Annotated in this window: 74 protein-coding genes, 1 other RNA gene, 3 pseudogenes and 1 riboswitch (2 of these 79 running past the window's edge); of the genes and pseudogenes, 54 read left to right on the top strand and 24 right to left on the bottom strand. The window is 29.5% G+C overall.

The window, feature by feature from the left end:
- The 3 genes from rnr to ssrA form a co-directional block, all read left to right on the top strand.
- Positions 1-2,348, top strand: the 3' portion of a protein-coding gene (gene rnr / locus NST87_RS09915) for a ribonuclease R (RefSeq protein WP_019469440.1). It extends 25 nt beyond the left edge of the window; the window shows 2,348 of its 2,373 coding nt (coding positions 26-2,373); its start codon lies off the left edge, out of view; it ends in the stop codon at positions 2,346-2,348.
- A gap of 22 nt (positions 2,349-2,370) precedes the next feature.
- Positions 2,371-2,835, top strand: a complete 465-nt coding sequence (gene smpB / locus NST87_RS09910; protein WP_019469439.1) for an SsrA-binding protein SmpB — start codon at positions 2,371-2,373, stop codon at positions 2,833-2,835.
- Positions 2,836-2,934: 99 nt separating this feature from the next.
- Positions 2,935-3,294: a transfer-messenger RNA gene (ssrA, locus tag NST87_RS09905) on the top strand.
- A 95-nt stretch (positions 3,295-3,389) separates the two neighbouring features.
- Here the strand turns inward: ssrA and NST87_RS09900 are convergent.
- The 3 genes from NST87_RS09900 to NST87_RS09890 are packed head-to-tail and all read right to left on the bottom strand — an operon-like array spanning position 3,390 to position 5,627.
- Positions 3,390-3,917 (bottom strand): hypothetical protein, encoded by a 528-nt coding sequence (locus NST87_RS09900; protein ID WP_340721664.1) that lies wholly within the window; start codon positions 3,915-3,917, stop codon positions 3,390-3,392.
- A 9-nt stretch (positions 3,918-3,926) separates the two neighbouring features.
- Complete coding sequence (locus NST87_RS09895) at positions 3,927-5,033, bottom strand: tyrosine-type recombinase/integrase (protein ID WP_340721663.1); 1,107 nt, start codon at positions 5,031-5,033, stop codon at positions 3,927-3,929.
- 9 nt (positions 5,034-5,042) lie between these two features.
- Entirely contained in the window at positions 5,043-5,627 is a 585-nt protein-coding gene (locus NST87_RS09890) for a helix-turn-helix domain-containing protein (RefSeq protein WP_340721662.1), read from the bottom strand.
- A gap of 95 nt (positions 5,628-5,722) precedes the next feature.
- Here NST87_RS09890 and NST87_RS09885 point away from each other — a divergent pair, with 95 nt between their 5' ends.
- The 26 genes and pseudogenes from NST87_RS09885 (at position 5,723) to NST87_RS09760 (ending at position 20,592) form a co-directional block, all read left to right on the top strand.
- Positions 5,723-5,944, top strand: coding sequence for a helix-turn-helix transcriptional regulator (locus NST87_RS09885; protein WP_037554465.1), 222 nt, complete (start codon positions 5,723-5,725; stop codon positions 5,942-5,944).
- Positions 5,944-6,162, top strand: a complete 219-nt coding sequence (locus tag NST87_RS09880; protein WP_340721661.1) for a helix-turn-helix transcriptional regulator — start codon at positions 5,944-5,946, stop codon at positions 6,160-6,162. The genes NST87_RS09885 and NST87_RS09880 overlap by 1 nt, the downstream gene beginning before the upstream one ends.
- A 12-nt stretch (positions 6,163-6,174) precedes the next feature.
- On the top strand, positions 6,175-6,354 hold the full coding sequence (locus tag NST87_RS09875) for a hypothetical protein (RefSeq protein ID WP_340721660.1): 180 nt from the start codon (positions 6,175-6,177) through the stop codon (positions 6,352-6,354).
- Between the two features lies 1 nt (position 6,355).
- The gene (locus NST87_RS09870; RefSeq protein ID WP_204180363.1) at positions 6,356-6,643 is read left to right on the top strand and encodes a hypothetical protein; all 288 of its coding nucleotides are present in this window, start codon (positions 6,356-6,358) and stop codon (positions 6,641-6,643) included.
- A gap of 1 nt (position 6,644) precedes the next feature.
- Positions 6,645-6,962, top strand: a complete 318-nt coding sequence (locus NST87_RS09865) for a hypothetical protein (RefSeq protein WP_340721659.1) — start codon at positions 6,645-6,647, stop codon at positions 6,960-6,962.
- 32 nt (positions 6,963-6,994) lie between these two features.
- Complete coding sequence (locus tag NST87_RS09860; RefSeq protein ID WP_340721658.1) at positions 6,995-8,611, top strand: phage resistance protein; 1,617 nt, start codon at positions 6,995-6,997, stop codon at positions 8,609-8,611.
- Positions 8,612-8,777: 166 nt separating this feature from the next.
- Positions 8,778-9,581 (top strand): bifunctional DNA primase/polymerase, encoded by an 804-nt coding sequence (locus tag NST87_RS09855; protein WP_340721657.1) that lies wholly within the window; start codon positions 8,778-8,780, stop codon positions 9,579-9,581.
- On the top strand, positions 9,568-9,843 hold the full coding sequence (locus tag NST87_RS09850) for a pathogenicity island protein (protein WP_107525545.1): 276 nt from the start codon (positions 9,568-9,570) through the stop codon (positions 9,841-9,843). Before NST87_RS09855 ends, NST87_RS09850 begins: the two co-directional genes overlap by 14 nt.
- A 5-nt stretch (positions 9,844-9,848) precedes the next feature.
- The gene (locus NST87_RS09845; protein WP_340721655.1) at positions 9,849-10,304 is read left to right on the top strand and encodes a hypothetical protein; all 456 of its coding nucleotides are present in this window, start codon (positions 9,849-9,851) and stop codon (positions 10,302-10,304) included.
- 11 nt (positions 10,305-10,315) lie between these two features.
- Positions 10,316-10,684 (top strand): hypothetical protein, encoded by a 369-nt coding sequence (locus NST87_RS09840; protein ID WP_340721654.1) that lies wholly within the window; start codon positions 10,316-10,318, stop codon positions 10,682-10,684.
- A gap of 329 nt (positions 10,685-11,013) precedes the next feature.
- Complete coding sequence (locus tag NST87_RS09835; protein ID WP_070862392.1) at positions 11,014-11,250, top strand: hypothetical protein; 237 nt, start codon at positions 11,014-11,016, stop codon at positions 11,248-11,250.
- A gap of 12 nt (positions 11,251-11,262) precedes the next feature.
- Entirely contained in the window at positions 11,263-11,871 is a 609-nt protein-coding gene (locus NST87_RS09830; RefSeq protein WP_070862391.1) for a hypothetical protein, read from the top strand.
- Between the two features lie 64 nt (positions 11,872-11,935).
- The gene (locus NST87_RS09825) at positions 11,936-12,382 is read left to right on the top strand and encodes a spore coat protein (protein ID WP_070862390.1); all 447 of its coding nucleotides are present in this window, start codon (positions 11,936-11,938) and stop codon (positions 12,380-12,382) included.
- A 21-nt stretch (positions 12,383-12,403) separates the two neighbouring features.
- The gene (locus tag NST87_RS09820) at positions 12,404-12,742 is read left to right on the top strand and encodes a sigma-70 family RNA polymerase sigma factor (RefSeq protein WP_070862389.1); all 339 of its coding nucleotides are present in this window, start codon (positions 12,404-12,406) and stop codon (positions 12,740-12,742) included.
- Between the two features lie 73 nt (positions 12,743-12,815).
- Positions 12,816-13,344, top strand: a pseudogene (locus NST87_RS13830) (DUF3102 domain-containing protein).
- 25 nt (positions 13,345-13,369) lie between these two features.
- Positions 13,370-13,906 carry a pathogenicity island protein gene (locus NST87_RS09810; RefSeq protein WP_325996940.1) on the top strand — a complete coding sequence of 179 codons (537 nt, stop codon included), beginning with the start codon at positions 13,370-13,372 and terminating at the stop codon, positions 13,904-13,906.
- A complete protein-coding gene (locus NST87_RS09805; RefSeq protein ID WP_340721650.1) occupies positions 13,903-14,229 on the top strand; it encodes a hypothetical protein in 327 nt (108 codons plus the stop codon). The genes NST87_RS09810 and NST87_RS09805 overlap by 4 nt, the downstream gene beginning before the upstream one ends.
- Positions 14,226-14,513, top strand: a complete 288-nt coding sequence (locus tag NST87_RS09800) for a sigma-70 family RNA polymerase sigma factor (protein ID WP_340721649.1) — start codon at positions 14,226-14,228, stop codon at positions 14,511-14,513. Before NST87_RS09805 ends, NST87_RS09800 begins: the two co-directional genes overlap by 4 nt.
- Positions 14,514-14,663: 150 nt before the next feature.
- Positions 14,664-15,011, top strand: coding sequence for a hypothetical protein (locus tag NST87_RS09795; RefSeq protein WP_340721647.1), 348 nt, complete (start codon positions 14,664-14,666; stop codon positions 15,009-15,011).
- Positions 15,012-15,187: 176 nt separating this feature from the next.
- Positions 15,188-15,511, top strand: a complete 324-nt coding sequence (locus NST87_RS09790) for a hypothetical protein (protein ID WP_340721646.1) — start codon at positions 15,188-15,190, stop codon at positions 15,509-15,511.
- 1 nt (position 15,512) lies between these two features.
- The gene (locus NST87_RS09785) at positions 15,513-16,235 is read left to right on the top strand and encodes an ImmA/IrrE family metallo-endopeptidase (protein ID WP_340721645.1); all 723 of its coding nucleotides are present in this window, start codon (positions 15,513-15,515) and stop codon (positions 16,233-16,235) included.
- Complete coding sequence (locus NST87_RS09780) at positions 16,225-16,848, top strand: hypothetical protein (RefSeq protein ID WP_340721643.1); 624 nt, start codon at positions 16,225-16,227, stop codon at positions 16,846-16,848. The genes NST87_RS09785 and NST87_RS09780 overlap by 11 nt, the downstream gene beginning before the upstream one ends.
- A 306-nt stretch (positions 16,849-17,154) precedes the next feature.
- On the top strand, positions 17,155-17,787 hold the full coding sequence (locus tag NST87_RS09775) for a hypothetical protein (RefSeq protein WP_340721641.1): 633 nt from the start codon (positions 17,155-17,157) through the stop codon (positions 17,785-17,787).
- A 522-nt stretch (positions 17,788-18,309) separates the two neighbouring features.
- Positions 18,310-19,128, top strand: a complete 819-nt coding sequence (locus NST87_RS09770) for a hypothetical protein (protein WP_340721640.1) — start codon at positions 18,310-18,312, stop codon at positions 19,126-19,128.
- A 728-nt stretch (positions 19,129-19,856) separates the two neighbouring features.
- Positions 19,857-20,150 carry an antibiotic biosynthesis monooxygenase family protein gene (locus NST87_RS09765; RefSeq protein ID WP_040030189.1) on the top strand — a complete coding sequence of 98 codons (294 nt, stop codon included), beginning with the start codon at positions 19,857-19,859 and terminating at the stop codon, positions 20,148-20,150.
- 235 nt (positions 20,151-20,385) lie between these two features.
- Positions 20,386-20,592 (top strand): hypothetical protein, encoded by a 207-nt coding sequence (locus tag NST87_RS09760; RefSeq protein WP_103211451.1) that lies wholly within the window; start codon positions 20,386-20,388, stop codon positions 20,590-20,592.
- Positions 20,593-21,145: 553 nt separating this feature from the next.
- Here the strand turns inward: NST87_RS09760 and NST87_RS09755 are convergent.
- Positions 21,146-21,790 (bottom strand): hypothetical protein, encoded by a 645-nt coding sequence (locus tag NST87_RS09755; RefSeq protein WP_340721639.1) that lies wholly within the window; start codon positions 21,788-21,790, stop codon positions 21,146-21,148.
- A gap of 276 nt (positions 21,791-22,066) precedes the next feature.
- Here NST87_RS09755 and NST87_RS09750 point away from each other — a divergent pair, with 276 nt between their 5' ends.
- The 3 genes from NST87_RS09750 to NST87_RS09740 are packed head-to-tail and all read left to right on the top strand — an operon-like array spanning position 22,067 to position 23,311.
- Positions 22,067-22,405: a GNAT family N-acetyltransferase gene (locus tag NST87_RS09750; protein ID WP_159081967.1), complete on the top strand. Its 339-nt coding sequence runs from the start codon at positions 22,067-22,069 to the stop codon at positions 22,403-22,405.
- A gap of 24 nt (positions 22,406-22,429) precedes the next feature.
- Positions 22,430-22,849, top strand: a complete 420-nt coding sequence (gene fosB, locus NST87_RS09745; RefSeq protein ID WP_019469435.1) for a FosB/FosD family fosfomycin resistance bacillithiol transferase — start codon at positions 22,430-22,432, stop codon at positions 22,847-22,849.
- Between the two features lie 12 nt (positions 22,850-22,861).
- Positions 22,862-23,311 (top strand): GNAT family N-acetyltransferase, encoded by a 450-nt coding sequence (locus tag NST87_RS09740; protein WP_019469434.1) that lies wholly within the window; start codon positions 22,862-22,864, stop codon positions 23,309-23,311.
- A 382-nt stretch (positions 23,312-23,693) separates the two neighbouring features.
- Here NST87_RS09740 and NST87_RS09735 read toward each other — a convergent pair whose 3' ends face one another.
- The gene (locus tag NST87_RS09735; RefSeq protein WP_340721636.1) at positions 23,694-24,245 is read right to left on the bottom strand and encodes an Ltp family lipoprotein; all 552 of its coding nucleotides are present in this window, start codon (positions 24,243-24,245) and stop codon (positions 23,694-23,696) included.
- Between the two features lie 753 nt (positions 24,246-24,998).
- On the opposite strand from NST87_RS09735, the gene NST87_RS09730 reads away from it, so the two are divergent.
- Together NST87_RS09730 and NST87_RS09725 are read left to right on the top strand one after the other, a co-directional pair.
- Positions 24,999-25,217, top strand: a complete 219-nt coding sequence (locus NST87_RS09730; RefSeq protein ID WP_019467891.1) for a hypothetical protein — start codon at positions 24,999-25,001, stop codon at positions 25,215-25,217.
- 214 nt (positions 25,218-25,431) lie between these two features.
- The gene (locus tag NST87_RS09725) at positions 25,432-26,187 is read left to right on the top strand and encodes an SGNH/GDSL hydrolase family protein (RefSeq protein ID WP_108902190.1); all 756 of its coding nucleotides are present in this window, start codon (positions 25,432-25,434) and stop codon (positions 26,185-26,187) included.
- Between the two features lie 102 nt (positions 26,188-26,289).
- Here the strand turns inward: NST87_RS09725 and NST87_RS09720 are convergent, their stop codons facing one another.
- On the bottom strand, positions 26,290-27,429 hold the full coding sequence (locus NST87_RS09720) for an MFS transporter (protein ID WP_340721635.1): 1,140 nt from the start codon (positions 27,427-27,429) through the stop codon (positions 26,290-26,292).
- Between the two features lie 365 nt (positions 27,430-27,794).
- Between NST87_RS09720 and NST87_RS09715 the strand changes: the two genes are divergently transcribed.
- A complete protein-coding gene (locus NST87_RS09715) occupies positions 27,795-28,178 on the top strand; it encodes a YxeA family protein (protein ID WP_019467893.1) in 384 nt (127 codons plus the stop codon).
- Positions 28,179-28,570: 392 nt separating this feature from the next.
- On the opposite strand, the gene qac is transcribed toward NST87_RS09715, so the two are convergent.
- On the bottom strand, positions 28,571-28,894 hold the full coding sequence (gene qac, locus NST87_RS09710; protein WP_019467894.1) for a QacCGHJ group quaternary ammonium compound efflux SMR transporter: 324 nt from the start codon (positions 28,892-28,894) through the stop codon (positions 28,571-28,573).
- A gap of 322 nt (positions 28,895-29,216) precedes the next feature.
- Between qac and isaB the strand changes: the two are divergent.
- The 5 genes and pseudogenes from isaB to NST87_RS09685 all read left to right on the top strand — a co-directional run.
- Positions 29,217-29,591 (top strand): annotated as a pseudogene (gene isaB / locus NST87_RS09705) (immunodominant staphylococcal antigen IsaB family protein); the annotation flags it as partial.
- A gap of 769 nt (positions 29,592-30,360) precedes the next feature.
- Positions 30,361-31,158: a glycerophosphodiester phosphodiesterase family protein gene (locus tag NST87_RS09700; protein WP_340721632.1), complete on the top strand. Its 798-nt coding sequence runs from the start codon at positions 30,361-30,363 to the stop codon at positions 31,156-31,158.
- Between the two features lie 261 nt (positions 31,159-31,419).
- Positions 31,420-31,791: a VOC family protein gene (locus tag NST87_RS09695; protein WP_019467900.1), complete on the top strand. Its 372-nt coding sequence runs from the start codon at positions 31,420-31,422 to the stop codon at positions 31,789-31,791.
- 181 nt (positions 31,792-31,972) lie between these two features.
- On the top strand, positions 31,973-34,039 hold the full coding sequence (locus NST87_RS09690; protein WP_340721630.1) for a heavy metal translocating P-type ATPase: 2,067 nt from the start codon (positions 31,973-31,975) through the stop codon (positions 34,037-34,039).
- Positions 34,040-34,196: 157 nt separating this feature from the next.
- Positions 34,197-34,679, top strand: a complete 483-nt coding sequence (locus NST87_RS09685; RefSeq protein WP_019467902.1) for a GNAT family N-acetyltransferase — start codon at positions 34,197-34,199, stop codon at positions 34,677-34,679.
- 337 nt (positions 34,680-35,016) lie between these two features.
- Here NST87_RS09685 and NST87_RS09680 read toward each other — a convergent pair whose 3' ends face one another.
- From NST87_RS09680 to NST87_RS09670, 3 genes are all read right to left on the bottom strand, one after another.
- Positions 35,017-36,447, bottom strand: a complete 1,431-nt coding sequence (locus NST87_RS09680) for a YfcC family protein (RefSeq protein ID WP_145379823.1) — start codon at positions 36,445-36,447, stop codon at positions 35,017-35,019.
- 285 nt (positions 36,448-36,732) lie between these two features.
- The gene (locus NST87_RS09675; RefSeq protein ID WP_171027039.1) at positions 36,733-36,894 is read right to left on the bottom strand and encodes a hypothetical protein; all 162 of its coding nucleotides are present in this window, start codon (positions 36,892-36,894) and stop codon (positions 36,733-36,735) included.
- Positions 36,895-37,091: 197 nt separating this feature from the next.
- Positions 37,092-37,364, bottom strand: coding sequence for a hypothetical protein (locus tag NST87_RS09670; protein WP_040030184.1), 273 nt, complete (start codon positions 37,362-37,364; stop codon positions 37,092-37,094).
- Between the two features lie 182 nt (positions 37,365-37,546).
- On the opposite strand from NST87_RS09670, the gene NST87_RS09665 reads away from it, so the two are divergent.
- Positions 37,547-38,353: an alpha/beta hydrolase gene (locus tag NST87_RS09665; RefSeq protein ID WP_064264642.1), complete on the top strand. Its 807-nt coding sequence runs from the start codon at positions 37,547-37,549 to the stop codon at positions 38,351-38,353.
- Between the two features lie 136 nt (positions 38,354-38,489).
- Positions 38,490-38,672, top strand: a complete 183-nt coding sequence (locus NST87_RS09660) for a hypothetical protein (RefSeq protein ID WP_019467906.1) — start codon at positions 38,490-38,492, stop codon at positions 38,670-38,672.
- 146 nt (positions 38,673-38,818) lie between these two features.
- Here the strand turns inward: NST87_RS09660 and NST87_RS09655 are convergent, their stop codons facing one another.
- Positions 38,819-39,019, bottom strand: a complete 201-nt coding sequence (locus NST87_RS09655; RefSeq protein ID WP_019467907.1) for a helix-turn-helix domain-containing protein — start codon at positions 39,017-39,019, stop codon at positions 38,819-38,821.
- 234 nt (positions 39,020-39,253) lie between these two features.
- Between NST87_RS09655 and NST87_RS09650 the strand changes: the two genes are divergently transcribed.
- The gene (locus NST87_RS09650) at positions 39,254-39,640 is read left to right on the top strand and encodes a VOC family protein (protein WP_019467908.1); all 387 of its coding nucleotides are present in this window, start codon (positions 39,254-39,256) and stop codon (positions 39,638-39,640) included.
- Between the two features lie 369 nt (positions 39,641-40,009).
- On the opposite strand, the gene vraX is transcribed toward NST87_RS09650, so the two are convergent.
- Positions 40,010-40,174, bottom strand: a complete 165-nt coding sequence (gene vraX, locus NST87_RS09645; RefSeq protein ID WP_164996921.1) for a C1q-binding complement inhibitor VraX — start codon at positions 40,172-40,174, stop codon at positions 40,010-40,012.
- Between the two features lie 419 nt (positions 40,175-40,593).
- On the opposite strand from vraX, the gene NST87_RS09640 reads away from it, so the two are divergent.
- Positions 40,594-40,824: a hypothetical protein gene (locus tag NST87_RS09640; RefSeq protein ID WP_026034740.1), complete on the top strand. Its 231-nt coding sequence runs from the start codon at positions 40,594-40,596 to the stop codon at positions 40,822-40,824.
- A gap of 89 nt (positions 40,825-40,913) precedes the next feature.
- Here the strand turns inward: NST87_RS09640 and NST87_RS09635 are convergent, their stop codons facing one another.
- The 5 genes from NST87_RS09635 to tsaT form a co-directional block, all read right to left on the bottom strand.
- Positions 40,914-41,102 carry a hypothetical protein gene (locus NST87_RS09635; RefSeq protein ID WP_019467911.1) on the bottom strand — a complete coding sequence of 63 codons (189 nt, stop codon included), beginning with the start codon at positions 41,100-41,102 and terminating at the stop codon, positions 40,914-40,916.
- A 162-nt stretch (positions 41,103-41,264) separates the two neighbouring features.
- A complete protein-coding gene (locus tag NST87_RS09630; RefSeq protein ID WP_019467912.1) occupies positions 41,265-42,227 on the bottom strand; it encodes an arsenic resistance protein in 963 nt (320 codons plus the stop codon).
- A gap of 149 nt (positions 42,228-42,376) precedes the next feature.
- On the bottom strand, positions 42,377-42,511 hold the full coding sequence (locus NST87_RS09625) for a hypothetical protein (protein WP_019467913.1): 135 nt from the start codon (positions 42,509-42,511) through the stop codon (positions 42,377-42,379).
- A gap of 129 nt (positions 42,512-42,640) precedes the next feature.
- Positions 42,641-42,889, bottom strand: coding sequence for a hypothetical protein (locus NST87_RS09620; RefSeq protein ID WP_019467914.1), 249 nt, complete (start codon positions 42,887-42,889; stop codon positions 42,641-42,643).
- Between the two features lie 582 nt (positions 42,890-43,471).
- A complete protein-coding gene (tsaT, locus tag NST87_RS09615) occupies positions 43,472-43,654 on the bottom strand; it encodes a type II toxin-antitoxin system toxin TsaT (RefSeq protein ID WP_019467916.1) in 183 nt (60 codons plus the stop codon).
- Positions 43,655-44,093: 439 nt separating this feature from the next.
- Here tsaT and NST87_RS09610 point away from each other — a divergent pair, with 439 nt between their 5' ends.
- Together NST87_RS09610 and NST87_RS09600 are read left to right on the top strand one after the other, a co-directional pair.
- The gene (locus NST87_RS09610; protein ID WP_019467917.1) at positions 44,094-44,300 is read left to right on the top strand and encodes a TM2 domain-containing protein; all 207 of its coding nucleotides are present in this window, start codon (positions 44,094-44,096) and stop codon (positions 44,298-44,300) included.
- A 1,110-nt stretch (positions 44,301-45,410) separates the two neighbouring features.
- On the top strand, positions 45,411-45,626 hold the full coding sequence (locus NST87_RS09600) for a sterile alpha motif-like domain-containing protein (protein ID WP_019467654.1): 216 nt from the start codon (positions 45,411-45,413) through the stop codon (positions 45,624-45,626).
- Positions 45,627-45,635: 9 nt separating this feature from the next.
- Here NST87_RS09600 and NST87_RS09595 read toward each other — a convergent pair whose 3' ends face one another.
- The 5 genes from NST87_RS09595 to NST87_RS09575 form a co-directional block, all read right to left on the bottom strand.
- Positions 45,636-45,872 carry a hypothetical protein gene (locus tag NST87_RS09595; protein WP_019467655.1) on the bottom strand — a complete coding sequence of 79 codons (237 nt, stop codon included), beginning with the start codon at positions 45,870-45,872 and terminating at the stop codon, positions 45,636-45,638.
- A gap of 385 nt (positions 45,873-46,257) precedes the next feature.
- Positions 46,258-47,553 (bottom strand): CitMHS family transporter, encoded by a 1,296-nt coding sequence (locus NST87_RS09590; protein ID WP_019467656.1) that lies wholly within the window; start codon positions 47,551-47,553, stop codon positions 46,258-46,260.
- Between the two features lie 175 nt (positions 47,554-47,728).
- A complete protein-coding gene (locus NST87_RS09585; RefSeq protein ID WP_019467657.1) occupies positions 47,729-47,995 on the bottom strand; it encodes a hypothetical protein in 267 nt (88 codons plus the stop codon).
- A 204-nt stretch (positions 47,996-48,199) separates the two neighbouring features.
- Positions 48,200-48,736 (bottom strand): GNAT family N-acetyltransferase, encoded by a 537-nt coding sequence (locus NST87_RS09580; RefSeq protein WP_040030181.1) that lies wholly within the window; start codon positions 48,734-48,736, stop codon positions 48,200-48,202.
- Positions 48,737-49,222: 486 nt separating this feature from the next.
- Positions 49,223-49,648: an organic hydroperoxide resistance protein gene (locus tag NST87_RS09575; protein ID WP_040030180.1), complete on the bottom strand. Its 426-nt coding sequence runs from the start codon at positions 49,646-49,648 to the stop codon at positions 49,223-49,225.
- A gap of 175 nt (positions 49,649-49,823) precedes the next feature.
- Between NST87_RS09575 and aroD the strand changes: the two genes are divergently transcribed.
- Together aroD and NST87_RS09565 are read left to right on the top strand one after the other, a co-directional pair.
- Complete coding sequence (gene aroD / locus NST87_RS09570) at positions 49,824-50,543, top strand: type I 3-dehydroquinate dehydratase (protein ID WP_064264622.1); 720 nt, start codon at positions 49,824-49,826, stop codon at positions 50,541-50,543.
- 66 nt (positions 50,544-50,609) lie between these two features.
- Positions 50,610-51,155, top strand: a complete 546-nt coding sequence (locus NST87_RS09565) for a nitroreductase family protein (protein ID WP_019467661.1) — start codon at positions 50,610-50,612, stop codon at positions 51,153-51,155.
- On the opposite strand, the pseudogene NST87_RS09560 reads toward NST87_RS09565, so the two are convergent.
- Both NST87_RS09560 and NST87_RS09555 read right to left on the bottom strand, forming a co-directional pair.
- Positions 51,152-51,574: pseudogene (locus NST87_RS09560) on the bottom strand (transposase); the annotation flags it as partial. The gene NST87_RS09565 and the pseudogene NST87_RS09560 sit on opposite strands and share 4 nt — an antisense overlap.
- 602 nt (positions 51,575-52,176) lie before the next feature.
- On the bottom strand, positions 52,177-52,497 hold the full coding sequence (locus tag NST87_RS09555; RefSeq protein ID WP_040030178.1) for a thioredoxin family protein: 321 nt from the start codon (positions 52,495-52,497) through the stop codon (positions 52,177-52,179).
- A gap of 143 nt (positions 52,498-52,640) precedes the next feature.
- On the opposite strand from NST87_RS09555, the gene NST87_RS09550 reads away from it, so the two are divergent.
- The 6 genes from NST87_RS09550 to NST87_RS09525 form a co-directional block, all read left to right on the top strand.
- Positions 52,641-52,994 (top strand): arsenate reductase family protein, encoded by a 354-nt coding sequence (locus tag NST87_RS09550; protein ID WP_040030177.1) that lies wholly within the window; start codon positions 52,641-52,643, stop codon positions 52,992-52,994.
- Positions 52,995-53,174: 180 nt separating this feature from the next.
- Positions 53,175-53,555 carry a glycine cleavage system protein GcvH gene (gene gcvH / locus NST87_RS09545; protein WP_019469771.1) on the top strand — a complete coding sequence of 127 codons (381 nt, stop codon included), beginning with the start codon at positions 53,175-53,177 and terminating at the stop codon, positions 53,553-53,555.
- Positions 53,556-53,819: 264 nt separating this feature from the next.
- Entirely contained in the window at positions 53,820-54,212 is a 393-nt protein-coding gene (locus NST87_RS09540) for a toprim domain-containing protein (protein WP_019469770.1), read from the top strand.
- Positions 54,209-54,508 carry a thioredoxin family protein gene (locus NST87_RS09535; RefSeq protein ID WP_040030176.1) on the top strand — a complete coding sequence of 100 codons (300 nt, stop codon included), beginning with the start codon at positions 54,209-54,211 and terminating at the stop codon, positions 54,506-54,508. Before NST87_RS09540 ends, NST87_RS09535 begins: the two co-directional genes overlap by 4 nt.
- 53 nt (positions 54,509-54,561) lie before the next feature.
- Positions 54,562-54,667, top strand: a riboswitch (SAM riboswitch).
- 81 nt (positions 54,668-54,748) lie between these two features.
- Positions 54,749-55,774 carry a methionine ABC transporter ATP-binding protein gene (locus NST87_RS09530; protein ID WP_019469768.1) on the top strand — a complete coding sequence of 342 codons (1,026 nt, stop codon included), beginning with the start codon at positions 54,749-54,751 and terminating at the stop codon, positions 55,772-55,774.
- A protein-coding gene (locus tag NST87_RS09525) for a methionine ABC transporter permease (RefSeq protein WP_019469767.1) crosses the window boundary here: on the top strand, positions 55,767-56,216 show its 5' portion. The gene runs 246 nt beyond the window's last position; 450 of the gene's 696 nt are visible here — the first part of the coding sequence; the start codon lies at positions 55,767-55,769; the stop codon falls past the right edge of the window. The genes NST87_RS09530 and NST87_RS09525 overlap by 8 nt, the downstream gene beginning before the upstream one ends.

Genomic DNA, 56,216 nt, shown 5'->3' with positions numbered 1-56,216 from the left:
AAATTATTAAACAACCTGATTATGAACCCATGTCTGTATCAGATTTTCAAGATGCATTAGGTTTAAATAGTGCCGACTCATTTAGAGACTTAATCAAGGTGCTTGTTGAATTAGAACAAACAGGATTAATTCAACGTACAAAGACGGACAGATACCAACGTAAGGAATCTAAAAAATCAAAGCAATCCAAATTAATACAAGGTACACTCAGCCAAAATAAAAAAGGTTTTGCATTCTTACGTCCTGAAGACAATGATATGGATGATGTCTTTATCCCACCTACGAAAATTAATCGTGCAATGGATGGAGATACCGTACTTGTCGAATTACAACACTCTAAAGGTGAACATAAAGGTAAGCTAGAAGGTGAAGTGAAATCAATCGAAAAACACTCTGTTACCCAAGTAGTGGGTACGTATAGTGAAGCTCGACATTTTGGTTTTGTGTTACCTGATGATAAACGTATTATGCAAGATGTCTTTATTCCGAAAGGCCATAATTTAGGTGCGATAGATGGACATAAAGTCTTAGTACAAATTACAAAATATGCGGACGGTACCGATAACCCAGAGGGCCAAGTTTCTGCAATTTTAGGCCATAAAAATGATCCAGGTGTCGATATCTTGTCGATTATCTATCAACATGGTATTGAAATTGAATTTCCAGATAAAGTGTTAGAGGGAGCTGAAGCTGTTCCAGATGAAATTAAACCATCTGAAATCGAAGGGCGTCGTGATTTAAGAAATGAGCTTACCATTACAATTGATGGTGCAGACGCTAAAGACTTAGATGACGCGATTAGTGTGAAAAAGTTAGATAATGAACATACGCAGTTAACGGTAAGTATCGCCGATGTCAGTTATTATGTGACAGAGGGGTCAGCGTTAAATGAAGAAGCATACGACCGTGCAACGAGTGTTTATTTAGTAGACCGTGTGATTCCAATGATACCTCATCGACTAAGTAATGGCATTTGTTCATTAAATCCACAAGTGGATAGACTAACTTTAAGTTGCCAGATGGAATTAGATGAACGTGGTCATGTGGTTAATCATGAAATCTTTGATAGTGTGATTCATTCGAATTATCGTATGACTTATGATGAAGTGAATGAAATTATTACAGATCAAAATGAAGACACGCGCAAACAATATAACGAAGTTACACCAATGCTTGATTTAGCTAAAGACTTGTCTGAACGTTTAATCAATATGCGTAAACGCCGTGGTGAAATTGACTTTGATATCAGTGAAGCCAAAGTACTTGTCAATGATGAAGGTATTCCAACAGACGTAGAATTAAGAAAACGTGGTGAAGGTGAACGTCTCATCGAATCGTTTATGTTAGCAGCCAATGAAACGATAGCAGAACACTTTGATCGTTTAAATGTGCCATTTATATATCGTGTTCATGAGCAACCAAAATCAGAACGTTTACGTCAATTCTTTGATTTTATTACTAACTTTGGTTTAATGATTAAAGGTACTGGTGAAGAAGTTCACCCATCAACTTTACAAAAAATTCAACAAGAAGTAGAAGGCCAACCAGAGCAAATGGTCATTTCTACAATGATGTTACGTTCAATGCAACAAGCACGTTATGATGATGTGAATCTAGGTCACTTCGGTCTGTCAGCAGAGCACTATACACACTTCACGTCACCGATTCGTAGATATCCAGATTTAATCGTGCATAGACTCATTCGTAAATATCTTATTGATAAAACAATGGATGATAAAACACTTAATAAATGGGAAGAAGCATTACCAGAAATTGCTGATCATACATCACAAAGAGAACGTAGAGCGATCGAAGCAGAACGTGACACAGATGAACTGAAAAAAGCAGAATACATGGTTCAACATATTGGAGAAGAATATGAGGGTATCATTAGTTCTGTGGCTAATTTTGGTATGTTTATCGAATTGCCGAATACAATCGAAGGTATGGTACATGTATCAGAGATGACAGATGATTATTATCACTTCGATGAACGTCAAATGGCAATGATTGGAGAACGCCAAGCTAAAGTCTTTCGTATCGGTGATCCAGTTACAATCAAAGTTGTTAACGTAGATGTTGATGAGCGTATGATTGATTTCCAAATTGTTGGTATGCCATTACCGAAAAAAGAGCGCAGCCAAAGACCTTCACGTGGTAAGACCATTCAAGCGAAACCACGCGGTCAGTCATTAGATAATTCAAATAATGATAAAAAAGGTAAGAAAAAACAACGTAAAGGTAAAAATCAACGTAATAAAAACAAGCCAGCAAGTGGTAATACCAAACACAAACCATTTTACAAAGATAAAAAAGTGAAAAATAAAGCTCGTAAGAAGAAAAAATAATTCAACAAAGAGGTGAAACTCAATGCCAAAGAAAAAATCACCAGGAACATTAGCTGAAAATCGTAAGGCCAGACATGATTTTAATATAGAAGATACGATTGAAGCGGGCATTGTGTTGAAAGGGACAGAAATTAAGTCCATTCGTCGTGGCAGTGCAAACCTTAAAGATAGCTATGCGCAAGTAAATCGTGGCGAAATGTTTTTGAATAATATGCACATTGCTCCATATGAAGAAGGAAATCGATTTAACCATGACCCACGTCGTTCACGTAAATTACTATTACACAAACGTGAAATAGAAAAATTAGGGGAACGCACAAGAGAAATTGGTTATTCCATCATTCCTTTAAAACTCTATTTAAAGCACGGTCAATGCAAAGTTTTACTTGGTGTTGCAAGAGGTAAGAAAAAACATGATAAACGTCAAGCATTGAAAGAAAAAGCAATGAAACGTGACGTAGATAGAGCACTTAAAGCGCGTTATTAAGCGAAAATATTGCCAAAGACATTGATCTTTGGTAATATAATATGTGCTTTCTGAAAATGATAGATGATTAAATCTGCAGAAAGTACATTATATTATTACGGGGGCGTTTTTGGATTCGACAGGGGTCCCCGAGCTAGTTAAGCGTGTCGGAGGGTTGTCTCCGCACCAACACACACAGTTAAAAATTAACTGACAAATCAAACAATAATTTCGCAGTAGCTGCCTAATAGCACTCTGCATCGCCTAACTGCATTTCCTATGTGCAGTTAACGCGATTCAACCTTAATAGGATACGCTAGGCACTGCCGTTTGAAGTCTGCCTAGAAGAGATTAATCGAACTAGCATAATGTCGGCTGTCTATCACCTAACATTATGCGAAATACCTTGATAGACTACACACGTAGAAAGATTAGTATCAGGACCTCTGGACGCGGGTTCGAATCCCGCCGTCTCCACTATGTAGCCTTTAACCCTTGTGGTTAAGGGCTTTTTATTTTTGTTGCCCCAATATTGCCCCAGTTTTGCCCCAGCTCATAAAAAAGACACCCTTATTTTAGGGTGTAAATTTATTAATTAATTCATTTGTTTTTTCATCTAACTCTTGTTCTTTTTTATACCATTCCCCAATTTGCAATTTATAAAATTGTCTTTTTATAAAAGTTAATTGTAAAATTTCCCATTGGTTGGCTAATAAATATCTACAATATATTCTTGTCATTTCTTGTTCTAAAAAAGGGAGTGGCTCTTTGATATTAAAATGCGAAGATGTTACACAATCACAGAATTTGATAATTTCATTAGTTTTCTTCTCAAAAATAGTTTCTGGTAAATCATTGCAATCGAATCTAACTGATGTCCTCAATGTGTATACTTCTTCTAAACCAATTGAAGGAGAGCTTGCAACTTTAAATAATTTTTTTCGCCATTCTGATTTAGAATCTAATTGATCTAATAAAGTTTTTCTATGATTGTTACTAGTATATCTATAAACAAAGTAAGCTATGAATATAGGAAAACAGATTTTTAATAACTCCAACCACATAGGGGGTTCTGAAATTTTTTCGAATAAAAATTCTTGCATTTACTCACCTCATAGATATTTTATTATTTCTTTTTGTGTACTAGGGTACAAATGCCCATAGCGTGAGCTTACTTCTTCTATAGACGAATGTCCTAATCGTTGTGCAATAATCATTAAACTAGCACCATGATTGACAAGCATTGAAGCATGGCTATGTCTTAATTCATGGATAACAATACGAGGAAAAGTTTCACCGTCAGGCAATGTTTCATCAAGCTTTTTAAGTGTACCAGTAAACCATCTATCAATAGCACTTTCACTAAATGCTTTAAAAAATGTGCCAAATAGTACATAATTAGATTTATAAATATTATTATCTTTATACCAATTTAAATATTCTTGTAAGTCGTCCATCATGTGAGTAGGTAAATATATATCACGTGTGGACGCTTTCGTTTTAGGGGCTGTCACGATACCGTGATAGTCCGTTTTGTTTATATGGATATAATCATCGTCAAAGTTTACATCGTCCCATGTGAGCGCTCTAATCTCTCCCTTACGTGCGCCACTATAAAACAATAGTTTAAAGAATACTTTTTGTTGTAAATTAGGTAGCATATCGTGAAATTGGTTAAATTGTTCTAACGTCCAGTAATTTAAGCGTTTCTGTGTCTCAATCTCAAAGTTACCTACTAATGATGCTACATTTTGTTTTAGATCATGATATTTCATAGCATGGTTAAGTATAGATACCAAGAATACATGCATTTTCTTCAAGTATTCCCCTGAATGTGCTTCTTTCATCTTCTTATTTTGAAACTTCATAATGTCCTGCGTTGTCATGTTGAATACGTCCATTGATTTAAAGAATGGTAATAAATGATTATTAGTATGTGTTTTAAGTGATTTTAAACTTGATGCTTTACGACGTGCAGAATACCACTCAACATACTCTTGTACCAATTCATCGAACGGTAATTGATTAATCTTACCTATGCCCTCTATTTCGTCCATATAAGCGTTACATGCCTTCACAGCTTCCTTACGTTGCTTATATCCAGTACGTTTAATTTCTTTGCGTTCTCCCGTTTTCTCGTAGTATTTGATACGGAAGTAATATGTACCACGTTTAGCATCTTTATAAATGTTGTGGGATAGCTTTAAGTCGTGTTGCATGGGATTCACCTACTTAATACCAATATAATTTTTAAGAAAACTATCAAAATCATTAATAATATCATCGTAAGCTTCAATTTTATGAGAATTTTTATTTTCTACTAAAAAATCGAATATTATTCCGATAAAACTTAGTGGGTCTATATCAGCACCGTTTTTTATACTTAATTCTTCGCTGTATCTCTCAGTTTCAAAGAAAGTATATATCTTTTCAAAAAACATTACCTCATTATAATTGAGTTTTTCTGAAAATAAGTCTAAATATTCACTCTTAACTCTATTTTCTTTAGTGATCGCAAAATCTTCGAATCGTTTCTTCATCTTTTGAATTTCATCTTTTTTAACTTTTTCTGGAGCTTCACTAATACTCATAAATAAACCTGCTAAATTTACTAATTTAAAAAAGTCATAATTATAGTATTTTGATATTTTATTAATAACTTCTATAGTTGGTTTTCTTTCTTTTCCAGTTCTGGGATCGTATCCTTTTTCTAAACTGTCTAAATAAGTGTGGCTAATACCTATGTTTTTTGCTGACTCACGTATCGAGGTGTTCCCTCTTAACTCTTTTAGTTTATTTCCGAACTCATTCATTTTTTCAAACTCCTTATCTTTTTATATTTTTTATTGTATATCATGGTTGACACTATTATCAATAAATTGTATATTATTAACAGGAGGTGTTATTCATGGTTAACAGAATAAAGGAAATTCGTTTAGAAAAAAGTATTACAATAACCGAATTAAGTAATATCACTGGGGTTAGTCGTACAACTATATATAAACTTGAAGAACAAAAATCAAATCCAAGTTTAGAAACGATTAGTCGAATATCTTCTGGTTTAAAAGAAAGACCAGAAAAAATTTTTAATTTCAGTGTTATTCAAGAATTACAAAAGGAGGAAGCATAATGAAAAAAATAGCATATCCCCATCTTTACATTTCACGTAAAGAACATGGACATAATCAAGAATATGTTGCTAAAAAATTAGGTATTTCTAAAGAAAGATATAGCTTGAAGGAACTTAACAAAGCAAACTTCACATTACCAGAGGCAAAAATTTTATCTGAATTATACGAAATGCCTATCGATGACTTATTTAGTAATTCAATCACAGTAGGACAATAAGAAGGTGAATCTATGAAATTATTCGCAATACTTATCACAGCAAGCTCATTGACTTCATTTGCAGTAGGTTATGTAACGGAGGATATATTCAATAGCTTTGCTTTATACAGTCCACTAGCTATTACGTCATGGGCAATAACAGAATGGTTTAACGATAGAAAAAATAGAAAACAATTATTGGAGGTTGAATAAGATGAAAAATACAAGCCCACTAAAAGATTTTTGCATGACTTTTGCAGAAGTGAAATATCAATACGGAAGATTTGAAACACATAAAGAAATGGTTCAAGCAATTGATTTATTTATTAAAACTAATTGTACTAATGAAGATGCTGAAGCAATTACAAAATTAATAGAATTACGAGAAATAATATCTAAAGATTTAGAAGATGAAGCTAATAAGTTTGATGAAAAATCTTCTAAATTTGAAACAAAAGAAATTGCGTTTGACAAACATTATGGAATAGAAGGAGAGTTTTAAGATGGTCAGAGAAGAAAAAGTAACTAAAGGTAAAGTATTAGTAGAATTAGCTCATTACGGTGCTAAGGCTAAAGCATTTAGAGCGTCAATAGATTTAATTGTAAGAAAAATGGATTTAATCACTGATAAAGATAGTAAAGAATATAGCGAATTAAGCGAAGTTGCCAATTTAATATGGGCAATGCATGATGCAGCAGAAAAAACAGAAGCAGAAGCAAATGAGAAACTTGATGAAATATTAGAGCAAGAAAAAAGGCATTATCTGCCGACCAAAGCAAAGATAACGCCTAAACGCAAATATTTAAATAAAAATATCTAACTAAATACTAACATAAATGAAAGGTTGGTTGTATGGACGAAACAACACTATATAAAAAACATTTTGAATTTCATTCAAACTTAGATTATATCAATACAACGAGTTTATCCAAAATCAAGGAGATTAGTAAGCGAATCAATTTCGCTTCTATCTCTGGTGATAAACAAATCTTTAATAACAAAGGAAATTTATATCATCGTGAGAAAAGTGATATAGGCGATTACATTAATAATCTTACTTTAGATTATATCATAATTCCTAAAGAAATTGGAGTTATTTATGGAACGATTTACACAAAAACTACTGAAAATGATAACGGTGAAGAAGAAAAGAAATCTACATTTAAAGCAGATGTATTCAACAATTACGCAAGATTTATAGCTGATCTCATATCAGATAAAGTGATTTATTCAGATGAATTAGATGCATTTTTAATAGTAAGAAGTAACACGTATGAAGTGATAGACGATACGAATTTTGCACTAAATTATCCGGTCGATAATAAGCATCAGATAAACGACTTTTTGGAAGTGATGCTTGAAATGTACCGTGAACACTTAAATGTAGAACATGGTTACAATATCCTTCCATATACCGTTGCAGGTAATAATTGGATTTACGATTGCAGAAACTTAGAGTTTAGGAAGAAAACACTCAATTCAGATGAACTATACGTCAAAAAGTACGATGTAAAGGAATCAGGTATTAATTTAGAAACGCCTAGAAAATTTTTTGATCTAGTAACTGAAAATGAAAAGAGTAAAAATAACTTAATGCTAATGCACGCTTATACAATGTATCGCAAGATGGACCTTATACAAGCTGAGAAATGGTTTTTGATGAAAGATTTCGGTAGGTCGGGAAAAGGGTTACTGATGACTACATTTGATGCGCTGTTACAGGTTAATAAAGTAAACTTTGATAGTTTATTGTCTCCAGGCTTTGAAGCATCTAACGAATGGATGAATTTTTATGGTGCAGATATAGCACATGCAAATGAAACTGGTGAGATTACTAAATTTATGATGCGAATATTACGAAAAATCGCTACTGGTGAGACAATTTCTGGACGTGGTATTCAAAGAAACAGTTTTAAATTTACAAATAGAGCAGTTTTAATTTTAGATACTAATGAAAACGTAGATACAGGGGAAATTACAGCGAACACTACACGTACAATTAAAATTTCACTCAAAGACAGACCACTTAACGAAACAGATGAAGAACGTTATCAAATATTTAAGCCTTATTGGGATTTTGTACAGCCAAATGGTAAGAAATCAGTAGCAGCTGCAGTTTCGTTTTTGATTGCGAGTTTGGAGTATCTGAAAGAAACTGGTCGAGAGTTTAAGTTTAGTGATGTAACACTTAAAAACTATTTTAGCGAAGATGAATTGACCGAAACACAAGTTAATATGATTAAAGTTTTAGCGAAACAAAGTTTTTTATTTGCTGGTGATGAAACATTACAGAAAATGATTGAACAGGATTATAAAAGTTTGAGGTACAAACAAGCTAAAGATGATATGAAAAAAATCGGAATAAGCATAAATAATCAAAAATGGATAGATGGAGTAAATACAAAGGTGCATAAAGTTGAAAATCCAGAATTGTTTAATATGGCATTAGAATTAATTTCTGGAGAGTAAGGGTTAGTATAACTCTTACTAACTCTTATCATAACTCTTAAAATGTTGTAATAACAGTCACTAACTCTTATAACCCTATATTCCTATAGCGTTTTTTATAAATATAAATATGTATTACTAGTAGGGGAAAAATAAGCGTTATAAGGGTTAGTAAAGGAGGTATTCAATGACAGGTTATCATGTAGCAAAATATTTATTAAAAAAGAATATTCAAGTTATACCTTTAAATCAGTATAAGAAACCTAGTGTTTCATTTGCTGATATAGATGTTACCGACGATTTCATTGAATATCATTCAAGTTTGTATCATCAAACGCATGTATTAGGTGTGCTTACACGTGGCGTGTGGTGTATCGATATTGATGTAGATCATGATAAAGGTAAAAACGGGTTTGAAAGTTTAAAGATGATTCCTTTTTATAAAGAGATTGTTGCTAATGCACAAAATACATTGGTACAAACAACGCCTAGTGGTGGAAAGCACATAATATTCAAGAAACGTGATGACTTTGAATACGGTCAAAAAATAGACTACTTACCATCAGTCGATATAAAGGCACATGATAACAACTATTTTGTGTTAGCAAATAGTCAAACGCATAAGGGGATTTATAAACATAATGACCAAGATGTAACGGAATATAATGGAGAATTTGAAAATCGCATTTTTTCTAAACGTGGTAATTACACCCAACAAGTGTTAGAACCATATACTATAAAACAGGTGTTATCAGACCACAGTTTTGACCATTTAGGTGCTGGTAAAGGTGGATTAGGTAAACAAGCATATCAACGTATTGTAAATGGTGAAAGTGAATATAGGAATGATGATTTATATAAAGCAGCAAGCTATGCGAAGCAATGTAACATCGACATTGAACCGTTGCGAATATTGATTGGGGATAATAAAAATGGTGATGTTTTCGATGAGAGAAGTTGGGAGGCTACTGTAAGAAGTGCAGGCTACTAATATTGAAATAAATTATGATAAGCAAGCTGAAAAAATAGGGTTAATCGTTGGCATAACAGAAGAAATGTATTTCTGTTCAATAAGTAAAATATCGGCAGTTTATGTTGAATACATTGATGAAAAATGGGTGGTGTGGCGTGAAAGTTATGTACCTAATACTAATAGACGTACCAGTTATAAATTGATTGCTCATGGTGGTTTTGAATTAGTAATGGCACGTACTAAAAATTACTTGGGATATATTAAAAAGAATAGAGGATGAAGAAAATGAGCTATAAGAAATCATTCAAATTAAATAATAAGAATCTCAACTTTAATGATATTAAGGATTTAGAAATTGCTAATAAACCTATTTGTCACATCTATAAAACACAGGGCAAGTATCACTATTTAGAAATAGACTTTATAACATGTGATTGGTGTTTATCGAGTGAAGGTCAAGCACACCTACAATCTAAATTGAATATGGAGCTACTGTCTTTATGGTTAAGAGGTTATAACCTTAAGCTTAATTATACGAGCGTGGGGCATATGACTATCTTCTTAAGAGCAGACATGCAGACAATAGATTTCCTTATTAATGAATTGAATGTAATGTGTGATAGGGAACAATACTGGTATCAGTATCGTGATGGTAATCGTATGAGACCTATAGATCGTGATAAGGGATATGTTGCACCTATTAAACATGTTAAGCGTAATGTGAATAAGATTAAAGCATAAAGGAGAATATAATGACTAAAGATGAACTGAATATATATATCATTAACTTTATTAAATACCATACCCTAGTATCCTTTATTGATTTAGAGGAATTATTTGAGTCATTGCATATTGGTTATCAAGGTGATTTTACATTTGTACATGTAGACAATGAGAACATTGTGTTGTGGCATGGATGGAGTATGGAAGTCATTAATATAGTAGGTAGCTTACTATCATCTAAACAACTTGAGCTGGTACGCACAGATGTAACGACTTATGTAAGACATGGTATGTATCTAGATCTGCCTGTTATGACAAATCCATTTGATTATTCAGATGTTCGTTGGTTGCCTGTGACACTGAAACTAAGTGAGACGATGAATACACTATTACATTAGGAGATGTTGCGTTATGGGATACAGTAAACTGATAGCACGTTATTTATTATATTGTGAGACATCTGAAAAAGTCGTCAAAGGAATTAGTTATAAACATTATCTGGATATGAAGCATAAGCAATAGCAGGAGTTTTAATACACGCCCCCCATGAAATCAAATTACTGCTTTTTCCAAATAGAGGGAACGGCGAAGGTGTTTCGATTCCGTAATAATTTCGATTTATTACACATATAACCCCCCTATCCCAGCAAAAAATCAACATTTCCTGCGCTGGCTTAATAAATATGGTTAACAGGATAACTATAAATAAAACAAAGGAGGGAATTAAATGAGCAATATTAATGTATTTGAATGGAATCATGTAAAAAGTAAGATTAAGGAGATACGCCAAGAAATTGATGATGTGAAACAACAGGGTTCCGTCGATAAAGAAAAGAATAGACAACTTACAAGTGTACTTAGAGAATTAAGTGTACTTGAGGACATGGTGAATCAATTGATGGATTATCAAAAAGAGCATAGCGCAGTAAATAAAATTAGAAATCTACTTAAAAAGTATAAATAAGGAGCGATATAAATGGCAATTAAAACTAATAAAAGACCAACTATAAAAGAAATATTTCCAACGCATATCACTGTTATACAAGACATGGTGAGTCAAAGTAAACGAATCAATAATGAAACTTCATATCAAGATAAAATTAACAGTTTGTATAACAAATTGGAAGAAGGTAACTTAAGTACACAAGAATATGAATTGACTTTAAATGAGATAGATAATTTAAGACGTGAGAAAGCTACTAATCCTAATGTGAATGGACAAATTGTAATTAATTTACCGAATAATGTTAAATCACTAGATCAATTACAGAAAGTAACTAATAGTGAGACAGAAAAGGCTAATAAAGTTGTCAAAACGGTTGAGAATGAAAATGATAGTTTAAAACAACAAATTAATGAGCTCAAAGAAAAAATTGAACTTAATCAGGCGTATATTGGTGAAATTACAAATCAGCAATCTATAAATGATGTAGCTAAACCAATCATAGAAGGAAAGTCTAAGTATTATGATTCGAAACAATTCTATAGTGATTTTATGTGGCAAAAAGCTACTGGTTTATTGCAGAAAAAAACATTAGGTAAAAAGATGATTAATTACCCAAATTTAGCACCAAGCAAAAAATAGTATTTAAAGGCGTTGACTTTATTGTCAACGTCTTCAATCTATTTTAAAATCAGGGAGGCTGACCATGATATTAAAACAAAATAAATCAACATTGTATTATATAGAAGAACAAAAAATTTCAGAGTATGAACTGTTACTAAAATACAATCCACTTATTATAAACCGTAAAATTAGATCTATAGAGATGCAAATTGAAGAAAGCTATTATTTAAATGTATCACATATGACTTGCGATGAAGTGAGTGGTGTTATTACGGTTTCATATCCTTTAGAAAAATTAGTTGTTTGGATTATTCAACAAAGAGAAGATTTACAACGGTTTAAAAATAAAAGTTTTAAACGTATGAATCAACTGAAACAGATTATTAGTGAGTATACAAAACAAGAGCAAAAAGAAGTCATGGATTATATGCGCTCTCATGGACGAATAAAGGCATATGAGACGATTGATAAATTACAAAAAGATTTATATCATTCAACTCATTTGAGTAGAGTTAGCAAGCAATCGTAGTATAAGGAATGTGATAATGACATGTATTATGACAAAACGACATTAAAGCAATTTATACTTAACTACCATACCGTAGAAAAAAATGATGTTTTAAATAATGAATATAATGATGATGTGGATGATTTCTTTGAAATTAATCATCAAGAAGAAACAAATCTTTTCGATAACCATAATATAGAAGAAGTTATCTTTTATAATGAACTAGAAGATATTGTCGAGCGAGTCGGGACAGACAAAGAGTATTTTATATTTATATTATTAGCAGAAGGGTATTCATACAAAGAAATTGGTAATGTATTTAATGTTACTGCAGGTAGAATAGGGCAAATGTTTAATAATTTATTGGAAAAGCTATCTTAAGAGGTAGCTTTTATTAATTTAAGGTGATTAGTCAATACATATAAGACATTATACACGAAAGGAGCATAAACTATTGAACGAATTACAACTTAGTAATGACTTAACCACAATAGAAACAGAAATCAAAAGCTATGAAAATATTGCAGGCCAGTCGATTTTCGAGATTGGGCGGAGATTGAAACACGCGAAAGAGAATGACCTGGTACATGGTGAGTTTGGTAAGTGGTTAGAAAACTTAAATTTAGATTGGAATACTGCCAACAGATTTATGAAAGTTTCGTCAGAGTTACCAAATTCTGATACGTACCACAATTTAAGTTCGAACGCTTTATATATTATCACTACTCTTCCTGAACCAAAACGCACCAAAGAACACACAACATCAAGTGGAGAAACAAAAACACCTGATGAAATGACAGTCAGAGAATTGCGAGAGTTAAAGAAACAACTCAAACAACGTGACGCATTATCACAGTTAAATAGTATTGACCACTAAGTTAGGTTTAACAGCGGTATCGAGATTAAAAATATTAGAGCCTAAGCAAGATGAAAAAAGTGATAAGTCAGTATATGAAATGTTTGGCATTGATGATAATGATTAATTTATAAAATTCTAGGAGGACTACTATGATATTAAAACGTTGTAAATCAGTTTTGTGGTATTACGAAGAAAAGAAAATTACTGAATATGAATTGTTAACGCATTATAATCCACAGTTCATTAATAGTAAGATACGTGCAATACAGGAACAAATCGATGCAATGTATCATTTAAATGTCAGTCATACAGTGTGTGATGATGTGATGGGTGTAATTTCAGTTTCCTATCCATTAGAGAAATTAGTTTTGTGGATTATAGACCAAAAAGAAGAATTGAATCGTTTTAAAAATAGTAGTACTAAGAAGTTAAATTTATTAAAGAAAATCATCCATAATTATACACCAAAAGAGCAGCAAGAAGTGATGAGATACTTTAAATCTAATGGCAGTAACAAGCCATTAAAGACGATTGATAAGTTACAAGAAGATTTATATAAAGTACATCATTATGAGCGTATTAAGCGTAATAAGCAGCAAGAAAAAGAGAGTGAAGTCATTTATCAAAACTTTGTAGTAGAAGTTAAAAAAACATTAAATAATGAACGTGAGGAGTTGGTTGTGTGATTGGAAGTTTAAACGATGTGGATTATCCAATATTAGAACGTTACATGCGCAATTATCATATTATGGTTGATACTTATAAGAATAAATCTAATGACTTAGATGAACTTCAATATATGAACCTAGAATCGATTGTAAAAGGCGTTACTCAAGTTTATAACGATAGTGATGTAAAAGTGCAGCAGATTATTAAACTCACATGGTGGGATGATAAAAAGTACACAGATGAAGTTATAGCTGATGTGATAGGCGTTAGTCAGTTAACGTTAAGGCAAGCGAGAGAAGTTATATTAAAACGTGTTGCAAAGGCAGTTGATTATGTATGAGTTATGATAAAGCAACAGTGAAAGAATTTATATTGAACTATCACAAAACAATAAATAATAGTGATGCATATAATGAAGATATTGATATAGATAATAATGTTGAAGAAAGTATATTTTATAATGAATTAGAAGCTGTTATAGAAAGAGTAGCGACTGAAAAAGAACATAATTTATTTTTAATAATATGTAATGGTGTAAGCTTTGAAAAGGCTGGAAATATATTTGGTGTCAAAGAAGCAAGAGCTAAGCAAATGTTGAATAGATTGTTGGATAAGTTGGAATGAAAAGATAGAAAATTCTAGTACAAACTTATTGACCTAGAAAAATGAAAAGAGGTTATACTATGAATTATCAGATATTATTAAATATAATTGCCACAGGGATACCAGGTTTTTTTATCCTATTGGCTATTAAGTCAATTTAGATTGGTAGAGTTGTCTGAACAAAATAAAGATGAAAAAGTGGTGCCATTAGGTTCATTATCTGTATTAAATATAATATTTTCAATATTAATACTAAATTTTTTAGATATTAATCTTACAGTTTATTCTAATACCAACATTTTAAAGATTATGGCAATAACAATAATAGTAGTAATTATACTTTCAATTATTATTTATCCAACTTTAATAATTTTAACAAAAAAAGGTATTAATTTTGTTAGATTATTATTCGATTTACCGTTTGATAGAAATAGTAAGGTTTTTGACAATATAATATCTGAGAGACCTAAGAACAAAAAATATAGTCAAATGTATTTAAATGCGTTATATTATTTATAAGGAGTTGCGTAAATGAAACACATCTTAGTGTATACACATAAAGTTTTATGCTGTTATTGTGTATGAAGCAATATAAAACAGATTACACAGGGACAGCGTCTAAACGCTGTTATTTTTGTGTGAAACTGGTTTTATACAGTAAGACTGATGTTTGTTCTAATTTGGAGGGGAATTATATGGTCAAGGAATTAAAAGTAAATAAATATAGCCAACTAGAAATCCGTAACCTATTAAAGAATACTAATCTTAGCAATTTATCACAAGAAGAATTAGCTATTGTTGATGGATATATACAAAAGCCAATTTTAACTTATAAAAATATGTCGCCTATTTCAAGAATATTAAATATCGATCTAGATGAGTTATTAGGCAAAAAAACTATTTCTACTAAAGTTTTGAATTTTAGAAATAAAAATAGCGAAGTAAAAGAAGAAAAATTGGCTACTATTTTAGAATTTATGGTAGTAGCAAATAACCAAATTGAATTGTGCGAGGGATAAAATGGATAGAACGGAAGTTGTTAATAAAGCACTCGATTTTAGAAGAAATGTTTTAAAATTAGATGACTTTGAACCAATAGAAAATTCTTATCAGCTTGCCGAAAAGGCAGGCTATTTTATTGTAGCATTGCCACTTTCTAAGGAGTTTGCAATGAAAGAAGAAAGAGGGTTTTACTTAAAAATAGGTAGTTCTAACTTCATTTTCATAAATACTTCATGTTATTTAAGCACTCAAAATTTTACTGTTTGGCATGAAATTTATCACAGTTTATTTCCTATAGATATATCAAATTCAACCAAAAATGAAGTGGATCAAGATGAAAATAATGCAGAAATATTTGCATCTTCTATATTATTACCTCCTAAAGCTATGGAAATGAATTTAAGTGAATGTATCAAATCTGATAAATTATTTAATAATCAAATATTAGATTTAGCGACAAAATATAATCTTCATTATAAGGCAGTAATAACTCATATTTTTAAATTATATCCACAATTTAAGGATAGAGGATATTTATATGCAAAAGAAAATGAAGGTGTTATGAAGTTAGATTTTAATAGCAAAAAGAAATATGATGAATTATCCCAAACAAACCAAAAATATATTACAAAATCAATTTTTGATGCTATAGAAAAAAATTATAAAGACAAACTATTAGACAATGAAGAATTAAAAAAAATAAATAAGTTAATTGAGGAGGTTATCTCAATTGACAAATAGCAAAGGTTTTTTTGATACTAATATATTTGTTGGGATAAGTCTATTAAATAAAGTAACTTCATTTTTTGAAAAATTTGTAAGTGTGAAAATTGCTGAACAAGTCTGTGATGAATTTGAAAAATGGAATATAGACGATTTCTCATATAAATATATTTATACAGATACTATAAATAAAATTGCTTCTAGAGAAATAGAAGTAGTAAAGCTCAATACATTTAGCGAAGATGAAAGAAAATATATTAGCTATAAGACTGATGAAATAAAAAATGGTGTTATTAACAATAATGATCTAGGAGAAATACATAGTATTTTAATGGCTGATATTCATGAAGCTCCTTATTTTTGTACAAATGATAATAATTTTATTAGAAAGAACAAAGAAAAGCATTTTCCGAATTTAGAAACGAGAGACTTAAAATATGTTTTAGAAATAATTCATAAAGATGCAAGTGAAGAAAGCATTAATGATTTATTAGAAGAAGAAAGAAAAGAAAATAAGAAAATGATGAATGAACTAGAAAATATTTCTTTTGAAGAAAAACACAAGTTAAACAATGGGTTTGATGATGTTCAGCTAAAAGTATTGAATGGTTTTAAAAATACACTATCTTGATAAAGATAATATTAAATACTATTTTGTGGATTTGTTTCTATATCTGAAAACGTACGAGCAAGTTAAATATATCGTTTTAAATGTCACTTAAAAGTGTGTTTTTACGTTGAGAAACACCTTGTGTTGCAGTGAGAAATAATTTTGTATAACCTACTATAAGTCAAGAAATTAATAAATACTAACACTTGAGAATAATTTTTCAATACTAACGAATTATATTAACTTTTTTTTATTTTTCGATAACATTATCAATATATTAATCATTATATGTTTAGTAGGTAAAAATATTGATAGGGAGTAGAGCTAATGGATCCTTTTTTTATGTTTTTATTGGATTGGGGAAGTCGCATATTACTATTGATGTTAATTATAAGTTTGGTTATTTTTCTAATATTTAAAAAGAAGGGGCTAAATATAGATTTTAAAATAATCTACTTATTCAAAAAAGTTCTCTTAAACAAACAAAGTTACGTAGTTCTATTAGTAGCATTAACATTATTTATAATAACTATAACAATATCCAAATATGTTTTTGAAGTGTTTGATTTTTTAAAACTAGATTTTATCAGGGGGTTTATTTTATTAATTTTTGCTAACACTTTAATAGAGCTAATATTGTATTATTGGATTATTTTTATTTTTGTTAAATTATTGAATATAACTTCAAAAGTTGAATTTCAAGAAAATAATAGTAAACCAGTAATTAAGATAATTAATACTGATAAAGAATACTCATTATTGACGATTACGGAATATTTAAAAACTGTTTATGAAAGTATTAATATAATGCTAGTATTTTTAGCAGTTGGTTTGAATATCTCGTTGATAAATAATCCGCAACTATTAAATGCTTATCACCTTTCATATGGGTTAGGAACTATAATTCCTTTAGCCTGTATTAAGTTACATGAATTAAATTTAAAGAAAATTGCAGACTAATGAAGTGCCACAAATTCATCTTATTTTTTTCAATTTTAACATTTTGCACCTCACAAAATACTTTTAATTATGACATTACCATACTTAGATTTTTTAATTAATATTTTGCCTAACTGTTGCATTTTAATGCTTTATTGTGAAGTTTTTTATTATCATATTATTAAGCTCTTATCTATTATAGATAAATTCTAATTATAAATACTGCAATAAACGAACATCTATACGTAAATACATTTCTCGATGCAGCACAGAGGGAATATCAGCGTTGGAATTTTGAAAATTTTGATTAATTCTTGAAGGATGTGTAATAAATTGTTAGGGAATAGGCTTCACCAGTAGACCAAGCACTAAAATAACAACTGTATTTATAATTTTACTTTTACTATATCTTAAATGTAAGAAATAGTTTTTACCCAATTATGACTAATAAGAAAAATTCAATTGTAATTAAATATGCTAAAATATAGTTATTAAAGAAAAACTAGTATTTATTATTAGTTAATAAATAGGAGAGTATAATAAATGAAAGACAAAGAAAGTAATCAGAATTATAATACGCCAATTTTACTTTTGATAGGAGTTGTTATTGCAGTATTAATAGTTTGTTACCTCGTTATTGATGCACTAATAGGTTTTAAAAACATTAAAGAGGTAATACCAATTATTATTAGTATATTTGGCTTATTTGCTACATTTGGTGGTGCTTATCTAGGTGCTAAAATATCAGGGGATAATGCTAGGAAGTTGTATGAATTTCAAAGAGATGAAACAGAAAATAAGATAATTAATAAAATCGAATTTAATATTAATAAAAAAATGATGAAAGTCATAAAACATTCTAACAATGTAAAAGAGTCAAAATTATTATTATATGTAGCACCGGAAGATAATAGAAATTATGATAAAATAATGAATACTGTAAAAATGGAATTTTTGGAGCTAATCGATGGTTACGCCTTTCCTATTATAGAATTGTTAAAAGAAAAGGAAATATATGAAAACTCTCCTCAATTATATCAAAGTTTATTAAAAATGTTTAATGAGTGTAATCGAATGAATTATCATATAAATCAAGTTGATGTAAAAGACAAAACAGGAAGGTTGCCAGAGGACTTTAGAAATTTGAGTGAAGAGGAAAGAGATTATTTATTAAATAAGGTGCATGAATATAGAAAGAAAGTTAGGAAAGATATTCTAATTAACTTTGTAGAATTTGGGTTTATAGAATCTATTTTAAATGATTGTACTACTGAGGTTTTAAGTAATATATCTGAAGAAAATAAACTTGTTGATTCTATCGATTTAAATCATCAAGTTGCTATGAGGTATACTATAGATTAATAACAATTAAATTTTATTAACCTTTTTAATCAGTTTAAGTAAAAAAGCATAATTCTGAAACAAAGAGCGTGAATATTAATTATATCAAACCTATTCTTTGCCCCAAATTACTTTGGTTTTTTCAATTTTAACATTTTACACACAACTAATTAGACAATGTAAACGTTGATTTGACAATACCTATAGCGATTTTCAAATGTATAGATAAACGCTTTAATGAACTCCCGCCGTCTCCACTATAAGAGCTCTCAACCACAACGGTTGAGGGCTTTTTTCATGTATAAAAATTTTGAAATTTATTGAGAGTTATACTAGAAAGATACGTGCGTAATTACCATAGTATGGTAGATATTTATAAGAATAAATCACATGAGATGAACTTCAATATATGAACCTAGAATCGATTGTAAAGGGCATTACAGAGGTATATAACAATAGCCAAGTAAAATAGTACAAAAGATTATTAAATTGTCATGGTGGGACGTTTAATTGAAGTATCAGATAAGAAAGTGAAACAAGTATTTGATAGGGTGTTGGATAAAATAGTGGAAGGGTAAGCACTAATGTGTTTGCCCTATTTTTTATGTTATCATTTAAATAAATTATTCCGAGGCCCAATGTCAATAAAGCAATTGGAATAAGGCAAAATAGATTAATGATATAAAAGTGGTTAATATAAAAGAAAATTGTATTATTTTTTTAAAATATATTTTAAAGGGGATTTTGCATTGGTACTTGAAGGAGCGATGTTACAAGTTAAAAAGAATATGGAAAATGAATTTGAGGAATCTTTTAGAGAATCCTCTAGTATTATTAGTTCGATGAAAGGTTATATAAATCATTCGTTAAATAAGTGTTTTGAAGAAGAAGGTAAGTATTTGTTATTGGTTGAGTGGGAAACATTAGAAGATCATACAATAGGTTTTCGTGAGTCTGAAGAATATACAAAGTGGAAGACTTTATTGCATTGTTATTATGAACCTTTTCCAGTAGTTGAACATTTTTACAAAATAGAAATTTAAGTGATTTAATTAGGTCACTTGAATAACAATTGTGATATAAAAGTACAACAGATTATTCAATTATCATGGTGGGACGTATATTTGAAGTATCAGATAAGAGAGTACGACAAGTTTTTGATAGGGTATTGGATTGATTATCGATGGTAAGCACTTATGTGCTTGCTTTATTTTTTGTGTTAAAATAAAATTGTTTCGTGCTCAACGTCAATAAAGCAATTATATTGAAATTTAAAGAATGGGTGATTTTTTGAAGATTAATCCTGAATTGGACACAAATTTTTTTATATCTATTTGGTTAAATATTTTATTTTTATTTGGTCTTATTTTTATTACAAAATTAGAAAATTTGTTTGTATTAATACCTTATGTTCTTGTAATGGGTGTAAATTCAATATACTTAGTTATTAAAGCAATGAAAATTAGAAATAATCGCAGTTTATAAATGTTTTGTATAGTGGATTGAATATTTTTGTCTTTCTATTAAGCCACCCACGCATGTCAATGGGTGGCTATTTTTTATTTACATATTATAACAAGTGTCCCGTTAATATTTATTGAGGTAATACTATGTTTACAGTTAGATATAAAAGTGAGGCTTGCTGTCGTAAAATAACACGTGAATATCTTAATCCACGCATATCACAAGTCAGCTATTCAAAAATACGCCTTAACACTATGAGAGATTAGAGCATTATGTTGAAGACCAAAACAAAGTAGATAAACTTTCACTAAGCAATGATAAATTGAATGATTTAAACGATATATTAATATAAAAATATATATTACGAATCCATAATTGAGTTGCATTATTTTGAAATTGTCTATATTAATACTAAAAAGGTTACATATATAGGTAGACACATACACGTAGATACTAATTTTATATGAAGAAACTGTTAAATTTAAAAGATATTGTTGAGATAAAATAAGCCCACCTAAATGAATAGGTGGGTTGTTTTAAAAATATATAACTTACAGCAGGAAAGCCTTATAAATTATTGACTATATTTATTTTGGTAATATTTTAATGCTGCAAGTTTTTGTTCTGCGTCTTCAACTTCATATTGATTATTTTCAATTGCATACATAGTTTGCTTTTCACCAGATGAAAGCCCATCTCCAGTATTATTTCGCCATTCTTGGTCAGGCATGTTCATATATGGATTGTTTGGGTCATAACCGTTAGCTTGTTGATTATTTTGTTGTACTTGTTGGTTTTGTTTCGTATTTGCATTAGCTTGTTGTTGCTGGTTAGCAGTTGTTTGTTGCTGGTTAGCAGTTGTTTGTTGCTGGTTAGCAGTTGTTTGTTGTTGGTTAGTATTAGCTGATTGATTCTCTTTGTCTGAATTAGCTTGTTGTGTATTGCTAGTAGTTTGATTTTGATTATCTACGTTAGCTTGTTGGCCATCACTATTTTGTGATTGACTGTCACTGTTAGTAGTTTGATTATCGCTATCAGAGTTATCTTCTTTATCTGTTTTCTTATCCTTAGATGCATTTTTATCATCATTTGATTTTTTCTTATCATCTTTTGATGATGTTTTTGTTTCTTTTGTATCTTCTGATTTACTTTCTTCTTTATTCCCACATGCTGCTAAAACTAAGAAACTTGCTAATAATAAAAATAAGACTTTTTTCATTTAATACTCTCCTTTAAAAAATAAATTATTAACTTAATTGTACTATACTTAAAAAATAAAGGTGATAACAAAAAGTTATGGTTAAACCTATTAATTATGAATATACTTATATTACATTTTGATAAAAAGATTACGTAGCAGTATCTATTAAATGTAGAGATTATTTTTGTGTTTATTTATGTTAGAATATTCTGTGAATTATAAAAAGGATGTGCATTTATCATTGAATTTAAATTAGTAGAATTTCATTTACGTTATTGGGAACAAATTAATGAATTGAATAAACTTGAGGGATGGCAAGAGCTTGTTGAAAGTAAGGATAACTACAAGAAATCTTTAGAAAATTCCATAACAATAGTTGCCGTTGATAAATGTGATAATGTTATTGGTTTTATTAGAGGTCTAACAGATGGTTATACCACTTTGTTTATTTGTGAATTACTCATAATGGAAGAAAAAAGAGGTATGGGTATAGGTAATTCTTTGATAACTCATTTACATAAACAGTATCCAAATACAAGAATAGATTTATTAGCAACAGACCGTTCAGCAAAATTTTACGAAAAACAAGATTTTAGAATTTTTCATGGCTATCGAAAAAATTTTATTAACTAAATTTCAAGTATAAGGTGGTACTTTATGATTCAATCTATAAATCACGTTACCTATTCAGTATCAGATATTAAGCAATCTATTGTTTTCTATAAAGATATTTTAAAAGCTAATATTCTAGTAGAAAGTGATAAAACTGCATATTTCGCATTAGGTGGTCTGTGGTTAGCACTTAATGAAGAAAAGGATATACCTAGAAATGAAATTCAATACTCATATACGCATATTGCTTTTACAATTGATGAAAATACATTTGATGAATGGTATCAGTGGTTAAAAGATAACAATGTGAATATATTAGAAGGACGTAATAGAGACATAAGAGATAAAAAATCAATATATTTCACTGATCCAGACGGGCATAAATTAGAATTACATACAGGCACGTTACAAGATAGGTTAGATTATTATAAAGAAGAAAAGCCACATATGAAATTTTATATATAAGTAGGTTATATTATGACAATAGAAATAAGGTTATTTGAAGAACAAGATTTAATCAAAATAAAAGAATTGTTGGTTTTATATGAAGATTTAGGTTATCCAACAATAACAGAGGATTTAGTTAATCGTTTGAAAAAGATATACAGTCATGAAGATTATTATTTGTTACTATTAATAAAAGATGATGTGATAATCGGGTTGAGTGGTATGTGCAAAATGATGTTCTATGAAAAGAATGGTGAGTATATGCGTTTACTAGCATTTGTTATAAATTCTAATTATAGAGAAAAAGGTTATGGAACACTTTTAGTAAAAGAGTCAGAAATTTTAGCAACTCAATTAGGATGTGAAGCAATTACTTTAAATAGTGGTAATAGAGAAGAAAGAGGTAATGCTCATAGTTTTTATAAAAATAATGGTTTTGAGAATAAATCATCTGGTTTTTCTAAAAGTCTAAATTGTTAAAACTAGACCTGATATGGAAAAAGACTGTAAAGAAAAAATAACCTTCACGTTTTTGAAGTATTTTTGGAATTATCCTAAATATCGAAAACTATTTTTATTGGATAGGTTTAGAAAAGTAGAAATGGATAAAGATATATTTGTTTTGAATAGCATAAAAGGACTAAATAGTTTTAAATTAAAAATAAGGCATATGAAGAAGCTGAATTAGTTGAATGGATATTATGAAAACAAAATAACTCACCTAAATAAATAGGTGAGTTATTTTACGTGACATTTTAGTAACCTTAAAGATAAAAAGTAATAAAAATTTTGAATTAAGTTATATAGAATTTCTCCATATAAAAAGATAAAAATATATAGGGCAGTGTTAACTGCCCGAAAATTAATCTTCTAAATGATCTACAGCAAATTGTGCCTGCTCTTCTGTAAATTTATCACCTGCATCAGATATTAGTTGGTCATAAATTGCATCTTTAGACATACTTTGGTCATCTTGATATGATTTTGCTGATTCTAATGCATTTTTCTTGTAGTCTACTTTCAAATGATCAACTGCATATTGAGCATCTTCTTCTGAAAATTGATCTCCAGCGTCAGATGTTAGTTGTTCGTAAATTCCATCTTTAGACATGTGCATTGTATCTGCATACGTTTTAGCTGAGTTTAATGCTGCTTTTTGTCCTTTAGATGCATTGTCATCTTTTTCAACTTCAGAATTTCCATTATTCAATTCTTTATCAACTTCATTAACCATAGTTGCAGAACACGCAGCAAAGATAATGCCCATAATAATTATAAATGCTAGACAACCACCGCAGCCCCAAAACCATTTTTTCTTCTTCTTTTTCTTTTCGAGTTCTTTATACTCTTCGAACTGTTGTTTTTGCCTTTCTAATAATTCCTCATTTGTTAATTCTTTTGCTTCCTTTGACATAAGTGAATCCTCCTAAAATTATAATATATATGAACAACAAAAGTCGTTATTCTAAATTATGATATTCAAACACACGTAAGTGCGAAAAATGAATTAAATAACCATTATGTAGTGTTCTAAATAATTCTTAAGTTATCGTAAAAAACTTTGGTGATACAATTTTTAAATTGATTTTAAAATAAATTATTATCTTAATTGTACTATACCTAAAAAATAAAAGTGATAACAAAAAGTTATGATGATTATTATTTTTTGTGAAAATACTTATAGTTATATGTAAATCAAATATGATTATTGTAGATCAAACGAATAACTATATGTTTATACATTTTTGATACAACACAGACGAATGTTAGGAACATAATTAACGTTATTTGATATATTAAAAGAAAGTAATTCAGCGCGTGTTGTTACTGTAAGTTCATCATCATATAGGATGTCAGTTAGAGATCACCTTTAAATGATATTGAACTTGAACATAACTACTCAATGGCAAAGGCTTACGCTTACTCTAAGCTTAATATCATTTTGGAATTATTGGATGAATGTAACGGAAAAATTTAGAAGTTAAAAACATATACATACTAAAATACGACAGAAAAAATCGATTTTTTAAATAACACATAAGGAGCATTAATGGCCGGAAAAATTTAGAATTTTATTCACGGAGAACATTATATAAAGTATCTAATTTGCAATGCTAAGTAATTAGTTGGATAATTAATTTATAATACTTACACAGGGTGAATATAGATGGACGAAATTTTTGTTTTTAAAATAAAAACGAACGATGGAAATATGTTTCGTGAATATGTAGAAAATATTTGGCAAATTAGTGAAGCAGTGGCATTAAAAAGGTTTGAAAAAGCGATTAAAAAGCATGAATACTTTTACTTAAAAGATAGTGGTAGATATATTAATGTGAATAATATTATTTCAATAGACGTAGAACTTTTGAACGATAACGTTTAATTTATATATAGTAGCATAGTTTATTAAATTATCGGTGTGAAATATAAGTATATTGATATCATGAATTGTTTTTTAAGATTTATACCTACAGTTAAACTATAGAATCAATATAAAATCAAGACGTAGCATTATGAAAATTGGTTACTTAGTGTGCTTAATTAACAAGAAATATTTTATAATCCAATATGGATATTGCTCAAAAGGAGCTAGAAAATTGAAAAAGATAATAATGTTAATGAGCTTGTATATTGTTGTGAAATTAGCTTCATCTGCGACAAAATTTTTAAATAATATAAGATGCGGAAATAAAAAAAGTTTTACACCGAATCCACAGTTTTTAAAAAAGGAAGGTGGCTTAACTGATAAAAGTATTCTTTTTTTAGGTTCCTCAATAACATATGGAGCAGCTTCTCACGGGATATCATTTGTTGAATTTTTAAATATAGAATCAAATGTGCATACAACAAAGGAAGCAATTTCAGGTACGAGTTTGTCAGGGACAGAAAGGAATACGTATGTTCAAAGGATTAAAAAAGAGGAGTTAAGTAAAGCCAAATATGATTTGTTGGTTTGTCAGTTATCGACAAATGACGGTAGGTTAAATAAGTCTATAGGTGAAATAAAAAAAGAGTACGACATTGACGCCTTTGATGTAAAAACAACAATCGGAGCAATGGAATATATTATTAGTTACGCTAAATTAACTTGGGACATTCCCGTATTATTTTATACATGTATTAGAAAAACAGATCCTTATTATGAATTCTTGGTATATAATTTATATAAACTAAAAGAAAAATGGGATATTGAAATTTTAGATGTTTGGGGCAATCAATGGGCAAGTGAACAAATAAAATATGATAATACACTTTTTGCTGATGATGCACACCCAACTTTAAAAGGCTATCGCTATATTTATACACCACTTTTTAAAGAAAAGATAAAAAATATATTGAGCAAAGAAATATAAAAATGAACTACTTTTTACGAATCAGAAAAGTTAGCAGTTCATTTTGGATTTAATGCAGAAGGATAGGCAAATGAATGCCTATCCTTTTTAATTATCCAGTATTTATTTTTTAGGAAAAATGAACAAAGTAAAAATACTTAAGACAATAGAAATTATAGCTAGATAAACTGGTGCATTTATATTTTGAGTGTAAAAATAACCAGCAATAATTGGTGCTATTAAAGTACCTAGAGAGGTAAAAGCAGAGTTTATTGAACCTGCTAAGTCTTGTTTGTTTTGAACTAATTTTGATAGATACACTGTTATAGTAGGGCGTATGATATCAAATCCAATAAATATAATCCAACTTATTAATATGAGGGATATCACAGAATTTAAGAATAATAAGCTAAATAGTATGACGATCGAATACATTGAACTAATAGTAATAATCGAAAGTTCACTTAAATACTTTGAAATTTTAGGATATAGAAAATATTGAGTGAAAGCGCCTAGCAAAGATCCACCTATAATAGCGGCAGCTATATTAATTGATGTAAACGCAGCTTTATCGACTAAGTATAATGGATAAAGTTCTTCTATAGCAGATAGTCCAAATGCCAATAAAAATATAATTATAGAAGGTAATAAATATAGCTTTAAGTCCTTAAATTTTATTTTGAAATTTTTATTTTTTGGTACATGTTCATTTTTAATATGTGGAATACTTAACTTTAAATTTATAACTAACATAATCATGCCTATTATCATAGCTATAAAATAAGGTAATCTTATGTGGATTGATGAAAACAGCGCTCCTATACCTGGTCCAATGATAAAGCCCAATGATGTTATAGCTGAAAATGTGCCGAAATTTTTATCACGATTTTTTTCATCAGAGATATCTCCGATAATGCCAATAATAGATGTAGTTATTAAGGCAGCACTTATGCCTCCCAATACTCTGGAAAAAAAGAGTGTATAAAAATCCATACCTATCCCGAATAAGCATTCTGAAATTATATAGAATAACAATCCAAACGATAGAAAGTGTTTTTTGGGGTACTTGTCAGAAAAGTATCCAATTATAAGTGAACAAATCATTTGGAAAAAAGAAAAAACTGCAATAAGTATTCCAAAAGCATTTCCAGTTATAGATAAATCTTTAATTATTAAAGGTAAACTTGGGACGACTAGTCCTATGCCAGTAAATGCTAAAAAAATATTGATATAAAGTGGAATAATTAAACTTCTTTTAATCATTGTAACTCCTTAATGGAATAAATGATTAAAAGTAAGATTTCAATCATATATTGTTTGCATATTTATATAATTGATTAATTTAATCATTTATTCCTCCTGTTGTTTTAGTTTTAATTTGAATTATTAACGTATTTTTTCTGACTAACATAAAAACTCCTCCTTTTGATGATTATATTATACAATGTTTTATTTTTTACGAAAATAATAACTTGGAATATTTCTATTTATTTAAAAAGTATGGTTAAAACTATATTAGTTTATATATTCAACTTAATTTTAAGTGAAAAAAGATAACAATATTGTAAGTACACTTAATTCATTTTGATTGATAAAATAATTTTATATAACGAAAGGAATGATTATAAATGAAGAAGATATTGGTTTTAATGCCAGTCGTAATACTAGGTTTAGCAATAATATTAATAGGAATGTACGTAGTGTCAAATGGAAAAAAACAAGAAGGAGAAATAGCTGGTTTAATTGATCAAATTAACCCTTTAGTTAAAGAGGAAAGTAGTTATATAAAAACAAAAAAACCAGATAAATTTTTGGAATATGATAGAGCTAGTTACACACAAAAAGCATATGATAAGCAAGGTGAAAGTAGAAATCTTACTTTCACAGCTGCCCAAAGTTTAAAGCTAGATAGATATTTGAAAATAACCCATAAGGGAGCTCATGTAGCTACATATGAAGAAGTTAACAAACAGGATATACCTAAAAAAGCAATTAAAAAAATTGAAAAGTAAAAATTATAAGTAGATAACTCACTTTAAAGGGACTTTCAAACAGTTCCTTTATTTTCTATTTATATCATTTTTTCAAATAGGATTTTTTTCCTCTAACTATTCTTTACTTGCTCATTTCATTGTTTAATTCTTTTTGAAAATGAAGAGTGTCGTTTTTAGCTAATTAAGTTGTATACTTATTCTTATTTGCATTTGATTTAATAAGTGTTGAATCAATAAATAAAGATGAGTAATTTATGCCGTCTCCTGCGGGAATAGCACTAGCTGAAGACGACAGGCTAAGGCAGTGACCGCGGAAAGCGTGCATAAAAAAACTGCCAACAAAGTCGAAGATTTTGTCCACAGTCTGTAGCAATCTATATAAGTTGGATAATAATTTAAAAATTAAATGACTAATGTGTTGATCCAAAAGTATTAAGTAGTACAACACCCACAATAATGATAATAATTGAAAAGATACTCATTAAATTAATTTGTTCTTTGAATATCGCAACTGACACAATTGTTGTAAGAACCAAACCAAGTCCAGCCCAACTTGCATATGTAATATTTAATGGTAAATGTTGTAATGTTTTGCTTAAAAAATAAAAACTTGCAAGAAATGAAATAATTGTTGCCAAAGTTGGATAAAGTTTTGAAAATCCTTCTGATGATTTAAGAAATGCGCTGCCTATTACTTCTCCAACTATAGCTAAAATCAATAATAAATAAGGCATGATATTATCTCCTTTGTAATTGATAATTTCATTTTACTAGTTTAATCAATGAATCGTAGTCTTGTAATTTTCTAACGATTTGCGAGGTATTGATTTTAGTGAATTCAAAAGTTTAAAGAATTATTATAATAAGTATATAATTGACTTTTTGTAATATGGTTGTAATATTACAATTTAATCAACTAAAGATTCAAAAATTTTACAAGGAGTGTTTAATATGAATAAAGTGTCAAAGATAATGTTATCTTGCGGCCTCGTATTTAGTACAGCAGTAGGTGCAGCAGCAATCGATTCACATCAATCATAAACCCAAGCAGCAGAAACGCCATATTATAACTATACAGGTTATACATCAGCAAATAGTGAATTTATTTTGGATCAAGATTTTATTAATGCAATTAAATACGGTAATTTAACAATTAATGGTTATAAAATTACAAATAGTGACGCAGAAACAGCTGAGATGGTAGATATATATGATCAATCATTTCGTAAAACTGGAGAAAATAAAACAGATGCTGTTACTTTTGATTTAGATGGTAAATCTGTTTCAAAAAATGATTTATTAACAGTATATGGTCCTTCAGATGTAACCGACACACCAGCAGGACATATGTATGAACGTAATTATAACGATACGTCAATCAAATTTTATGTAAACGATGGCTATGTAACCAAGGTACAAATTAATACTTAAAGTGAAATATAAAGGAAATACTAATAAATAAATCAAATTTAATAAATAAACGCTCACCAATTGGTGGGCGTTTTTGTAATAAAAAATATTTTTAGTGTGACTTTAATAGGTTAAGGCTAAAATCATGCATATAATTTTATACATAATTTTGGAAGTAAAGATTTAAGCATGTTCTTTGAGAGAGTATAAATTTTTAATTTCAACAATTTTTATGCGTTGTAATAAGAGGCAAGTACGTTTGTTTTAAAAAATATTTGGCATATTAATCCTTCTGAGGTCTTAAAATATAAAAATAAAAAACCAAAAATATGATGATTGAAGGTGGTAAACTAATAGATATTGTTTTTATAAATTCGTTACTGATTAAAATCAATGTTTCGAGATTAGAAGCATTCATAATTTCATTAATTTTTGTTTCTGATGGTCTGATTAAAATTGTGATAAATGTTATTATCAAGAAAAAAATAGTAGAATATTTTAGACTTTTTTTAAATCTCATGAAGCACCTCTCTTTGATATAGCGTATCGTAATTTTGATACACGTATGACATATGTATTATTGCTATAATTATATAATAAAAGCTGTATATATGTCATAGTGTTATTGAATTTTATTATAAAAGCGTTGCAAAACCTAATTATATATAATATTATAAAATTGATAATTATTTCAGAGTTTTACCTATTTTGAAGCCACCTTTAATGGTGGTTATTTTAATGGGTTTATAATTGTTGGTTTTAAGATAGTTTGTAAAAGGGAGATATTAAAGTGAAAAGAGTAATAGGCGTAGGTATTTTAAGTAGTATATTACTTTCTGGTTGTGCTCCAGATATGTTAAATAAAAAATATTTGAATATTGCCCATCGAGGAGCTAGTGGATCTACACCTGAACATACTTTTGTCGCATATGATAAAGCAATTGATTTGGATGCACATTATATAGAAGTAGATTTACAAATGACTAAAGATAATAAGTTAATCACAATGCATGATAGTAAAGTTGATAGAACTACTGATGACACAGGATATGTAAAGGATAAAGATTTCGCTCAAATAAAAAAATTAGATGCTGGATCTTGGTTTGATAAAAAATATAAAAATGAAAAAGTACCGGAATTAGCAGAAATACTAAAAAAATATTATAAAAAGTCTAATTTTTATATTGAAACTAAAAATCCTGAATTATATCCAGGTATGGATGAAAAACTAGTAGAAGAACTCAATAATAAAGTTTTATTAGGTAAAAATAAATTAAAAAAAGGTAAAGTTATAATACAGTCATTTTCTGAAAGAAGTTTAGTAAATATACATAAAATAAATAAAAATATTCCATTAATAAAACTGATTGATGATAATGATATTAATAATTTATCAGATAAAGAACTGCAACGCTTATCAAAATTTATATATGGTATTGGGATGAATCATAAAAGCGTAAATCCTGAATTAGTAAAACGAGTACATGATAACGGATTAAAAGTTCATGTTTTTACATTAAATACTAAAGGAGAAGTTAAAAAAATGAAAAAAATGGGGGTTGATGGTGGCTTTAACAATAATCCTTAGTATTTAATTAAAATAATTTTTATGATCGAAGGTGTAATTTGAATAATATACTTAAATAATGCCAACGACTATATAGAGCCGCAATGAACTTTAGTAGAGTTTTGAATCTTTAAGAAGCATAAATCATAAAGCAGGGAACTAAAATTTTAAATTATGTATTTATTCACAATGAAAAGAAAATTATTTTAGCATAAATCGTTTATATGTACATTTGTTTGGTTATATTTAAGAAAGTCTTAAATTGGAAAGGTGTATTGTAAAATGGAGAAATTAAATCAGGTCATGCTATATGTAGATGATCAGTCAAAAGCTGTTGATTTTTGGGAAAATATAATGGAATTTGTTGTTATATCAGAAGAAGCATTAGCAGAGGGGTATAAAGCAGTAGAAATAGCACCCAATAATGAAGTCGAAACATCGATTTCTATTATGGAAAAAGCATTTATTAAAAAATATAGTCCGGAAGTTAATTTGGGTACACCATCACTTATGTTTAAAGCGTCAAATTTCGATGAACTCTATGAAAAGTTAAAAGCAAAAGGCTTAACTGGACATGATATTATTGAAATGTCAGGAACTCGGGTATTTAATTTTCAAGATGGGCAAGGCAACTATTTCGCCGTTAGTGAATAACATTTATTATTTTCTTGGAATAAATAACTGCAGTCAATAGGACTGAAATCAAATCGATGAAATTCGTTTGATTTTGGTCCTTTTTAATAATCGTAAGCATATTTATTATACCTTACGGGGGTATATGTTATAATCATTAATGTTAAGAGAATAACGTTACACTTTGTAAGGAGGGTATGACATGACAAATTCAAATAACCATGAATCACATGATCATCATGAACATGGAATGCATGAAGAACACCATGCACAACATCATGAAGGGCATGATATGCATAATCACCATGCACATCATCATGGTAATTTTAAACGTAAATTTGTTATATCATTGTTATTTGCAATACCGATCGTCATTTTATCACCAATGATGGGAATAAAATTACCGTTTCAATTCTCATTTAATGGCTCTGATTGGATCGTATTAGTGCTTGCCACAGTATTATTTTTCTATGGTGGTAAACCTTTTTTAACTGGCGCAAAAGATGAACTTTTATCTAAAAAGCCTGGTATGATGACGCTTGTTGCGTTAGGTATTTCTGTAGCATATATTTATAGTTTATATGCATTTTATATGAATCATTTTAGTCATGCATCTGGACATGTTATGGATTTCTTCTGGGAATTAGCTACATTAATATTGATTATGTTGTTAGGACATTGGATTGAAATGAATGCAGTTGGTAATGCAGGCAATGCTTTGAAAAAAATGGCTGAACTTTTACCTAATAAAGCGATAAGAGTGATAGATTCGGAAGAAAAAGAAGAGGTTTCTATATCTGAAATTGCAGCGAATGATATTGTGGAAGTAAAAGCTGGGGAAAGTATACCAGCGGACGGAGTGATAACCCAAGGCAGTACCTCAGTAGATGAATCATTAGTAACAGGGGAATCTAAGCAAGTAGTTAAAAATGAACAAGACGAAGTTATCGGTGGTTCTATTAATGGTTCAGGAACGGTACATGTCAAAGTAACTGCTACAGGAGAGAATGGCTTTTTATCACAAGTGATGGGGTTAGTAAATCAAGCACAAAATGATAAGTCTGATGCGGAATTATTATCAGATAAAGTAGCGGGTTATCTATTTTATTTTGCAGTAAGTGTTGGTTTAATAGCATTTATCGTGTGGATGCTTATCCATAATAATATAGATTTTGCTTTGGAAAGATTAGTTACGGTATTGGTTATTGCTTGTCCTCATGCACTGGGCTTAGCTATACCGCTAGTTACAGCACGCTCTACTTCTATTGGCGCACATAATGGATTAATCATAAAAAATAGATCTTCTGTTGAATTAGCTCAACATATTGACTATATTATGATGGATAAAACAGGTACTTTAACAGAAGGTGATTTTTCAGTTAATCATTATGAAAGTTATACAGATCAAAGTGATAATAAGGCAATCTTATCTTTATTTGCTTCATTGGAAAGTAATTCAAATCATCCACTTGCTTTAGGCATCGTGACATTTGCTGAAAGTAAAGGTATCAAAATTAAAAATCCTCAAGAAGTTACAACTATACCAGGTGTTGGATTAGAAGGTATAATAGATAATCAAAAATATAAAATTACAAATGTAAGTTATTTAGAAAAAAACAACTTGAAATATAATATCGAAGAATTTGAAAATCTTGCTAAACAAGGTAATTCAGTAAGTTTCTTAATTAATAATGAAGCAGTCATAGGGGTTATTGCACAAGGGGACAAAATTAAAGAAAGTTCAAGAAAAATGGTTTCAGATTTATTATCAAGAAATATTACGCCAGTGATGTTAACAGGAGATAATAATGAAGTTGCAACTACAGTAGCTAAAGAATTAGGTATTAATGATGTGCATGCACAATTATTACCTGAGGATAAAGAAAAGATTATTCAAGATTATCAAAGTAATGGACATAAAGTAATGATGGTTGGTGACGGTATCAATGATGCACCAAGTTTAATTAGAGCGGATATAGGTATGGCTATTGGTGCTGGCACGGACGTTGCTGTTGAATCAGGTGACGTGATTCTTGTTAAAAGTGCGCCATCAGATATTATTCATTTCCTTTCACTTTCTAAAAATACTATGAGAAAAATGATTCAAAATTTATGGTGGGGAGCTGGATATAACATTGTTGCTGTACCACTCGCAGCTGGTGTATTAGCATTTTTAGGTTTAATCTTATCTCCTGCTGTCGGAGCAATTTTGATGTCTTTAAGTACAGTTATTGTGGCAATTAATGCAATGACATTAAAATTGAAGTAGGACTATAAAATTTTGAATGAATGCATACGATTAGAACGACTTGAATAAAGTGGAACGACACAACCTTTTAAAGGTAAAGTGTTTGTTCCATTTTTTTAATTAGTAAACAAGAAATGAATTATGCTAAAATGGTGCTAATTTAATAAGGGGGTATGACATGTCAGTAACACTGGAGCCTATGACGCAAAAAACTTTTGATGAAATTTATGAAAATAGCATTCATGAATATGCGCATGAACACATAAAAAGCGGTGATTGGGAAGCAAAAGGTGCCATTGAGAGGGCACGTTCAGATTTTGAAAAACTATTGCCTTATGGATTAGCTACTGAAAATCAGGATTTATTTTCTGTTAATTATTTGGATGAAATGATTGGATATTGTTGGTTACATTTTGAAGGAATTAAAAAGGAAACTAAATGTTTTATTTATGATGTACATATTTTTGACAGTTATAGAGGTCAGGGCTTAGGTGAAAAAACGATGCTTTGTATCGAAGATTATTGCCAAAAAAGAAATATACATCGTATTGGTTTACATGTGTTTGGTCACAACGAGAGGGCAGTATCCTTATACAATAAATTAGGATTTCAAACTACTAATTATAGAATGGAAAAAGCGATTGGGAATGATACATATTAAAATAAAACGCTAATTTTAAAAAAGCCATCAAAAGTTTTAAGTAGGGAATTTAAAAATCGGTGATCAAAGCATATTGATAACGAAACATTTTTAGAATTAAGCAATTATTTTTGGATATTTTAATAAATGTTGGCTGGCTAGATAAATGAGGTTCAACAGGAACCTAGATTGATCCTAATGGTTTTACCATAAAAGAAATAGCGTCCAACGACTTATAACTTTTTATAAAAACAGAGAAGACGTCCCTTTCTATATCTGTCCAATAAAAAGGGACGTCTTTTGTATATGATTAAAGCTTTATAAAAGACACTAGACTTTTCTGTTTGCCAGTGTTTGTTTATGACCAGCCAATTAATTGTGCAATCACTAATGAAATAATTGAAATAACTCCCCACATAATAAATAACGGGAAGAAAAACTTGATCCACTTCGTATAAGAAACACCACCAATGGCTAATGCTGCCATGAAATAACCACTTGTAGGATAGAATACATGTGTGAAACCATCGCCTAATTGGAAAGCTAAAACAGCTGTTTGACGAGTAATTCCTAGCATATCGGCTAATGGTGCCATGATAGGCATAGTGACAAGTGCTTGACCACTTCCTGATGAGATGATGAAGTTAATTAATACCTGAACGAGATACATTCCGATGACTGCGACAGTCGGTGTTGCACCGTCAATAACAGAACCTAAGCCATGCACGATGCTGTCCATAATCTTACCTTCTTCAAGAACCACCGCGATAGAACGCGCGAGACCTACAATGATAGCGCCCATCAATACGTCTTTAAATCCGTCATTAAATGACTCGCAAATTTCACGCGTATTCAATCCAGCAATTAATCCAACAACAATTCCCATAATGATAAATAATCCTGACATTTCAACCATAAACCAACCCTGCGTAGTAACACCATATACAAGTACAATAAAAAAGGCCAATACAACAGCAATGCCTATTTTTTGACGGAGTGTTGCAACGAGTGGTTCGTGATTCGTAATATCTTTATAGGTTTGTCTTTTTTCAGTATCTTCTTGGTAAACTAAGCTAAGATGTGGGCTTTGTTTTACTTTTCGTGCGTATCTCATTATAAATAATATTGTTATAAAGAGCACAACAATAAAGATTATGAGTCGTAAGCCAATACCAGAAAAAACAGGAATAGCAGATAATTTTTGTGCTAACCCAGTATTGATTGGGTTTAATACACCGACTGTAAAGCCTACAACAGTACCACATAGCGCAATCGCAGTAGCGGTTATAGAGTCATAACCTAAAGCAATAATTAATGGAATGATAACGGGTATGTATACAAGTGAAAGTTCAGCAGTACCTATGAGCGTAGCAATAATTGCAAATACTGATGTCAGTACTGGAATGATAAAGATACTATGATTTAAAAATCTACGCGCGAGTTTATTAACTCCAATTTCAATAATGCCCGTACGTCTTAATACCATAAACATTCCACCAATAATCAGTGTGAAGAATACAATTTCTCCTGCTTCAATGAGACCTCTCGGAATAATGGAAATAAAGTCTATGATATTCACTGGTTCAGCTTTTATATAATGAAATGAGTCTGCATCAACCATTTCTCTACCTTCTGGTCCTTTAATTCGATCAAATTCTCCGGAAGGAATGAGGTAAGTTGAAATGGTGGCTAAGACACCAAATATAAATAATATGACATAAATGTGTGGCATTTCGAACTTTTTCCTGTCTTTTTTTGTTGGTTTACCCTTGTCTTTTGAAAGTTTCATTGCTACACCTCTTTTATCTAACATAAATAATGAAAATATATCATGGTTACAGAAAAACTGTAGTCTTAATTTTCTGAAAATTTTTATTTAAGCTTAATTATAACAAAAATTTTATAAAATTATTAAATAAATATGATTTTAGTTAAAAAAATAGTGTGAATTAATATAAAATAAAAAACCTAGTAATTGAACTGTGCAGCTCACTTACTAGATTTTACTAGAAACATTATATTTATTTGATAATTAAAAAAGTAACAAAGCACTATCTTTAATTATAGGTATTTATTACATTGTTCGATCAACATTACTACACAATATATTCAAATAGCGATGAACATTATGAGAAGTCGTATCTTTAGGCAGTGCATGAGAAAACGTATTACCTTTTGTCGTTTTAACAGTGTAGATTATGTCATAGTTACTAATTTTGAAATCAATTATTTTCATAAATATCCCCTTAACAATGGTCATTGTTTTAAAATTATGAAATTGCAAATGAAACTGTGAAATAGGTTGAAGTACAAAGTTGACCATTTATATAATTGTACTATACATAAATCTTTTAAGTAATAAAAAGTATAACATATTTATGGAGTTAACTTAAATAATATAAATAAAAAACACATTCAAATTTAAGAATATGTTTAATCATTAAGTGAATTTATTATTTCATCGTACTTTTGTTCACTCAAGGTACCTAAAGGACTTTGATTTATTTCAAATATTAAAAAATCATCATTTGAATTGAATACACTCTTTATAGTTTCACAAATCGTATTTTGATCTAAGTCACTTTTTAACAACCACAAACCTTTGTAAATGTACAAAGGTTTACCAACCAGATTTAACTTCGAAGGTAATTTTTCATACCCATAAGAAATAGAATTTAAATTATAGGATAATATATATTTAGCCATTTATATCGACCTCCGATATAAGCATATCATTAACTAAGATTTAAAGGTTGAAAGAAGGTTGGGATTGAAAACCATTTACTATTTTATGGAATATTATTTACTGATTAAGTTTGTTTTTATTTTAGAAGGGGATTTTAATTGTATAGATAACTTTATTTTTAATATTATGAGGTGAAATAAAAATGAATTATATAAAGTATATAACATCAAAAGATAACACGAAGCTTTATGCAAAAATAAATGAAATTGAAAAGGCTAAAGCTAATATAATTATTGTCCATGGATTAGCTGAACATCTTGATCGTTATGATGAATTAGCTAATTATTTAAATAAAAATGAATTCAATGTCATTAGGTATGATCAGCGAGGACATGGTCGATCAGAAGGTAAGCAGACATTTTATAGTAATAAAGATGAGATTGTCGAAGATTTGACTGCTGTTGTTGATAAAGTTAAAGCAAATTATGAAGGGAAGATATATTTAATTGGTCATAGTATGGGCGGATATACAGTAACATTATTCGGTACACAATATCCTAATGAAGTAGACGGCATAATAACATCTGGCGCTTTAACGAGATATAATAAGAAAACATTTGGCGACGTAGACAATCATGTAGATAAGTATAGTTATTTTGATAACGAGCTTAGTGAAGGACTATGTTCAGATCAAGCTGTTGTTGAAAAATATGCATTAGATGATTTGAATGCAAAGCAAATTTCAATGGGATTATTAGTTACCCTTATGGATGGTATAGCGTATTTAAAAGAGAATGCATCTAAATTTATTGAACATACACTAATATTACATGGTAAAGAAGATGGGTTAGTGAGTTACCAAGATTCGTTACAATTATTTGATGAAATAGGTTCTGAACATAAATCAATTCATATTTATGATGGTTTACAACACGAAATATTTAATGAATCTTCTTTTAACAAGAATATTTTTAAAGAAATTGTTGATTGGTTAGATAATGAAATATAATTAACATAAATTTTTAAAGTATATTTACAAATTTATTGTTGATTAAGTCCTCAAATATTTTAAAATGTTTGTTTCAGCAATTTGAAGGATTTATAATAAAAAAATAATTAAGACAAAATAATTGAAGGAGACATATATGTTTATTAAAACCTTGCACATGGAATACGAAGAGAGTTTCGAAGAATTTGATACACGCGTGAACCAATTTTTACATGAAGTTGACGATAAACAGCATTGGGAACTTGTTTCAGTTACACCTTCAGTTACAAACACTGTGGAAGGCGTAGATTATTTTATTACAATTGTTTATAAAAAGTAATGAATAGTACGATAAAAAAGAGCCTGAAAAAGTTTTCAGGCTTAAACACAATATAGACAGTAACTTGGTTAGGAAATGTCTAATCATCATGATATCAATCTAATCACTAATTATATAAATTTAATATGTGTACTAAATTTATATAATTAGTGACTAAATGTTTTTTGAGGGACGTTGAAATAATCAGCTAAAATTTTAGTGTCATTTTCTGATGGTTTTCTATATCCATGTTCCCAATCCCATATTTGACATATTCTATAGCTCTTCTCGTAGTTTTTGTTTAAATTAATTGCTAATTTAGACAAACTTAAATGTTTTTTTTCGCGTAACTCTGTTAAAATTTCCAAAATTTAAAACCTCCCAAAATTAAATACATAAGACTTACATTAATTATTTTAGTACATATAAAAGGTATGTTCAAATTACTAATAATTTATTTAGAATTAATTGGAATGTTATTAGCAACAATTTTAATATTTTGAACAAAATATTAAAATTGTTGATTGTATAAAGTGTCAGAAAGTAAGTATAGGGTATTAAAATAAAATATTAATAATATTTGTAATAAGGAGGAAAATAAATTGAAAATAATTGCTATGAGTATTTTTGTAGATGATCAAGAAAAAGCAAAGCAATTTTATACAGAAAAGCTCGGTTTTGAACTTGTACACGACATGGAGATTGGTGGTGGGTTTAAATGGTTAACTGTAAAAGAAAACAATTCTAACAATCCGGTAGAAATCGTTCTTGAACCTAATGAAAATCCAATAGCAAAGAGATATCAAGATGATTTGTTTAATGCAGGTATTCCCGTTACGATGTTTGGCGTTTCTAATTTAGAACAAACACACCAATCATTGTCAGATTTAGATGTGAAATTTCATACAGCACCAAAAGAGGTTGAAGGAATTAAATTAGCAATCATTGAAGACACTTGTGGTAATTTAATTCAATTAATTGAGCAATAAGTGTATATTTTTTTCTAAGCACTAAATTTAATTTATAGTCATTTTTTATGATATAAGTTAAATTTGGTGCTTGTTACTTATTATATTAAAGTACTTTATAAAATATGATTTCTGTATTCATCACTAATGAAAATGAGTAATCATTTTTTGTAGCCATCTGAATTAAACACTGATCAACCAATTTTTGACTATATTGATAAAGTATATTTTATTGGATGGAACTTTACTGAAAGTTATGAATTTGCAAATGCATTCCTATACGAATTACAATCCAATAACGATGGTAAGCCTAAGTAGTAAAGTAACGATGATCAATACGATATAACCCCTTTATCCACCGTATTAATCATCGCTCAAAAACATGATTATTTATTTTTTCATTTTATCAATATCTTCCGCAACAATTGTTAATAATTCTTCAGTTTCTGCGTCGGTTAACTCATCAGAACCTTTAATTCTAATGACAGAACCCTTATCCGTTTTAACATGGTAAATCGGTTCTTCGTCTTTATAAACTTTTCGTAATACTTTCATCTCATCACCCTTTTTTTCTATAAAACAATTCACGATAATATAAAATAATGTCTAAATAGAAACATTACTTTCATAAGACGAATAAGTTCTTATTTTATAACTGAAATGATTAATACTTTAACTATAGGATAACTTTTTATTAAATTCATTTCCACTGGTATGATTTAATTAATTTAATTATTTTGTTGAATCTTATTTAAAATAATACATTTTCAACAGTTAATTATAATTTATGATATTTTTTGAGAAAATTAGTTTTTTGTGTTTTTATATTATAAATAAGGGTATAACTAACCAAGCACAAAAAGTCCTCCAAACTTTAGTGTGGAATATATTTTCGAGATTGACGTCGCTTTTCGAAGCGGCGTTTTTGTTTTATACTGCATATAGTATGACTATTTAAAAAAGGGATGTATATTGTGAGATTATTGAGTATATTGTCATTTCTATGTAGCTTGGCGATAACAGTTGTTATTATATATGGCGTTATCATGATGGCTGGTGATTTAATGGGGTTAACAACATTTAATAATCAATTATTAATTGTAGGTCTAGCATTTGTATTATTGAGTGGTTTGTTTGGAAAAAGTAAACCAAGATTGTCAATGTTAGTGCTATTTATTGGATTTATAATTGTGATTGTTAATTAATAAATAATAAAAGGAGTGAAAAGGATCAATGTTTAGCAATGATTTCTTATTTTCACTCCTTTTTATATGAGTCATTTTATCAAAAATAACTAAGCTTTAAATGATTCAATATTGCCTTGAAGTTTTTGATCCATGTCATTAGCTATTTTTAATAATAATTGTTTTATATCTTTTGAAGTTAATTCATTATCAGCAGTAACTTTGATAATTAAGCCTAAATCCGTTTTAATATGGAAAGTCGTACGGTTATTTTCAGATACGCTTCTTAATATTTGCATCTTAATCACCCCGTTTTCAAATTACAGAATTATCGTTTGACGTATAACTAAACAGTATTAATGAGATAATTCAATCAACATAGTGTAAAATGTTAATTTGATATAAGTTTAATATATTTGAGATGAAATGAATAATTATTAGCTTCTGATATAGTGATGTTATTATTTAATGTATTTAGGTATCATTTTGATATAGATAAGTTCGCCTAATAATTCACATAATGTTTGTGTAATAATGACAGTAGTTGTAATGGTTACCCAATGGTTTGGTAAACCTAATGCTAAAGGTAGGACAACTAGTGCATTTCTTGTACTAGAACTAAATGCAATGGTCCTTTTGGTTTCTTGTGTTACTTTAAATACTTTACCACATAAGGTACCTATTAAAGGAGCAATGATTAAAAAACAAATATAAATAGGTATAACTGTAATGACAATATTTAAATTATGGATAATTTTGTTTATTTGTGATCCTACAATTGAAAACAAAACGAGAGCCATAAGAATTTCAGGAAGCCAAGATGTTAACTTTAATATTTGATTTATGTTTTTGGACTTTTTACTAGAATATTGCAATAGAAGCGCTAGCAATAAAGGAAAAATTATAAACATCAAAAACGACTTTAAGAATGGCAAAATATCTATTTGTGAAAAAATATCAGTGTTAAGAAATAGCGTGAAATATAAAGGTAATAATAAAATTTGGCATATAAACAGTAGTGGTGTCGCAAATAACATGAGCTGTTCGTTTCCTTTTCCTAATGCATTAAAAACAAGAACGTAGTCAATACAAGGCGTTAGTAGAACAAGATACAACCCGATTAGAATAGGTGCATCTGAAATATCAAACAATTGAATCAAACCATAAACAAATAAAGGGATAACAATAAAATTTGATATTAATAATGCCACAATAGACTTTATATTAAATAAACTATGTTTGATGTTAAAAAATGGAATTTGTGAAAACATACTAAACATAAGTAGACACAAACTAACAGAAATTATAGATTCTAATATGCTGGCAAAAGTATTTGATATTAAGCCAACTAGGATACCGCTTAAAAGTGCTATAAAATAAATGTAAATTTGGTATTTTTCAATCATGGATTTTATATATTGCATAATAACCTCTCGTATATCAATTTTTGTTCATGGATTTATTTCATACACAGTCGGTGTTACAAAATAACCTGAAATAAAAAAAGTGGAGCGAAATCATGTATGCCACTTTGATTTCAAGTCCCACTTCTTTATATGAACTAGTTTCGATTTTATTTTTTGTTTTTATCTTGAACACTTACTTTATTTTCAATTTTATCATCATTTGTGCTATCAATACTTAGCAGTAATGCACGAATAACTAAAATACCGGATATAAGTAATAACAGATTTTTTAAAAGTTTCATATTTTCACCCACTTGTATGAATTTAAATGTTTGTTATAAAAGAATCATATTTATATACATCATACACTAAAATCTACTGATTAAATAAAAACAACACTATTGTGTTTGTTTCCATTATATAAGAGTTATTTAAAGGTCGATGACGTAAAGTGTTGAATTTTCTTCATCGACAGTTACTTTTAATTCATCACTATTATTTTCAATTATGGTATTAACAACACTTCCTTGCTCAATCGTAAAGAAAATTTGGCTTAAAATACCCATCGCATATTCATTAATTGGACTTACAAGAGAAATAGAGGTTGTATCTTCTTGTATCATAAATTGTTTTTGACTTTGATTTATTAATTGCCATTTAGGTAAATAGGTTAATTTCATAATTGTCACTCCTTAATATTGCTACATTTTTAATATTTTTCTAAAGAAGAATATTAAATTTTGAATTAATTGAATGTGAAAGGGAATAAGTTCACCAAATACATAATAATAAGAGGTGATAGCATGATTGTTTTATTATCTATTATATTAGCATTAATTTTTGCTTTTCTAGCAACAATGCCATTTTTATTTATAAATACGAGGTTGCATGAAAATGTTAATCACTCTAAGGAAGAGATACGCCATGAAAAAATAAGAGCGATTAAACGTTTTGTGTATTTTTTTATATTAATTATTATTTTGTTAATGGTTTTTCATTTCATTACAAATTGAATTGATACGTATAAAATACAAACATAAGTGCAAGCATATTTGATTCGTTTTTAAAATTAAATAACTTATGTTATAGAAATAGGAGGAAATGATGATTTTTAAGTGATTCAAGGGTGAAAGCTTGTAATAAAGCGCCACTTATTGAATTGATTTTAAGTGGCACCTCGGAAGCTTATGATATCGTTTAGTTTAAACTAAGATTGTTTAATCGCATACGCATTGAACTGATATTGAACGCCTAAATATAATCTAACTGAAAATAATAGTAAAGAGTATACCCACAACACCAAAAATAATTAACATCACGGTTAGTCCGAGTAAAGATTCTTTGGTTTGTTGTTTATCTTTCAACTTATAAAATATTAAGGAAACAATCCCACAAATTAAAAATATGAGTGAAAGCCAAAATACAATCATGAAATGTAAACTCAAATGCTTGTCCCTCCTTTATAATGTCATCTAGCTGTAATGCTTGATGATTTTATTCAATAACTTAAAAATTAATTGTTTTTAGTTTTGTAAGCTCGTTTGTATTATATTTTATCATTTATTCATAAGATGCCATAGTGTAAGATGTTTTCGCGAAATTGGTTATAAAAAGTAAATTGTAAAAATAGAATATCAACATGATGATGTCTAACGTGTAAAAGCGGAATTGCATGAGCAATTTTAAAGCGAAATTGGATAGTGCAAGACAAGCAGTAAATCAAATTCACATATTATAACGGGTATTGAAAATTGAAAAATCATATTTAGAAAAAGCGTTTGCCAATTAAAAAAGAATTACCGTATAAACATTAAAATTTTAGATTTTATTAATTATAACGGTGTATAATAGTAGTGAATCGAATAAGTAAGGAGATAGAAAATTATGAATGAAGTAAATAAAGTAATATATATTGTTTTAGCGGTGTTTTTAGGAAGTTTTGGAATTCATAAGTTTTATGCTAGAAAAACTGGTATGGGTCTTTTGTTCCTCGTATTTTGTTGGACAGGTATTCCACAAATTTTAGCTATTATAGGTGCGATTATTACGGTATTTAAACCTGCAGATCAAAATGGCAATGTTTTAGTTTAAAACTATGATATAAAATAAAATGAGACTGGGATATAAATCTCCATTCTCAAAATAAGAGGGCAAATCCTTAACAATGGATTTGTCCTCTTTATATTTAAAATATTACGATTTTGACCGTGCATGCTTGCCTGTGGATATGGCTCGAGCCAGTAGTCTCTTGCACATATCATTTCCCCGGGCGTCAGCACGATACAAAATCGTTTGGAATATTTATCAAGATACAAAAGCAAAGGCTCGTTTGAAACAATTCATTACCTCTAATATATTGATGAAGTTCTTATTTTATAAAATTAATAACATGAATTAGCCTGAAATCATAAGTAATAAAGAATTGAAACTTTTGATATGAGAATAATATGTGATTTTGATCGTGCATGCTTGCCTGGGGATATGGCTCGAGCCTGTAGTCTCTCACTCATATCATTTCCCCGGGCGTCAGCACGATACAAAATCAGTACAATTTGCATTTTTTTATTCAAAATATAAGACCCTTTCGTATAATTTAATAAACACTACTAAACCAAATTAACGAGGTGCCTTATGTGTAAAGATTATAACATGACTCAAATGTTACGAATGTGATGATTGTTTAAAATGTCCACTTAAAAATTGATGTAGAATCAGTTTTGGATTCATGAAGGCTATTTTGGGTATCGCTCGAATGTCAGTTTGAGAGATAGACAAAGTCAAAAGAGAATTAGGATTTGTCCTTATGGCATTGAATGTAAGGAAAATAGCAGCTCAACGAGCTACACTATTTGAAAAAAAAAGAAAACGACAATTTCTACATTATTTCATTAGAAATTATCGTTTTTTGTTTAGTTAGAGACATTTATGTCCCGAACTCGTTTTTATATTAAAAAATATAATGACATCAATCAAATTAAAATAAAAAAGTATTTAATTTTTATTGCTTTAACAATAGAATTCATAAACTTTACAATATTTACAATTTTGATTAAATACTATGAAAACAACAATTAAACTGTTCATTTTTAAATTTAAAAATGAACAGTGATAGACAAATAAATATTATTTGTTATGATTATGAAAAGGCTTTAAATAGTAAGACATGTAACGATTAAAATTTAAATAATCGAGGTAATGCTTATGACATTCTATGATTTTATAAATGACTTTGTTAATGACGACACGCCACTTGGTCAACTTGCCTATTTTATAAATAAAGATAAAAATTTCCCTAAACATGCAACTGGGTATCACGAATTATATGCATACTTTAAAACGAATTATAATTATGATGAAATAATGACGTCTGCAAAAAGGGCATTAAGTTTATATTTGAATAACTTAAGCGTTAATTAGCATAAAGATTCATTGTTCATAATACCAATTTCTTATTTTCAGAGCATATTTTATGTCTTCCGTTCTAAAGTTAATTTCGTTATTTCTAATTGAAAAAGGTTCAATGATATCTTGAGCCATCCATGTATTAATAAGTTCTGTAGGTAGGCCATCTAACTCCATGTCACTTTTACTTAGAACAAAACATTCCCAATCGAGAGAAATTTTTGAAGGATTAATATATATACACTCATTAATCTGATTCATAAAAACACTCCTTAACATTGTAAATCCGACGTTAAGTTTTACCCAAGTACAAATAAAATAAAACGACAATTTTATTTTATTTGTCTACTAATTGATGAAAAAATAATAAATGCTTGAAATTTGTTATTTTGAAGTGTTTTAAGCGTATAATTACGATCGTTTGGCTAATAATGAATAATAATATGTATTTGTTGACAATCATTAATATATAAACACAGTACTAAAAGCATGTCATCAACTAATTCATTGGCGAGGTAAATTATTAATCTCGTATACAAATAAAGCACTCATCCAATTTGATGTGGATAAGTGCTTTATTTGTATTCAAAAGCTAACATTTTTGTTTATTGTGCATTTTTTTTGAAGTAAGTTGAGATATGCATTTTTACCACGGTATAATCCCTAAAATACAAGCTACTAAAATCATAAATAAACTAGATCCAACAGCCCATTTTATTACAATACGTTGGTTTTGGCCATATTCTATATCTAGCATACCTACAAGTAAATAACCAGCAGCATATAAAGGACTTAACACATGTAGAGGTTGACCTAGAACTGAAGCTCTGGCCATATCAACTTTGGAAATACCAAATTGTTGCGCAGATTCAGCTAAAATAGGTAATACACCATAATAGAATGGATCATTGGCCATAAAGTATGTAAATGGTCCACTCAAAATTGCCGTGATTAACGCAAAATGATTGCCCATAGCATCTGGTATGATTTGTACCAAAGTATTAGCCATTTCGTTAACCATTTTCGTTCCATTCATTACACCTGTAAATATACCTGAAGCAAAAACAAGACTGATTACAGAAAGTACATCTCCAGCATGTTTTTTTACAACAGAATTTTGAATACTTAAATTAGGATAGTTTAGTAATATTGCAAAGCCAAACCATAACATAAACAAGACTGGTATTGGCATTAAACCGATAACCAGACAGACGATTAATGAAATTGTTAGTATTGCGTTTGGAATAAGCATTTTTGGTCTTTTTAATAAAGATTCTTCTTTTGTATCGGTAGGTTTTATATCATTTAAATCAATATTTGTATTTGATGTAAGATACTTTTTTGAACGCTTTCCAAGTATGTAAGCAACTCCAAAAGCAAATAATATACCAGCAATCATTGCAGGTATGATAGGCACAAAGACCTCTTCAGTTGTTACTTGCAAAGATGAAATCGCACGTGCAGTGGGGCCACCCCAAGGCAACATGTTCATTACACCGATAGATAGAAGCGCCAATGTAGATAAAGTATATAGACTCATGCCAATCTTTTTATAAAGCGGCATCATTGCAGTTACGGTGATGATGAAAGTAGTGGTACCATCACCATCTAGTGCTACCATTGATGCTAAAATTACAGTGCCTATTGCAATTTTTACTGGATCCCCTTTAACGACTTTTATAATTTGATTAATGACTGGTTCGAATAAGCCAGCATCTATCATAACGCCAAAATAAAGTATGGCAAAAGTCAACATAATTCCAGTTGGTGCAACAGTTTCTATACCATCTAACATAAACTTACCTAAACCTGCATAGAAACCACCAATTAAAGCAAAAATGGTAGGTATAACAATTAACGCAGTTAAAGCTGACATTTTACGTGTCATAATTAGTACCATAAAGATGATAATCATAATAAAACCGAGAATTGCTAAGTTCATATATTCAATTTTCCCCCTTTGTTTTTATCATTATATACTTTTCAGATTTTTTTGAAAACAAAATATTACTTTTTTCAAAAAAGTATATATTGAAAAAACACTTCATAACTAAAATAAATAGTTTTGAAGTGCTTACAATTATTAAATATTATAAAATAAATATGTATTCATATAATTAAATGAAAAAATTTATTACATATGACTTCCAAAAAGGGTAACTTAATAGTACTAAAGAAAATAATGATACCAACATAGCGAAAATATTAGCAATACGATCCCCGCGTAGACATGCATATAAATTAATAAGCAGTACACCCAATATAAATAACAGACCAGCTAATATTTGCATGTCTCCTTCTAAAATTTTATTAACTGCTAATAATGGCGTTGCTAATGTAATTAATGACAAGAACAGTGATAATAATGTCGTTGCATATTTCAAATTGTTCAGTCCTCTCTAAGAAATACTTTTATTAATCTAATGTTATAAATGATAGCTTAATAAAATAATATTTGCTTAACAATTTAATTGCAAGTCATTTTTATATATGACATAACATTTATCAAAAGATGATTAACGAAAAGCGCTAAATTTTAGTAGTTACGGAAGCGTCTGTATAGTGAATGAGTAGTATCAAAGACTTGTTTATTCGAATAAAGACATTTCCTCACCATTGAAATAGTAAATCAACCAATGTTCATCAACATAATCTACATCATATTTTCTAGCAAATTTTTCTATTGCAAGTAATTCAAAATTTAAATTGCTAAAAAAGACTTTGCCACTAATATTATTTGATATAAGTGAAGTCATTAGAATTTCAATTTGCTTATCATGGCAGATTTGGAATACATATTTCATTAATTGTTTGGCAATTTGTTCTTTGAGTTCATGGTTATTACCCATAACACACATATTTTCGATTACTGCTTTGTGTGACAGGCTGTAATTTTGATTGAATATAAGTGTTACCGCACCTATCAAAACACTATCTTGAAAGGCGCCAATGACAATTGATTGATTTGAATGAGTAGAAAGTAAATCGTTTAAATTTAGTTCAGCTAAGCATCGATTATTTTGCAATTTCCAAGCAAATAAGTCAAGATCTTCATGAATGCCACGTTTTAATAATTTTCTATAGTTAGGTAAATCATCGATTGATAAATAACGTATATTTGTCATTGTATGCCTCCTAAACTTTATAAATCATTTATATAATAGAATAATAAATTTTACCGTCGTATTAAATTTGATTTTAAGGGAAAAAGTATAATTGAGCAATACTATATTTAATTTTATTCAAAAACATGGAATCATTTTTAATTTAAAAAGCAAAAAATGTGAAGTTTTTAAGTATTAAATCGCATTTAATTTAATTTTTAAGTAACGCAGTTGGATATGATAATTATGGTATAATATGGTGGATGATATATTATGAGCGGAGGCACGATAAGTGGAATCTTTAATGACTATTATAGTTTCGCTAATTTTGCTTATCTTGATTTCTTTTGCCATATTAATGATTTACATCTGTATCAATTATAAAGATGAAGACAATTAATAAAAAAGAGAAAACAATCAAAAGACATCATGACATAGGCATAATCAGTATTAAAACAACAAAAAACCCCCAAATTCCTAATCGGATTTGGGGGTTTAGTATTATTGTTATTCTACTACTTGTACATTTAAATCTACGTCAATATTACCGCGTGTAGCTTTTGAATATGGACAAAATTCATGTGCATCTTGTAGATATTTTTCAGCATCTTCTTGTGATAAAACGTTCTTAACTTTTGCATCTATTGAAACACTTAATTTAGGGCTTTCAGCCTCAGGGTCATCTTCTAAACGTACAGTTAAAGTGACTTCAGGTTCAGCGCCTCTCACTTTATTTTGTTTAAGAATTAAATCAAATGCACCATTAAAACATGACGCATAACCTGCTGCAAATAATTGTTCAGGGTTAGTGCCTTTTTCAGCATCAGCTTGTGCTGGAGGAATGACTGCTACATCAATTGCTTTATCATCTGTTTGAACGTGACCGTTACGACCACCTGTATTCGTTGCTTTTGTTTCATAATTTACTGCCATTATATTACCTCCTAAATTACTTATATAACGACTATACCCTGTAAATTAAATTTAAATCATATAAAAGGTGAATAGATTTTTATTATTTACTTAAATTATGTTCTTTTAAGATTGTGTTAGTTCTCAGTAATGTTATACAATAATTTTAATGTTGAGTGAAAAGGAAGTTTTTAAAATGTCTGAAGTAAAAATTGCAGTAACCATAGCACCAGAAAATGAAATTTCTCCAACTTTTTTAAACGAATTAGTAAAATATCAAACATCTATCGATATAATAGAATTAAGAGTTGATCAGTGGGCAACACCAAGGGTTGATGACGTAGCTAATGTCATTGATAATTTATATGAGCTAAACTTAAATAAGAAAATTTTAGTTACTTATCGCACACAATCACAAGGCGGTAAAGGTGATTTGTCATTTGATGCGTATATTAAATTACTTGAAAGGATAATTGAAATAGACCACGTGGATATGATTGACGTTGAATTTGAAATTAACCGTCAATCTCATTATATAGAGAACTTGATTAATCAAGCCCATAAAAATGATGTTGAAGTTATATTGTCTTATCATGATTTTCAAAAAACGCCACCACTTGCTCAGTTAAAACAATTGTATTTTAAAATGCATCAAATGAATCCAGATTACTTAAAAGTTGCAGTCATGCCTTATAGTAAAGAAGATGTCTTAAATTTATTATCAGCATTATCAGCAACAGTAGATACAGTGCCGCAACAAGTGATTGGCATTGCTATGTCAAAATTAGGCATCATTTCAAGAACTGCTCAAGGTATTTTTGGTGGTGCAGTATCCTATGGTTGTTTGGATAATCCTAAAGCACCTGGACAGATACAAGTTGAAACTTTGCGCGCGCAATTAAGACTATATCAGTAGTTTGAAAATCTAAACGTACTATCTTATAATTGAAAATAGTTATCAATAGTGAAAGGGCGATATTAGATGGAACTACAAGATGCAATAACTCAACGAAGAAGTATAAAGGTCTTTAGAAGAGATATGAACATAGATGACGATGCTTTATATGAAGCGATACAGCGTGCTACAGATGCACCCAATCATGGCTTGAGAGCACCTTGGAGAGTGGTTCATATCGCAAAAGATAGATTGGGAGAAATGAGTAAACAATTAACTGAAATTGCTTTTCCTAATCTGAGAAAAAAGCAGGAAGATCACTATAAAGTTGCTACCAATTTAGGTGGTATGCTTGCATTAATCGTTAAAGAAGATCCAAGACAAAAAGAAAGTTTAGAGAATAATATGGCATTTGGTGCATTTGCACAAAATCTTATGTTATTACTTTTTGAATCAGGCATAGGTACTTGTTGGAAGTCACCGGCTTATATTTTCAATCCTGAAATACGCAAAATATTTGGTGTGAAAGACGACGAACGTTTAGTTGGATTACTATATTTGACAGATTTGGAAGATTTAGAAAAAATGCCACATCGAGAACGTCAACAAAATCAAGTCATTGATAAGTTTTAAATAAAAGAATTCAGGACATGACTGTCTCTGACTAAAAAGAAAACGATAACTTCTATTGAAATAATGTAGAAATTGTCGTTTTCTTTTTTTTCAAATAGTGTAGCTCGTTGAGCTACTATTTTCCTTACATTCAATGCCATAAGGACAGATTCTAATTCTCTTTTGACTTTGTCTATCTCTCAAACTGACATTTGAGCGAAACCCAAAATAGTCTTCATGAATCCGAAAACTGGTTCTACATCAATTTTTCTTTGACTGTAGATTTGTTTAGTCTCTGGTTCTGAAAGCTACTGATTAATTTGATATTTAAAATACTCCCAATTAAAATGCTTCATTATCTTCTTATTCGTTTTTGAATTGTTTTTCATACATCAATTTTTAAGTGGACATTTGAAACGATCATCACATTCGTAACATTTGAGTCATGTTATTAATTTTACAAAATAAAAACATCATTAATTTATTAGAATTAATGAATTGTTTAAAATGAGCCTTTGCTTTTGTAATTTGATAAATATTCCAAACGATTTTGCATTGTGCTGACGCCCGGGGAAATGATATGAGTGAGAGACTACAGGCTCGAGCCATATCCCCAGGCAAGCATGCACGATCAAAATCGCATATGATTCTCATATCAAAAGTTCCAATTCTTTATTACTTATGATTTCAGGCTAATTCATGTTATTAATTTTACAAAATAAAAACTTCGTCAATATATTAGAGGGAATGAATTGTTTAAAATGAGCCTTTGCTTTTGTAATTTGATAAATATTCCAAACGATTTTGCAACGTGCTGACGCCCGGGGAAATGATATGAGCGAGAGACTACAGGCTCGAGCCATATCCCCAGGCAAGCATGCACGATCAAAATCGTAATATATTAAATATAAAGAGGACCAATCCATATTAAGGATTGGCCCTCTTATTTTGAGAATGGAGATTTATGTCCCAGTCTCATTTTAATGCTTATTTCAAAATTTTGATTGTTTAAAAGTTAAAGTTATTAGAATCAAGCCAATAATTACTCAAACGTTTCGGCTAGGAATGATTCAACTTGTTCAGGAGATTTAGCATTTGCTGAATGTAAATGTGCTAATTTTTCTCCATTTTTAAAAACTAATAAGCTTGGAATACCCATAACGTCATTTTCAGCCGCTGCATCTTCTAATTCATCGCGGTTTACAGTATACCAGTTATAATTGTTATATTTTTCTACAATTGGGTCAATCCACATGTCCATTGCCTTGCAATCTGGGCACCATCCTGCTTCAAATTTAACGATGACTGGCTCGTCACTTTGTATTGTATTTTTAAATTGATCATTAGTATTAATTGATTCCATAATTAGACTCCTTTATAAAAGATATTATTGTAACCATTATAACCGACAATTTGCAGTTATTAAAAAAATCAGCTTAATAATTAGAGCGTTTTTGTTATAAGTTTGTTATATTAGTGTTAACTAAGCATAGGAGGTCCTGAAAAATGATAAAATTTTACCAATATCCTAATTGTACAACTTGTAAAAAAGCTGCAAAATTTTTACAAGAATATGGGGTGAGTTTTGAACCTATCGATATTGTGCAACATACACCAACTAAAAATGAGTTTAAAGAAATCATTAATGCTACAGGTATTGATATCAATAAACTTTTTAACACGCATGGTGCAAAATATCGTGAATTAGGCCTTAAAGATAAATTAAAAGACCTTTCCGATGAAGAAAAACTAGATTTATTGTCCTCGGATGGCATGTTAGTGAAACGACCACTCGCTGTATTAGGTGATAAAGTAACAGTAGGTTTTAAAGAGGAACAATACAAGGAAACTTGGTTGTAAACCCATTTTCTTTTACAATTCATTTTTACCAACTTTTGAGAATAATAGCTATATGCTTTGAAAAAGTTTTGTGCTATGAATTGTGAAACATGAGAAGTATTGTAAAATCAATTAAATAGTTGATTGTAAGCCTTTCATATGGCATCATGAATATGTAAAAACATTTAGGAGGGGATTCTCGTGGCAGTACCAAGTGAATTAAAATATTCTAAAGAACATGAATGGGTAAAAATTGATGGAAATACAGTGACGATTGGTATCACTGAGTACGCGCAAAGTGAATTAGGTGATATCGTATTCGTTGAATTACCTGAAACTGATGACGATATTGACGAAGGTGAATCTTTTGGTAGTGTTGAATCAGTAAAAACAGTTTCAGAACTTTATGCGCCTGTTTCAGGTAAAGTTGTAGAAACAAATGATGAACTAGAAGATAGTCCAGAATTTGTTAATGAATCACCATATGAAAAAGCATGGATGGTTAAAGTTGAATTAAGTGATGAAAGTCAATTAGACGAGTTAATGTCAGCTGACCAATATTCTGAAATGATCGGTGAATAATATGAAACCAAACTCCACGATACGATATATCATGGAGTTTTTATTTTATCCTATAATGAAAGACTGAATTTCATTTCAATATTCAAGTTGTTTTTGTAGTATAAATTACATTAAAAAGTATCATTAATAATATCATTGCTGATAAATTGATTATTCAATTATTAAGATTATAATAAGAATCTATAATAAATGTTTATGTTAATAATGTCTGGTGTAGAACTAAATATAAAATTGAATTTACTATCACATTTAGAGGTGAATGTCATGGCGATATTAAACCAAGTTATCATTGTCGAAGGGAAAACAGACAAGAAACGGGTGAAGCAAGTGATTGACCAGCCTATTGAAATCATTTGTACTAATGGAACTATGGGGATTGATAAGTTAGATGAAATGATTGAATCATTATACGACAAGCAAGTTTATGTACTTGCAGATGCAGATGATGAAGGTGAAAAGATACGTAAATGGTTTAAAAAATATTTAAGTGAAAGTAAACACATTCACATAGACAAACAATATGGTGAAGTTGCGAGATGCCCTAAAGCCTATTTGTCAAAAGTATTAGCAAAACATGGATTTTTAGTGAAAGATGAAGAAAAAGTAGCGAAAGCAAAATTAGATTATATTGCTGAAAGGGTCAGTTTATTAACATGAATGTACAGAATGAAACGCGTGTTAATGTTTTAGAACACGTAGATAAAGAAAAATATCTAATTTTTGGTTATACACCAACCTGTGGTACATGTAAAGTATCGGAACGAATGTTAGATATTGCAAATGAAATTTTAAAATTACCAATTACTAAAATGGATTTAAATTTCCATCCTGATTTTAGCAAACAATATGAGATACAATCGGTACCGATACTTATGCTTATGTCCAAAGGTGAAGAACAAAAAAGAATTTATGCATTTCAATCAGTGCCTTATTTGTTAGAAAATTTAAAATAATTATTGACGAATCTTTAGTACAATGGTAGGATTATGGATAATTAAATAATGAACTCTTATCACGAGAGGTGGAGGGATGTGCCCTATGAAGCCCGGCAACCGTCTGTAATAGAAATGGTGCCAATTCACATAAAGTAGATAAACTTTAGAAGATGAGAGAAGCGAGTATGCTTTCTCTATTCTTCGGTGAAAAGAGAGAGCATTTTTTAATTGAATGAGCAATACAAGGAGGAAACGGCAATGATTGAACTAAATCAAATCGTTAAGAGATATAAAACGAAAAAACACGATGTGTTAGCAGTAGATCATGTTGATTTAAGCATTCAATCAGGCTCGATTTTTGGTGTGGTTGGTTTTTCAGGCGCAGGTAAAAGTACTTTGATAAGACTTTTAAATCATCTTGAACAACCAACTTCAGGAGACGTCATCATTGATGGAGATACCATAGGGAAATTATCGAAATCAGAATTGAGAAAAAAACGTCAAAAAGTGAGCATGATTTTTCAACATTTTAATCTATTGTGGTCACGTAATGTTTTGAATAATATTACTTTTCCATTAGAAATTGCTGGTGTATCACGCAGTGAAGCAAAAAAACGAGCGATGGAATTAGTGGAATTGGTAGGACTAAAAGGTAGAGAAAATGCCTATCCATCAGAATTATCAGGTGGACAAAAACAGCGTGTGGGTATTGCACGTGCGTTAGCAAATGAGCCTAATGTCTTGCTTTGTGATGAAGCGACAAGTGCATTAGACCCTCAAACAACAGATGAAATTTTAGAATTATTATTAAAAATTAAAGAAGAAAGAAATTTAACAATCGTTATTATCACACATGAAATGCAAGTCATCAGACGCATTTGTGATGAAGTGGCCGTAATGGAAAATGGCCGTGTTATTGAACAAGGAAATGTGTCAACTGTTTTTGAAAATCCTCAACACGAAGTAACAAAACGCTTTGTCAAAGAAGATTTAAATGATGAATTTGACGAATCCATTTCTGAATTGATCAATTTAGATGAAAGTGCTTATGTCGTACGTTTGAATTTTACAGGAAACAATACAACAGAACCATTAGTGTCATACATAACAAAGACACATAATATTGATGTCAATATTCTTGAAGCAAATATTAAACATACTAAAGATGGTGCGCTGGGCTTTTTAGTATTACATTTATTAGATGTAAATTCTGAAAAATTCGAAAAGTTCAAAAATGATTTAGGTGCACAACATGTTTCTGTGGAGGTGTTAAAGCATGGGTAGTTCATTCAGCGAGATTCTACAGGAAATGCTAACAATGCCTAATGTAAGTTGGGACGAGGTTTGGTTAGCTACATATGAAACAATTTATATGACAGTGATATCTACAATATTTGCTTTTATTTTTGGTTTGATACTTGGAGTGCTTTTATTTTTATCTGCTAAGAGTCAATCGCCAGTAGCTAGAGTGTTTTACAGCGTTGTATCATTTGTGGTGAATTTATTCAGAGCAATACCATTTATTATTTTAATTTTACTACTCATACCATTTACGAGTTTAGTACTTGGAACGATTAGTGGTCCAACAGGTGCTTTGCCAGCACTAATCATCAGTGCAGCACCATTCTACGCAAGATTAGTGGAAATCGCTTTTAAAGAAATTGACAAGGGTGTTATTGAAGCTGCTTGGTCAATGGGAGCTACAACATGGACAGTAGTTAAAAAA

The sequence above is a fragment of the Staphylococcus sp. FSL W8-0271 genome (genome assembly GCF_038006605.1).
In the GTDB taxonomy this organism is placed as follows: Bacteria; Bacillota; Bacilli; order Staphylococcales; family Staphylococcaceae; genus Staphylococcus; species Staphylococcus cohnii.
This window is presented reverse-complemented; position numbering and strand designations above follow the sequence as displayed.

Bases quoted from the DNA above. Each gene is read 5' to 3' on its own strand.
- NST87_RS09875 (WP_340721660.1), top strand. From the start codon at position 6,175: ATGAAATTATTCGCAATACTTATCACAGCAAGCTCATTGACTTCATTT.
- NST87_RS09785 (WP_340721645.1), top strand. From the start codon at position 15,513: ATGGATAGAACGGAAGTTGTTAATAAAGCACTCGATTTTAGAAGAAAT.
- NST87_RS09830 (WP_070862391.1), top strand. From the start codon at position 11,263: ATGGCAATTAAAACTAATAAAAGACCAACTATAAAAGAAATATTTCCA.
- NST87_RS09835 (WP_070862392.1), top strand. From the start codon at position 11,014: ATGAGCAATATTAATGTATTTGAATGGAATCATGTAAAAAGTAAGATT.
- NST87_RS09550 (WP_040030177.1), top strand. From the start codon at position 52,641: ATGATAAAATTTTACCAATATCCTAATTGTACAACTTGTAAAAAAGCT.
- NST87_RS09890 (WP_340721662.1), bottom strand. From the start codon at position 5,627: ATGAATGAGTTCGGAAATAAACTAAAAGAGTTAAGAGGGAACACCTCG.
- NST87_RS09800 (WP_340721649.1), top strand. From the start codon at position 14,226: ATGAGTTATGATAAAGCAACAGTGAAAGAATTTATATTGAACTATCAC.
- NST87_RS09900 (WP_340721664.1), bottom strand. From the start codon at position 3,917: ATGCAAGAATTTTTATTCGAAAAAATTTCAGAACCCCCTATGTGGTTG.
- NST87_RS09720 (WP_340721635.1), bottom strand. From the start codon at position 27,429: ATGATTAAAAGAAGTTTAATTATTCCACTTTATATCAATATTTTTTTA.
- NST87_RS09555 (WP_040030178.1), bottom strand. From the start codon at position 52,497: ATGGAATCAATTAATACTAATGATCAATTTAAAAATACAATACAAAGT.
- NST87_RS09855 (WP_340721657.1), top strand. From the start codon at position 8,778: ATGACAGGTTATCATGTAGCAAAATATTTATTAAAAAAGAATATTCAA.
- NST87_RS09740 (WP_019469434.1), top strand. From the start codon at position 22,862: ATGACAATAGAAATAAGGTTATTTGAAGAACAAGATTTAATCAAAATA.
- NST87_RS09635 (WP_019467911.1), bottom strand. From the start codon at position 41,102: ATGCAAATATTAAGAAGCGTATCTGAAAATAACCGTACGACTTTCCAT.
- NST87_RS09540 (WP_019469770.1), top strand. From the start codon at position 53,820: ATGGCGATATTAAACCAAGTTATCATTGTCGAAGGGAAAACAGACAAG.
- NST87_RS09685 (WP_019467902.1), top strand. From the start codon at position 34,197: ATGTCAGTAACACTGGAGCCTATGACGCAAAAAACTTTTGATGAAATT.
- NST87_RS09625 (WP_019467913.1), bottom strand. From the start codon at position 42,511: ATGAAACTTTTAAAAAATCTGTTATTACTTATATCCGGTATTTTAGTT.
- NST87_RS09770 (WP_340721640.1), top strand. From the start codon at position 18,310: ATGAAAGACAAAGAAAGTAATCAGAATTATAATACGCCAATTTTACTT.
- NST87_RS09670 (WP_040030184.1), bottom strand. From the start codon at position 37,364: ATGGCTAAATATATATTATCCTATAATTTAAATTCTATTTCTTATGGG.
- NST87_RS09880 (WP_340721661.1), top strand. From the start codon at position 5,944: ATGAAAAAAATAGCATATCCCCATCTTTACATTTCACGTAAAGAACAT.
- NST87_RS09715 (WP_019467893.1), top strand. From the start codon at position 27,795: ATGAAGAAGATATTGGTTTTAATGCCAGTCGTAATACTAGGTTTAGCA.
- NST87_RS09600 (WP_019467654.1), top strand. From the start codon at position 45,411: ATGACATTCTATGATTTTATAAATGACTTTGTTAATGACGACACGCCA.
- NST87_RS09860 (WP_340721658.1), top strand. From the start codon at position 6,995: ATGGACGAAACAACACTATATAAAAAACATTTTGAATTTCATTCAAAC.
- NST87_RS09565 (WP_019467661.1), top strand. From the start codon at position 50,610: ATGGAACTACAAGATGCAATAACTCAACGAAGAAGTATAAAGGTCTTT.
- NST87_RS09810 (WP_325996940.1), top strand. From the start codon at position 13,370: ATGATATTAAAACGTTGTAAATCAGTTTTGTGGTATTACGAAGAAAAG.
- NST87_RS09845 (WP_340721655.1), top strand. From the start codon at position 9,849: ATGAGCTATAAGAAATCATTCAAATTAAATAATAAGAATCTCAACTTT.
- NST87_RS09885 (WP_037554465.1), top strand. From the start codon at position 5,723: ATGGTTAACAGAATAAAGGAAATTCGTTTAGAAAAAAGTATTACAATA.
- NST87_RS09755 (WP_340721639.1), bottom strand. From the start codon at position 21,790: ATGAAAAAAGTCTTATTTTTATTATTAGCAAGTTTCTTAGTTTTAGCA.
- NST87_RS09665 (WP_064264642.1), top strand. From the start codon at position 37,547: ATGAATTATATAAAGTATATAACATCAAAAGATAACACGAAGCTTTAT.
- NST87_RS09675 (WP_171027039.1), bottom strand. From the start codon at position 36,894: ATGAAAATAATTGATTTCAAAATTAGTAACTATGACATAATCTACACT.
- smpB (WP_019469439.1), top strand. From the start codon at position 2,371: ATGCCAAAGAAAAAATCACCAGGAACATTAGCTGAAAATCGTAAGGCC.
- vraX (WP_164996921.1), bottom strand. From the start codon at position 40,174: ATGAAAGTATTACGAAAAGTTTATAAAGACGAAGAACCGATTTACCAT.
- fosB (WP_019469435.1), top strand. From the start codon at position 22,430: ATGATTCAATCTATAAATCACGTTACCTATTCAGTATCAGATATTAAG.
- NST87_RS09660 (WP_019467906.1), top strand. From the start codon at position 38,490: ATGTTTATTAAAACCTTGCACATGGAATACGAAGAGAGTTTCGAAGAA.
- NST87_RS09575 (WP_040030180.1), bottom strand. From the start codon at position 49,648: ATGGCAGTAAATTATGAAACAAAAGCAACGAATACAGGTGGTCGTAAC.
- NST87_RS09595 (WP_019467655.1), bottom strand. From the start codon at position 45,872: ATGAATCAGATTAATGAGTGTATATATATTAATCCTTCAAAAATTTCT.
- NST87_RS09825 (WP_070862390.1), top strand. From the start codon at position 11,936: ATGATATTAAAACAAAATAAATCAACATTGTATTATATAGAAGAACAA.
- NST87_RS09630 (WP_019467912.1), bottom strand. From the start codon at position 42,227: ATGCAATATATAAAATCCATGATTGAAAAATACCAAATTTACATTTAT.
- aroD (WP_064264622.1), top strand. From the start codon at position 49,824: ATGTCTGAAGTAAAAATTGCAGTAACCATAGCACCAGAAAATGAAATT.
- NST87_RS09680 (WP_145379823.1), bottom strand. From the start codon at position 36,447: ATGAAACTTTCAAAAGACAAGGGTAAACCAACAAAAAAAGACAGGAAA.
- NST87_RS09730 (WP_019467891.1), top strand. From the start codon at position 24,999: ATGGACGAAATTTTTGTTTTTAAAATAAAAACGAACGATGGAAATATG.
- NST87_RS09590 (WP_019467656.1), bottom strand. From the start codon at position 47,553: ATGAACTTAGCAATTCTCGGTTTTATTATGATTATCATCTTTATGGTA.
- NST87_RS09870 (WP_204180363.1), top strand. From the start codon at position 6,356: ATGAAAAATACAAGCCCACTAAAAGATTTTTGCATGACTTTTGCAGAA.
- NST87_RS09535 (WP_040030176.1), top strand. From the start codon at position 54,209: ATGAATGTACAGAATGAAACGCGTGTTAATGTTTTAGAACACGTAGAT.
- NST87_RS09865 (WP_340721659.1), top strand. From the start codon at position 6,645: ATGGTCAGAGAAGAAAAAGTAACTAAAGGTAAAGTATTAGTAGAATTA.
- NST87_RS09620 (WP_019467914.1), bottom strand. From the start codon at position 42,889: ATGAAATTAACCTATTTACCTAAATGGCAATTAATAAATCAAAGTCAA.
- NST87_RS09690 (WP_340721630.1), top strand. From the start codon at position 31,973: ATGACAAATTCAAATAACCATGAATCACATGATCATCATGAACATGGA.
- NST87_RS09790 (WP_340721646.1), top strand. From the start codon at position 15,188: ATGGTCAAGGAATTAAAAGTAAATAAATATAGCCAACTAGAAATCCGT.
- NST87_RS09530 (WP_019469768.1), top strand. From the start codon at position 54,749: ATGATTGAACTAAATCAAATCGTTAAGAGATATAAAACGAAAAAACAC.
- NST87_RS09760 (WP_103211451.1), top strand. From the start codon at position 20,386: ATGGGTGATTTTTTGAAGATTAATCCTGAATTGGACACAAATTTTTTT.
- NST87_RS09820 (WP_070862389.1), top strand. From the start codon at position 12,404: ATGTATTATGACAAAACGACATTAAAGCAATTTATACTTAACTACCAT.
- NST87_RS09775 (WP_340721641.1), top strand. From the start codon at position 17,155: ATGGATCCTTTTTTTATGTTTTTATTGGATTGGGGAAGTCGCATATTA.
- NST87_RS09610 (WP_019467917.1), top strand. From the start codon at position 44,094: ATGAATGAAGTAAATAAAGTAATATATATTGTTTTAGCGGTGTTTTTA.
- NST87_RS09580 (WP_040030181.1), bottom strand. From the start codon at position 48,736: ATGACAAATATACGTTATTTATCAATCGATGATTTACCTAACTATAGA.
- NST87_RS09695 (WP_019467900.1), top strand. From the start codon at position 31,420: ATGGAGAAATTAAATCAGGTCATGCTATATGTAGATGATCAGTCAAAA.
- qac (WP_019467894.1), bottom strand. From the start codon at position 28,894: ATGCCTTATTTATTATTGATTTTAGCTATAGTTGGAGAAGTAATAGGC.
- NST87_RS09735 (WP_340721636.1), bottom strand. From the start codon at position 24,245: ATGTCAAAGGAAGCAAAAGAATTAACAAATGAGGAATTATTAGAAAGG.
- NST87_RS09840 (WP_340721654.1), top strand. From the start codon at position 10,316: ATGACTAAAGATGAACTGAATATATATATCATTAACTTTATTAAATAC.
- NST87_RS09895 (WP_340721663.1), bottom strand. From the start codon at position 5,033: ATGCAACACGACTTAAAGCTATCCCACAACATTTATAAAGATGCTAAA.